45 protein-coding genes and 1 riboswitch (1 of these 46 only partly in view) are annotated in these 43290 nt (G+C 71.9%); of the genes, 17 read left to right on the top strand and 28 right to left on the bottom strand.

The features are described 5' to 3' along the window. Window positions 1–137: 137 nt before the first annotated feature. From OJ962_RS05380 to OJ962_RS05370, 3 genes are all read right to left on the bottom strand, one after another. On the bottom strand, window positions 138–1052 hold the full coding sequence (locus tag OJ962_RS05380; protein WP_202953789.1) for an AAA family ATPase: 915 nt from the start codon (window positions 1050–1052) through the stop codon (window positions 138–140). Further along, the gene (locus OJ962_RS05375) at window positions 1033–2145 is read right to left on the bottom strand and encodes an NDMA-dependent alcohol dehydrogenase (protein ID WP_202953788.1); all 1113 of its coding nucleotides are present in this window, start codon (window positions 2143–2145) and stop codon (window positions 1033–1035) included. The genes OJ962_RS05380 and OJ962_RS05375 overlap by 20 nt, the downstream gene beginning before the upstream one ends. 81 nt (window positions 2146–2226) lie before the next feature. After that, window positions 2227–3312, bottom strand: coding sequence for a cellulase family glycosylhydrolase (locus tag OJ962_RS05370; protein ID WP_202953787.1), 1086 nt, complete (start codon window positions 3310–3312; stop codon window positions 2227–2229). 40 nt (window positions 3313–3352) lie between these two features. Here OJ962_RS05370 and OJ962_RS05365 point away from each other — a divergent pair, with 40 nt between their 5' ends. Both OJ962_RS05365 and OJ962_RS05360 read left to right on the top strand, forming a co-directional pair. After that, window positions 3353–4318, top strand: coding sequence for a zinc-binding dehydrogenase (locus tag OJ962_RS05365; protein WP_202953786.1), 966 nt, complete (start codon window positions 3353–3355; stop codon window positions 4316–4318). Between the two features lie 109 nt (window positions 4319–4427). Continuing rightward, window positions 4428–5210, top strand: a complete 783-nt coding sequence (locus tag OJ962_RS05360) for an endonuclease/exonuclease/phosphatase family protein (protein WP_202953785.1) — start codon at window positions 4428–4430, stop codon at window positions 5208–5210. On the opposite strand, the gene OJ962_RS05355 is transcribed toward OJ962_RS05360, so the two are convergent. The 4 genes from OJ962_RS05355 to OJ962_RS05340 form a co-directional block, all read right to left on the bottom strand. Continuing rightward, complete coding sequence (locus tag OJ962_RS05355; RefSeq protein WP_270006225.1) at window positions 5183–5512, bottom strand: translation initiation factor; 330 nt, start codon at window positions 5510–5512, stop codon at window positions 5183–5185. The two genes, OJ962_RS05360 and OJ962_RS05355, sit on opposite strands and share 28 nt — an antisense overlap. Next, window positions 5505–6956: a PAS domain-containing protein gene (locus OJ962_RS05350; RefSeq protein ID WP_202953783.1), complete on the bottom strand. Its 1452-nt coding sequence runs from the start codon at window positions 6954–6956 to the stop codon at window positions 5505–5507. Before OJ962_RS05350 ends, OJ962_RS05355 begins: the two co-directional genes overlap by 8 nt. A 127-nt stretch (window positions 6957–7083) precedes the next feature. After that, the gene (locus OJ962_RS05345; RefSeq protein WP_202953782.1) at window positions 7084–7608 is read right to left on the bottom strand and encodes a CAP domain-containing protein; all 525 of its coding nucleotides are present in this window, start codon (window positions 7606–7608) and stop codon (window positions 7084–7086) included. Window positions 7609–7657: 49 nt separating this feature from the next. Further along, window positions 7658–7741: riboswitch (cyclic di-GMP riboswitch) on the bottom strand. A gap of 116 nt (window positions 7742–7857) precedes the next feature. Further along, entirely contained in the window at window positions 7858–8472 is a 615-nt protein-coding gene (locus OJ962_RS05340) for a C40 family peptidase (protein WP_202953781.1), read from the bottom strand. Window positions 8473–8498: 26 nt separating this feature from the next. Between OJ962_RS05340 and OJ962_RS05335 the strand changes: the two genes are divergently transcribed. Continuing rightward, a complete protein-coding gene (locus OJ962_RS05335; RefSeq protein ID WP_202953780.1) occupies window positions 8499–8690 on the top strand; it encodes a hypothetical protein in 192 nt (63 codons plus the stop codon). Here OJ962_RS05335 and OJ962_RS05330 read toward each other — a convergent pair. From OJ962_RS05330 to OJ962_RS05320, 3 genes are all read right to left on the bottom strand, one after another. Continuing rightward, the gene (locus OJ962_RS05330; RefSeq protein ID WP_202953779.1) at window positions 8687–11593 is read right to left on the bottom strand and encodes a zinc dependent phospholipase C family protein; all 2907 of its coding nucleotides are present in this window, start codon (window positions 11591–11593) and stop codon (window positions 8687–8689) included. The two genes, OJ962_RS05335 and OJ962_RS05330, sit on opposite strands and share 4 nt — an antisense overlap. A 126-nt stretch (window positions 11594–11719) precedes the next feature. After that, window positions 11720–12268, bottom strand: a complete 549-nt coding sequence (locus OJ962_RS05325; protein WP_270006224.1) for a polysaccharide deacetylase family protein — start codon at window positions 12266–12268, stop codon at window positions 11720–11722. 53 nt (window positions 12269–12321) lie between these two features. Then, a complete protein-coding gene (locus OJ962_RS05320; protein ID WP_202953778.1) occupies window positions 12322–13341 on the bottom strand; it encodes a VOC family protein in 1020 nt (339 codons plus the stop codon). Window positions 13342–13391: 50 nt separating this feature from the next. Here OJ962_RS05320 and OJ962_RS05315 point away from each other — a divergent pair, with 50 nt between their 5' ends. Together OJ962_RS05315 and OJ962_RS05310 are read left to right on the top strand one after the other, a co-directional pair. After that, complete coding sequence (locus OJ962_RS05315) at window positions 13392–14030, top strand: GntR family transcriptional regulator (protein ID WP_202953777.1); 639 nt, start codon at window positions 13392–13394, stop codon at window positions 14028–14030. Next, complete coding sequence (locus OJ962_RS05310; RefSeq protein WP_202953776.1) at window positions 14027–15142, top strand: cobalamin-independent methionine synthase II family protein; 1116 nt, start codon at window positions 14027–14029, stop codon at window positions 15140–15142. Before OJ962_RS05315 ends, OJ962_RS05310 begins: the two co-directional genes overlap by 4 nt. Here the strand turns inward: OJ962_RS05310 and OJ962_RS05305 are convergent. The 4 genes from OJ962_RS05305 to OJ962_RS05290 all read right to left on the bottom strand — a co-directional run bounded on the left by OJ962_RS05305 (window position 15111) and on the right by OJ962_RS05290 (window position 18254). Continuing rightward, entirely contained in the window at window positions 15111–15350 is a 240-nt protein-coding gene (locus OJ962_RS05305) for a hypothetical protein (RefSeq protein ID WP_202953775.1), read from the bottom strand. The two genes, OJ962_RS05310 and OJ962_RS05305, sit on opposite strands and share 32 nt — an antisense overlap. After that, complete coding sequence (locus OJ962_RS05300) at window positions 15347–16174, bottom strand: zinc metalloprotease (RefSeq protein WP_202953774.1); 828 nt, start codon at window positions 16172–16174, stop codon at window positions 15347–15349. The genes OJ962_RS05305 and OJ962_RS05300 overlap by 4 nt, the downstream gene beginning before the upstream one ends. Further along, window positions 16171–17172, bottom strand: coding sequence for a uroporphyrinogen decarboxylase family protein (locus OJ962_RS05295; protein WP_202953773.1), 1002 nt, complete (start codon window positions 17170–17172; stop codon window positions 16171–16173). The genes OJ962_RS05300 and OJ962_RS05295 overlap by 4 nt, the downstream gene beginning before the upstream one ends. Window positions 17173–17333: 161 nt before the next feature. Continuing rightward, window positions 17334–18254: a LysR substrate-binding domain-containing protein gene (locus tag OJ962_RS05290; RefSeq protein WP_202953772.1), complete on the bottom strand. Its 921-nt coding sequence runs from the start codon at window positions 18252–18254 to the stop codon at window positions 17334–17336. A gap of 22 nt (window positions 18255–18276) precedes the next feature. Here OJ962_RS05290 and OJ962_RS05285 point away from each other — a divergent pair, with 22 nt between their 5' ends. Next, entirely contained in the window at window positions 18277–18483 is a 207-nt protein-coding gene (locus OJ962_RS05285; RefSeq protein WP_202953771.1) for an RNA-binding S4 domain-containing protein, read from the top strand. Window positions 18484–18796: 313 nt separating this feature from the next. On the opposite strand, the gene OJ962_RS05280 is transcribed toward OJ962_RS05285, so the two are convergent. From OJ962_RS05280 to OJ962_RS05270, 4 genes are all read right to left on the bottom strand, one after another. Next, window positions 18797–19417: a phosphotransferase family protein gene (locus OJ962_RS05280; RefSeq protein ID WP_407697490.1), complete on the bottom strand. Its 621-nt coding sequence runs from the start codon at window positions 19415–19417 to the stop codon at window positions 18797–18799. Continuing rightward, window positions 19315–19668, bottom strand: coding sequence for a phosphotransferase family protein (locus tag OJ962_RS34320; protein WP_407697489.1), 354 nt, complete (start codon window positions 19666–19668; stop codon window positions 19315–19317). The genes OJ962_RS05280 and OJ962_RS34320 overlap by 103 nt, the downstream gene beginning before the upstream one ends. 480 nt (window positions 19669–20148) lie before the next feature. After that, window positions 20149–20727, bottom strand: coding sequence for a response regulator transcription factor (locus OJ962_RS05275; protein ID WP_270006223.1), 579 nt, complete (start codon window positions 20725–20727; stop codon window positions 20149–20151). Between the two features lie 8 nt (window positions 20728–20735). Continuing rightward, a complete protein-coding gene (locus tag OJ962_RS05270; protein ID WP_270006222.1) occupies window positions 20736–21302 on the bottom strand; it encodes a helix-turn-helix transcriptional regulator in 567 nt (188 codons plus the stop codon). A gap of 323 nt (window positions 21303–21625) precedes the next feature. Between OJ962_RS05270 and OJ962_RS05265 the strand changes: the two genes are divergently transcribed. The 3 genes from OJ962_RS05265 (at window position 21626) to OJ962_RS05255 (ending at window position 23238) form a co-directional block, all read left to right on the top strand. Next, entirely contained in the window at window positions 21626–22018 is a 393-nt protein-coding gene (locus OJ962_RS05265) for a hypothetical protein (RefSeq protein ID WP_202953767.1), read from the top strand. Then, window positions 22015–22548 (top strand): GNAT family N-acetyltransferase, encoded by a 534-nt coding sequence (locus OJ962_RS05260; protein ID WP_270006221.1) that lies wholly within the window; start codon window positions 22015–22017, stop codon window positions 22546–22548. Before OJ962_RS05265 ends, OJ962_RS05260 begins: the two co-directional genes overlap by 4 nt. 240 nt (window positions 22549–22788) lie before the next feature. Beyond that, window positions 22789–23238, top strand: a complete 450-nt coding sequence (locus OJ962_RS05255; protein WP_202953765.1) for a Rieske (2Fe-2S) protein — start codon at window positions 22789–22791, stop codon at window positions 23236–23238. A 450-nt stretch (window positions 23239–23688) separates the two neighbouring features. Here the strand turns inward: OJ962_RS05255 and OJ962_RS05250 are convergent, their stop codons facing one another. The 4 genes from OJ962_RS05250 to OJ962_RS05235 form a co-directional block, all read right to left on the bottom strand. Then, a complete protein-coding gene (locus OJ962_RS05250) occupies window positions 23689–24000 on the bottom strand; it encodes a DUF6355 family natural product biosynthesis protein (RefSeq protein WP_270006220.1) in 312 nt (103 codons plus the stop codon). A gap of 423 nt (window positions 24001–24423) precedes the next feature. Beyond that, on the bottom strand, window positions 24424–25422 hold the full coding sequence (speB, locus tag OJ962_RS05245; protein WP_202953763.1) for an agmatinase: 999 nt from the start codon (window positions 25420–25422) through the stop codon (window positions 24424–24426). Between the two features lie 10 nt (window positions 25423–25432). After that, window positions 25433–26101: a response regulator gene (locus OJ962_RS05240; protein ID WP_202953762.1), complete on the bottom strand. Its 669-nt coding sequence runs from the start codon at window positions 26099–26101 to the stop codon at window positions 25433–25435. Beyond that, window positions 26098–27252: a sensor histidine kinase gene (locus OJ962_RS05235; protein WP_202953761.1), complete on the bottom strand. Its 1155-nt coding sequence runs from the start codon at window positions 27250–27252 to the stop codon at window positions 26098–26100. The genes OJ962_RS05240 and OJ962_RS05235 overlap by 4 nt, the downstream gene beginning before the upstream one ends. A gap of 190 nt (window positions 27253–27442) precedes the next feature. On the opposite strand from OJ962_RS05235, the gene OJ962_RS05230 reads away from it, so the two are divergent. Genes OJ962_RS05230 through OJ962_RS05215 form a run of 4 tightly spaced genes read left to right on the top strand, consistent with a single transcriptional unit; the run spans window position 27443 to window position 34463 of the window. Then, entirely contained in the window at window positions 27443–29584 is a 2142-nt protein-coding gene (locus OJ962_RS05230) for an MMPL family transporter (protein WP_238931344.1), read from the top strand. Next, a complete protein-coding gene (gene pta / locus OJ962_RS05225) occupies window positions 29581–31617 on the top strand; it encodes a phosphate acetyltransferase (RefSeq protein WP_202953759.1) in 2037 nt (678 codons plus the stop codon). Before OJ962_RS05230 ends, pta begins: the two co-directional genes overlap by 4 nt. Continuing rightward, window positions 31614–32684, top strand: coding sequence for an acetate/propionate family kinase (locus OJ962_RS05220; RefSeq protein WP_202953758.1), 1071 nt, complete (start codon window positions 31614–31616; stop codon window positions 32682–32684). Before pta ends, OJ962_RS05220 begins: the two co-directional genes overlap by 4 nt. A gap of 9 nt (window positions 32685–32693) precedes the next feature. Beyond that, window positions 32694–34463 carry a cyclic nucleotide-binding domain-containing protein gene (locus OJ962_RS05215; RefSeq protein WP_202953757.1) on the top strand — a complete coding sequence of 590 codons (1770 nt, stop codon included), beginning with the start codon at window positions 32694–32696 and terminating at the stop codon, window positions 34461–34463. Window positions 34464–34543: 80 nt separating this feature from the next. Here OJ962_RS05215 and OJ962_RS05210 read toward each other — a convergent pair whose 3' ends face one another. Beyond that, window positions 34544–35437, bottom strand: a complete 894-nt coding sequence (locus tag OJ962_RS05210) for an SDR family NAD(P)-dependent oxidoreductase (RefSeq protein ID WP_202953756.1) — start codon at window positions 35435–35437, stop codon at window positions 34544–34546. After that, entirely contained in the window at window positions 35434–36267 is an 834-nt protein-coding gene (locus tag OJ962_RS05205) for an SDR family oxidoreductase (RefSeq protein ID WP_202953755.1), read from the bottom strand. Before OJ962_RS05205 ends, OJ962_RS05210 begins: the two co-directional genes overlap by 4 nt. 75 nt (window positions 36268–36342) lie before the next feature. Here OJ962_RS05205 and OJ962_RS05200 point away from each other — a divergent pair, with 75 nt between their 5' ends. From OJ962_RS05200 to ligD, 3 genes are read left to right on the top strand one after another with little or no spacing between them, the layout of a single operon-like run. Then, a complete protein-coding gene (locus OJ962_RS05200) occupies window positions 36343–36882 on the top strand; it encodes a TetR/AcrR family transcriptional regulator (RefSeq protein ID WP_202953754.1) in 540 nt (179 codons plus the stop codon). Between the two features lie 29 nt (window positions 36883–36911). Beyond that, window positions 36912–38960, top strand: coding sequence for a methyl-accepting chemotaxis protein (locus tag OJ962_RS05195; RefSeq protein WP_202953753.1), 2049 nt, complete (start codon window positions 36912–36914; stop codon window positions 38958–38960). A gap of 12 nt (window positions 38961–38972) precedes the next feature. After that, window positions 38973–39872: a non-homologous end-joining DNA ligase gene (ligD, locus tag OJ962_RS05190; RefSeq protein WP_202953752.1), complete on the top strand. Its 900-nt coding sequence runs from the start codon at window positions 38973–38975 to the stop codon at window positions 39870–39872. Window positions 39873–40012: 140 nt separating this feature from the next. Here the strand turns inward: ligD and OJ962_RS05185 are convergent, their stop codons facing one another. From OJ962_RS05185 to gndA, 4 genes are read right to left on the bottom strand one after another with little or no spacing between them, the layout of a single operon-like run. Further along, window positions 40013–40495, bottom strand: coding sequence for a hypothetical protein (locus OJ962_RS05185; protein ID WP_202953751.1), 483 nt, complete (start codon window positions 40493–40495; stop codon window positions 40013–40015). Beyond that, window positions 40488–40988 carry an RNA polymerase sigma factor gene (locus OJ962_RS05180; protein ID WP_202953750.1) on the bottom strand — a complete coding sequence of 167 codons (501 nt, stop codon included), beginning with the start codon at window positions 40986–40988 and terminating at the stop codon, window positions 40488–40490. The genes OJ962_RS05185 and OJ962_RS05180 overlap by 8 nt, the downstream gene beginning before the upstream one ends. Before the next feature lie 32 nt (window positions 40989–41020). After that, on the bottom strand, window positions 41021–41728 hold the full coding sequence (locus OJ962_RS05175; protein ID WP_202953749.1) for a YaaA family protein: 708 nt from the start codon (window positions 41726–41728) through the stop codon (window positions 41021–41023). Beyond that, window positions 41729–43150 carry an NADP-dependent phosphogluconate dehydrogenase gene (gene gndA, locus OJ962_RS05170; RefSeq protein ID WP_202953748.1) on the bottom strand — a complete coding sequence of 474 codons (1422 nt, stop codon included), beginning with the start codon at window positions 43148–43150 and terminating at the stop codon, window positions 41729–41731. It lies immediately after the preceding gene. Between the two features lie 73 nt (window positions 43151–43223). Here gndA and OJ962_RS05165 point away from each other — a divergent pair, with 73 nt between their 5' ends. Further along, window positions 43224–43290, top strand: partial view of a nuclear transport factor 2 family protein gene (locus OJ962_RS05165; RefSeq protein WP_202953747.1) — the start only. It continues 341 nt past the right edge of the window; 67 of the gene's 408 nt are visible here — the first part of the coding sequence; it begins with the start codon at window positions 43224–43226; the stop codon falls past the right edge of the window.

Here is a 43290-nt window from a genome sequence, read left to right as displayed (position 1 = left end):
CCGATCGGCGTGCCGCGCCGCCTCGTCGCCGCGCTCCACCGCCTCGTGACCGCGCCCCGCGTCCCCGTCGCCGCGCCCCGCGCCCTCGTCGTCCCGCCCCGCGTCCTCGTCGCCGCGGCCCGCCGGGCCCGGGTCGCTCAGCGCCTCGACGGCGCCGGCGCTTTTCCCGGCTCGTCCCCCTCGGGCGGCGGCTCGAGGCGGTCGATCAGCTCGAGCACGATCTCCTCCGGCGTGCGCTCGCAGCCCTCCTCCACGCGCAGGCGGCCGGACAGCGCGGCGACGGCGGCGTCCTCGAACGTGGCGTCGCCCGGCGCCGGGACCGGCTCGCCGCGCAGCTCCGCGAGGCGCAGCGCCAGCCGCACGAGGTCGATCGCGCCGCGCACGGACGAGCCCATCCGCACCTGGGCGTGCCCGCGGGTCAGCCGGGTGAGCTCGACGGCGGCGGCGGGCAGGGCGCCGTCGGCGCCGGTGACGGCGTGCACGATCCGGCGCTCCCCCGCGGCGTCCTGGTAGCCGATGGCGATCCGGCACATGCGGTCGGCGATCGCCTGGGAGACGCGCGCGGTGCCGACCGCGTCGAACGGGTTCATCGCCGCGATCAGCCGGAAGCCCGAAGCGGCGGGGATGCGCCCCAGCCGCGGGACGTGGATCTCACCCTCGGCCAGCGCGCCGACGAGCACGTTCAGCGTCTCCTCCGGGACGCGGTTGAGCTCCTCGATGTAGAGCAGCCGACCCTCGCGCAGAGCGGTCGCGAGCGGGCCGTCGACGAAGATCTCCGGCGTGTAGCCCGTCTCGAGCACCAGCGCGGGGTCGTAGTGGCCGACGAGCCGGGCGGGCGTCAGCTCCGCGTTGCCCTCCACGAGCTCGACGCCGAAGCCGGCGGCGTCCGCGACCGCGCGCAGCAGCGTCGACTTGCCCGTCCCCGGCGGTCCCTCCAGCACCACGTGCAGCCCCGCGGCCAGCGACGCCGTCAGGACCTCGGCCTCGCGGCGCAGGCCGACGATGCGTTCGTCGACCCGCGCCAGCAGGTCCCTAGTGCTCGTGAATGACAACGCCCCGGATGTTCTTGCCGTCGAGCATGTCCTGGAAGCCCTGGCCGATGTCGTCGAGCTGGTAGCGGTTGGTGATCAGCTCGTCGAGCTTGAGCTTGCCCGCCTGGTAGAGGCCGATCAGGTTGCGGATGTCGTGCATCGGGTTGCCCGATCCGAACAGCGTCCCCTTGACCGTCTTCTCGTAGAGCGTGAGCACCGCGCCCGACAGCTGGACCGTGAGCTTGTTCGGGTCCGCGAGCCCGGTGATCACGGCCGTCCCGCCCTTGCGGATCGCGTTGACGGCGTTGCCGACGACCTCCTCGTTGACGATGTCGACGGTGATGATCGCCTTGTCGGCGCCCACGCCGCGCGTGAGCTCCTGCGCGAGCTCATGGGCCTCCTCGGCGCTCGCCACGCTATGCGTCGCGCCGAGGTCCTGGGCCGCCTCACGCTTGTTGGCGAGCGGGTCGACGGCGATGATGTTCGCCGCGCCGGCGTGCGCCGCGCCCTGCACCGCGTTGGCGCCGATGCCGCCGATGCCGTAGATGACGACGGTCTCCCCCGGTACGACGTCGGCCGCGTAGACGGCGCTGCACCAGCCCGTCGGGACGCCGCAGCCCACGAGCACGGCGGTCTCGAGCGGGATGTCCTCGTCGACCGCGACGCAGCTCGTCTCGGAGATCACCGAGTACTGGCTGAAGGAGCCGAGCATGCACATGGCGCCGATGTCGGAGCCGTTGTCGTGGAAGCGGAACGTGCCGTCGGGCAGGCAGCCGTCGAGGATCGTCGCGCCGTAGTCGCAGATGTTCGAGTGCCCGGTGGCGCAGAACCGGCAGTGGCCGCACACCGGCAGAAACGAGGTGACGACGTGGTCGCCCTCTTTGACGCGGCTCACGCCGGGCCCGCACTTCTCGATGATGCCGGCGCCCTCGTGGCCGCCGACGATCGGGAAGCGCGGGACGATGTCACCGTGGCGCAGGTGCTCGTCCGAGTGGCATAGACCCGCGGCGACCCACCGGATCAGCACCTCGTTGGCCTTGGGCTCGTCGAGCTCGAGCTCGGCGATCTCCCAGTCCGAGCCGGGTCCGCGCAACATCGCTGCCTTGGTCTTCACGAGGCTCTCCTCCCCCGTAGACGCGTTGGGCGCGCGATGCTACTCCTTGACCCGCACCCGCGCCTACGCGCGCACCGGTCCTCAATGCACGAGCGAAGCGGCGGCCTTGGCGAGGCCGGCGTAGGCGCCCATCGGGCGGCCGTGATTGTCGATGATGGCCGTGTGCCAGAGCTGGTCGGGCGTGCCGTCGACGAGCTGGTACTGGAGCATCTGCTTGACGCGCCGGTTGGAGCGCACGACGGTGTAGGCCGAGCGCAGCCAGGTGGCGCGCGCGCTCTGCGAGATCGCGCGGTTGCCGGCGCTGAGGTAGCCGAACTCGGTCAAGTAGAGATCCAGGCCCTTGCCCTTGGGCGTGCTCAGACCCTTGATCTTCGCGAGCTGGTCGAGCGTCCTGATCAGGCGCGGGAGCTGGCTGATCGGCGCGTCCTCGGGGCCGCCGGTCTTCCTGGTCGGCGCGACCGTGAACTGATACGGATGGTGGGCCAGGCCGTCGGCCTTCAGGCGGGCGTTCCGCGGCGCGGCGGCGCGGATGAACTTCAGCGGCGCGATCGTGCGGCCATCGCGGTTCGGGGCGAGCTCGCCGAACAACACCTTCGATCTCGGGTCGACGGTCTTGATCGCGGTGTAGGCGGCCTTGTAGAGCGCGCGGTACTGCTGCGGCGCGGTCCTCGACGGCGCCAGCCAGGCGCTCAGGTTCGGCTCGTTCCAGACGGAGTAGCGGTCGACGCGGCCCTTGAAGTGGGCGGCGACGGTGCGCACGAAGGCGGCGAACTTGACCGGGTCGGGCTGGTTGGCGCCGACCTTGCCGTCCTTGGTCGCCCACGCCGGCGCCGGACCTGTAACCGTCAACTGGAGCTTGATGCCGTGGGCCGCGGCAGCGGCCTGCAGCGCGTCGACCTTCGAGAAGTCGTACTGCGCGCCTTCGGCCGGCGGAGTCCGCTGCTCGGCGCCGCTCACGAGCGTGCGCGCCCACAGGATGTTGACCCGGATGCGCTTGGTGCCGAGGGCGCGAGCGTGCTCGAGCGCCCGGTCGCGCGCCATCCAGCGCTGGTCGACGAAGACCGCGTCGTCCTGGATGGCGAATTCCATGCGCGGCGCGGCGCTCGCGGTGGCCGGCAGGACGGCGGTGGCGAGCAGGACGGTGGGGAGAGCGAACTTCCGGATCATCTACGACGTATGTCGGCATCCGGCCCCGTACGCTCAAGTGGTGCTGGCCGTCTTCGCGAAGTCTTTATCCAGCCACGATCCGCTCTCCGGGCTGGAGGTCGGGGAGCGGCCGGAGCCGTCGGTCACGGACGGCTGGACGACCATCGAGGTGCGCGCCGCGTCGCTCAACCACCACGACCTGTGGTCACTGCGCGGCGTCGGCTTGCGCGAGGACGCGCTGCCGATGATCCTCGGCTGCGACGCCGCCGGCGTCGACGAGAAGGGCAACGAGGTGGTCGTGCACTCGGTGGTTCCCTCGGAGGACTGGCGCGGCGACGAGACGCTCGACCCGAAGCGTTCGATCCTGTCCGAGCGCCACATGGGCACGTTCGCCGAGCGGGTGACCGTGCCGCGGCGCAACCTCGTCCCCAAGCCGCGCGAGCTGAGCTTCGCGGAGGCGGCGTGCCTGCCGACGGCGTGGTTGACCGCGTACCGGATGCTGTTCACGCGGGCGTGCCTGCAGCCCGGCGCGACGGTGCTGGTGCAGGGCGCGGGCGGCGGCGTGGCGACCGCGCTGATCGTGCTCGCGCGCGCCGCCGGTGCGCGCGTGTGGGCGACCTCGCGGTCCGAGGACAAGCGCGAGCGGGCGCTCGGGCTGGGCGCCGACGCGGTGTTCGAGCCGGGGGCACGGCTCCCGGAGCGCGTGGACGTGGTGGCCGAGACGGTCGGCGCCGCGACCTGGGAGCACTCCCTGAAGGCCCTCAAGCCGGGCGGGACGCTCGTGATCTCGGGCGCGACGAGCGGCGACGCCCCGCCCGCGAGCCTGACCCGGATCTTCTTCCTGCAGCTGTCCGTGATCGGCTCCACGATGGGCACGCGCGAGGAGCTCGACCGGCTCGTGCGGCTGTGCGTCGAGCGGGACGTGCGCCCGGTGATCGAGTCCGAGGTGCCGCTGGCGGACGCGCGCGAGGCGTTCGCCACGCTGGCCGCCGGCGACGTCTTCGGCAAGCTGGTCCTCACGCGTTGACGACGCGGCCGGCGGCGCGATCCATCCCAGGTTTCACGCGCCGCCGGACCGACGGAAGGCGCACGTGGTCAGCGTGCGCTGTGTTCATCATGTCAACAGCAGAGGCGAGATGCGACTGATCACCTGGAACGTGGCGGGTCGGGTGGGCAAGCAATCGGACCAGGCCGCCGCGATCGCGGGTGTGAACGCTGACGTCGTGTGCCTGCAGGAGGTGACGCTGCGTACGGCGCCGCTGTGGCGGGAGGCCCTCGCGGCGGCGGGGTTCGCGGCGGTCGAGACCGCGCTCGACGGGCTGCCGCCGAAGCCGACCAAGCGCCGGCTGGCGGTGCTGACCGCGGCCCGCGCGGCGGTCACGCGTCTGCCCGCGCCCGACGACCTGCCGTGGCCGGAGCGCGTGCTGTGCTGCGAGGTCGAAGGGGTCGAGATCGTCAACGTCCACTCCCCCATCGCGCCGTCGCCCGAGCTGGCCAAGATTCGCACGCACGAAGCGGTCGCGGCTCACCTGCGCGAGCCGTCAGCGCGCCCGCGCGTGCTGTGCGGCGACCTCAACACGCCGCGGCGGGAGCTCGAGGACGGCACGCTGCTCACCTTCGCCCACGACACCCACGGCCGCCTGCGACCGGAGCGCGGCGAGCGGTGGGACCTCGCCGAGCGCGCGCTGGTGCGTGACCTCGGCTGGACGGACGCGTGGCGCGCGCTGCACGGCTACGGCACGCGCGACGCGAGCTGGACCTTCAAGGACGACCGCGGCGGCTGGCGGCTCGACCATGTGCTGCTGGACGGGCTCGAGCCCGTCGCGTCGGTGTACTGCCACGAGTGGCGGCGCGCCGGGCTCAGCGACCACTCGGCGCTGCTCGTCGACGTTCAGCCGCCCGCGGCGACCACGTCGTAGCCCTCGGCGCGCAGGACCTCCATCACCACGTCGCGGTGGTCGCCCTGCAGCTCGATGACGCCGTCCTTGACCGAGCCGCCGACGCCGCAGCGCTTCTTGAGCTTGCCCGCGAGCGCCTTGAGCTCGGGGTCGCGCAACGGCAGGTCGTAGACGGTGGTCACGCCCTTGCCGCGCCGGCCGGCCACCTCCCGCTTGACCTTCACGCGCCCGCCGGCGTTGTTGCGCGCCCGCATCGCGTCAGCCGGCGGCGCCTTGCGCAGGTCACCGTCCGAGCTCGAATACACCACGCGTCGATCACCCACCACTTGCTCCATTCAACGGCAACACCGCTCGCACCAGGGTGCCTTCTCCCTGGGGCGATTCCACGGTCAGGGTCCCGTCCAGCGCGCCGACGCGGTCGGCCAGCCCGGACAGGCCGGAGCCGCCGTCGGCCGACGCGCCGCCGATGCCGTCGTCGCGCACCTCGACGACCAGGCCCTCGTCGGAGCGGTCGAGCCGGACGCTGGCGTGCGTGGCCTCCGCGTACTTGGCGACGTTGGTCAGCGCTTCGGCGACGGTGAAGTAGGCGGTGGCCTCGACCGCGGGCGGCAGGCGCTCCTCGAGCTCGTGGACGACCTCGACCGGCACGACGCAGCGCGCGGCGACGGCGCCGACGGCCGCGGTCAACCCGCGCTCGGTCAGGACCGCCGGGTGGATGCCGCGCGCGAGCTCGCGCAGCTCGGCGGAAGCGTCCTGCAGGTCCTTGCCGAGCTTCTCCAGGAACGGCGCGATGTCCGTGGGGTCCTTGGCGAAGCGGCGCTTGGCGACCTGGACGTCGAGCACGAGCGCGACCATCCGCTGCTGCGCGCCGTCGTGCAGGTCGCGCTCGATCTTGCGCCGGGCCTTGTCGGCGGCCTCGATGATGCGCGAGCGCGACGCGCGTAGCTCGGCGGTGCGGGCGGCCTCGACCTGGTGGCGCAGCGCGGCCTCCTCGGCGCTCTTGCGCTCGGTGATGTCGAACATCGCCCCGTCGAGCCACAGCCGGTTGCCCGGGCCGCTGACGACCTGGCCGCGGTCGAGCACCCAGCGCACCTCACCGTCAGCGCGGACGATGCGGTACTCGAGCTCGAACGGCTCCTCGCTGTGGGCGCTCGAGCGCGCGACCGCTTCGGCGACCATGGCACGGTCGTCGGGGTGGACGAGCGTCATGATCGTGCGCTTCGTCGAGGACAGGAAGTTGTGCGGCGGGTAGCCGGAGATGCGCTCGATCTCGTCGGTGATCATCTCCAGCTGGTGGTCCGCGTGCCAGGCGCTGCGGTAGATCGCGCCCGGGACGTTCTCCATCAGGGTGCGCAGCAGGCGGTCGTTGGCGCGCTCCTGCGCCGCGCGCAGCCCGGCCCGGGTGCGCGCGATCAGCTCCGCGCGCGTGAACGGGCGGTGCAGGTAGTCGTCCGCGCCCGCGTTGAGCACGCTGTCGGCCATCCGCCCCTTGGCCGCGACCGTGATCGCGAGCATCCACGCGTCCCCGAGCCGCGGGTCGTCGCGCAGCACGCGGCACACCTCGGGCGCGTCCTTGCCGGACGAGTCGCGGTCGACGATCACCAGGTCGACCGGCTCGGCCTCCAGCGCCGCCCCGGCCGCCGAGACGCGCCGAACCGCCCGCGGGAGATGCCCCGCGGCCCGTAACCAGGACTGGATCTCGGGCTCGGCCGCACCGACCACGAGCACCCCGGCCTGGCGCCGACGGACAGCTTCACCACGCGCCACGGACCCGATCTTAAAGGGGTCAGACCCCTTTAGGAACGAAATCGCCGTTGAACGCCGAAACGGCGCCCTTGCGGGCGCCGCGCGAACCTAAAGGGGTCAGACCCGTTAATGTTGCTTTAGGTTCGGGTCAGCCGCCGAACGTGGTGGTGTAGGTCGCGCCGGAGCCGCCGGTCGGGGCGCCATTGGCGACGCCGATGCCGATGAAGCGGAAGTCGCGGGCGAGGATGTTGGCCTTGTGGCCGGCGGAGTTCATCCAGCTGCGGACGATCGAGCGCGGCGTGGCGAGGTGGCCGCCGCCCCAGGCGATGTTCTCGCCCATCGTGTACGAGCGGCGGGACTTGGTCCAGCCCGTGCGCTTGATGCGGTCGTCGAAGCCGGCGCCGTTGCGGGACTCGTGGGCGAAGTAGCGCTGGGCGACCATGTCGCGGGAGTGGCCGCGGGCGGCGCGGTTGAGCTTGCCGTCCAGGCGCAGCGGACGCAGGCCGGCGGCGCGGCGCTCGGCATTGAGCAGGCACAGCGTCGCGCGGACGGCCGGCTTGGTGGCGGTGGAGTCAGCGCCCGAGCACGTGGCGGCGTTCGAGGCCGCGGGAGCGGCGGCGAACGCGAAAACGGCAACAGCAGACGACACGACGACCTGACGAAAACGACGCATGGGACCCCTCCGGGACGGATTCCGGGAAACAACGCGCTCCCGTGACCCGTTCGGCAGACCGGCTAGCTCCTGTGGAGGCAGGAGCTCCGTGTCTTTGCGACGCCGCTTCGCAGCGGGTGTGCCTTTGTCGTGGGAGGCGACCTGAGTTTTAGTTTCGGCAGCTCGCTACAACGCTTTAGGTCTGTGAACGAACAGACCGGAAAAGGAGATTTGACCTACGGGCTCGACGAGCCCGTGGTGGACCGGCGGCTACTCGGGCCGGACCGCGATCTCCTCGCTCAGCCGGTAGGGCGCGGCCAGCTCGATCTCGTCCCCGCTCCAGAACTTGCCCGGGTCGTACCAGCTCATCGGGCGCTTGTCGCCGAGCAGCCCCATGTGCTGCAGGGTGGTCGCGACGAGCTCGGCGCAGTAGATCGTCTCGCGGGAGGCCTCGCGCCGGCGCACCCGCCCGGTCGCCCACGAGCGCATCAGGCCGGGCGTCGTCGGAAACGGCCGGCCGTCGTACTTGTCGATCATCTCCAGCAGCCGGCCCTCGTGCGCGCGCGTGAGCTCACCGCCTTCCAGCCTCCGCACCCACGCGCGCTGGCCGTACTTGGCGTCCCACGTCCGCACGGCGTCGGCGAGCTTGTGGAGCTGGACGCCGCGGTGGCGCTCGCCCGTCCACGCGTCCGGCAGCGAGCGGCCAAGCTCGGCGTGCCACAGCAGCGGCGGCATGTCGTCGAGCGCGACCGCCATCCCGACGTGGTTGACCGGGGCGTTGGTGAGCGTCTGGATCGCGCGGTCCGCGACCGAGCGCCCACGGAAGAGCCAGATGTCGCCCGTCCGGCTGGTGTCGACCGCTTCTTGGAAACTCAGCTCCGCCAAGGAGCAAGAGAGTAGGGTTTCCGCGCATGAAGGCGCGCTGGAAGTGGCTCGGGCTCGCGGGCGCGGCGGGGGTCGCGGCCACCGGCGCGGTGTGGTCGCGCAACCGCCGTCCCCAGTCCGACTACACGCCCGAGGAGCTGCGGGACCGGCTGCGCGCCCGCCTCGAGCAGGTCGAGGCGGGCGACGAAGCGGCTGCTCCGGTGGTCCCGAAGGACTAGAGCAGGTCCTGCGCGAACGCGATCAGGCGGTTCGCGGTGGCGACGTCGATCGACTTGCCGCGCTGCGCCTGCACGTGGTTGACGAACGCGCCCAGCGGCGCGTGCGACAGCTGGTTCGAGAGCGACTTGCACGTGCCCTGCTTGCCGATCAGGCCCTCGTCGCACGAGCGCGCGATGTTGTTGAGCAGGCTCTCGATCGTCGCGTGCAGCTCGAACGTGCGCGTGCTGTCGGTCGCATTGCCGAGGTTGTCGGCGGCGGCGACCTTCACGCTGTGGGCGCCCGGCGCGAGCAGGAACATGTCCAGCACCTGACCGTGCGTGGCGGGCGCGCCGTCGAACGTCGCCTTCACCGTGGCGGCGTCCACGCCGGAGGCGGCGTCGGTGGCCGTGTACTCGATCGCGCTGAAGTCGTCGGAGTCGAACGTCACGCCCTCCGGCGACGGCTTGGTGATCGTGATCTGCGGCGCGGTGGTGTCGAGCACGACCGTGCGCGTCACCGGGGCGCCCGCCTCCAGCTCGTCCGACGGGTCGAACGTGTGGCACGGGTCCGCGGTGCGCAGCTGCACGTGGTAGGTGCCGTCGCCGGCGCCCGCCGGGATGACGAACGTCCCATTGGCGGCGATGCCCTTCCACGCCCCCGGGATGCTCCCGGCCTTGTAGTAGCGGTACTGGACGCCGATGCGGCTGTCGGTGAAGACCGCGTCGGTGGCCTTGGCCGTGAACGTGTGGTTGCCGCCCACGTAGGTCGTGCCGCCGGCCGTGTAGGTCGTGCCGGCCAGCGCCAGGGTGCCGGCGGGCGCGTCCGTGTCGCTCGGGTCGGCGCTGGGCGCGTCGCCGAGGGCCGGGAACTGGGCGGTGCCGTTCTCCCAGTCGCGGTAGAGCGTCGCGAACGTCGGTCGCAGCAGGCAGGACTCCCACACGGGGAACGTGTCGTTGCCGGCGTCGTGCTCGGCCGGGCGCGGCTGGGCGCCGTCGCTCGGGCAGCCGGTCGCGCCGGCCTCGCAGTAGCGCGGACGGCCGTCGTGGCGCCACGAGTGGTCGGAGTCGATCGAGCGCAGCCACGGCAACGGCCCCGAGAGCTGCGTGGTCATCAGGTTGCCGTTCGCCGGGTAGGTCGCGACGCCGCCCTTGATGTCACCGCGGGCCTTGAGGATGTCGCCGAGCGCGGCGTTGAGGCCGTTGCCGTCGAGCAGCAGCAGCTTGGCCGTCTGCACGGCGTTGCGGTAGGCCGCGAACTGTCCGGCGTCGAAGACCGCGCTGTCCTTGAGGCCGGTGCTCGGGACGGTGCCGACGCCCGGGAGGTCCACTTCCTGGTCCTCGTGGTGGTCGGCCGGCAGGTGCATGAGCGCGTCGAGCTTCTCGTGCGTGCCGGGCTGGAACAGGTCCACCTGCTGCGGGCCGACGATCGGCAGGTCCAGCCCGACGGACTGGATGCCGATCCAGTGCGTGGGCGAGGTGACGAACGACTTGAGCTGGTCGATGTCGATCCGCAGCTCCTCCTCGATCGCCTCCTGGATCTTGCCCTTGGCGAACTCCTTGAGCTCGGCGATCGGCGCCTGCAGCGGGTTCAGCGCCGGGCCGAGGACGTCTGAGATCGTGTCGGACACGACGCCGAACAGCTCGTTGAGGTCACCCACGATGTCTGGCGCGCCGAGCATCGAGATCAGGTGGTGGTTGATGTAGTCCTCGGCCTCGTAGCCGATGACGTCGAGCGGGCCGACGCCGTCCTCGCAGTTCGCGCGCAGCAGCGAGTACTCGTCGTCGGGCTCGTTGCGGCAGATGTGGTCCTGCGCGGCGCGGTGGCTGCGCGGGTCGAACAGCGCCTTGGTCGTCGCCAGGCCCAGGTCGCTCCAGTTCTTCAAGCCGTCCTCGATGTCCTCGATCCAGTGCTCGAGGTAGGTCTCGACGAGGTTGTCGATCGTGAGGTCGGCGGCGAGGTCACCCGGATCGAGCGCGCAGAAGTACTCCGCCTCGCAGCGGTTGTAGGAGATCTCCGTCGTCCTCGGGCCGCGCACGGTCTGCACCGTCAGCGTCTTGGTGCGCTCGTAGCAGTCCCAGTCGGCGATCAGGCAGTCCTCGTACTCGGAGTCCCAGGCAAAGCGCGCCTCGGCGACCTGGAGCTCGGCCTGCATGTCCAGGAAGAAGTCGATCAGCCGGCCGCGGCTCTCGCCCTCGGGGAGCGGATTGGCCGGGTTGATGAAGGTCTCGTAGATGAAGCGCTTGGGCGCGGCGAACGGGATGTGCGGCGTGGCGTCGTCGGACACCTGCGGGTTGCCGTCCTCGTTGACCTCGTTCTGGACCGGGCCGCGGGCCTTGTTGCCGTCGTAGCCCTCGGTCGCGTCGCCGATGTAGCCCTCGACGATGATGTGGCGGATGGCGATCTCGGCCTCGTCGATGTCGGCCAGCTCGCCGACCGACGGGAACACGCCGCCCGCGACGTCGTTGACGAGCGTGTGGGCCCACATGTCACCGGCCGCGTGCGTCAGGTAGCCGTAGGCGAAAGCGAGGATCTGCTTGCGCTCGGCGCCGCTGTAGGCCGGATCGCTCTGCGCCTCGTAGGCCTCCTTGAGGATGTGCGCGAGCCACTTGCCGGTCTGCTCGGGGTGGATCACGGACTGGCCCATGACCAGGTCCGGGAAGCCGTCGGGGCCGACGACACCGGCGTTGAAGTAGGCCGCGTTGCCCTCGAGGGCCTCCACGACCTCCGGCTTGACCGCGTACTCGCGGCCCTCGATCGTGACCTTGCCGTCGTCCATCACGTCCTCGTAGGCGCGCAGACCGGTCTGGACGTGCGTGTACGGCTTGAACGCGTGCGCGGTCGAGGCGAGTGCGAGCACGGCGAAGAGCGCCGCCGCGCAGGCGGCGACGAGCGGCCGCAGGCGACCGCCGAGGGGGACGTTCAAATGGAGCTCCTTGGGGAGGAAGGTGAGCCGGGCGAGTATCCGGCAGCTACGCCGTGTAGGAGCTACGGTTGACCACACCAACACCGGTGGCCAACCGGCAGGGTGGTCACGCGCGGTTGACGAGCGTCAGCGCAGGTACGGATCCAGTGGACGCGTGACCGCGCCGCGTGCGATGGGGACGCAGTCGGGCGGGAAGTCCTGGACGATCTCCGCGTCCACGCGCGCGAGGAACTCGTCGAGGCGGTCCGCGCACGCGCCGTCCACGTCGTGCAGCACGAGCAGCGTCCACTCCTGCGCCGCGATCTGGTCCAGGGCCGTCTCCACCCAGCCGGCGTCGGTCCAGTCGCCCGGGACGGCGTTCCACAGCACGCACGTGAAGCGGCCGGCGGTGAGCGACTCGACGGCGGCGGAGGAGAGCAGGCCCGGGGCCAGGTCCCCGCCTGCGCCGGACGGCCGGAACAGGCGGTCGGGGTGGGCGAGCTCGCGCAGCTCGGCCTGTGCCGCCTCGATCTCGCGCACCTCCACCCCGCTCTCCCCGAGCGGGCGCGGGTGGGTGAGCGTGTGGTTGCCGATCCAATGGCCCTCGGCGTGCGCGCGCTCGGCCAGCGCACGGTGCTCGCGCAGCGCCTCACCGACCACGAAGAAGCTCGCCCGCAGTCCGCGCGCGGCCAGCACGTCCAGGACCCGGGGCGTGGCCGCCGGGTCCGGGCCGTTGTCGAAGCTCAGCGTCAGCCGACGGATGACGGCTCAGTGGCGGGCGCGCCGTTGGGCGACGAGTCGACCGCCGCGGGCGGCGCCGTGGACGTGCCCTTGCCCTTGTTGCGCGGGCGCGGATTGACGATCAGCGTCAGCTCGGATTCGAGCTTGGCGCGAAGCGGCTCCACTCGAGGCGAGAGACAGAGTCGGTCGCCGAGGTCCTCGAGCTTCTCGTCGAGTTGAAATCCAGGCCCCGTGGTGCAGATCTCCATCCGCCCTCCGGGAGACATCGAGTAGCAGCTGTCGAAGAAGTAGTGGTCGAAGATCTTCGTCCACGGGCGCACGCCCTCGTTGGCCTCGTCGCGGGCGGCCTGCGTCTCGGCGCCGTCGCCGGCGTCGTAGGCGACGTGGTGCCAGACGCCGACGCGGCCGTCACCGGACGGGCGGCCGGGCGGCGGCGAGAAGTACCAGCGGCCGGAGCGCTCGGCGTCGAGCACCAGCCGGTAGCCGTCGTCGCGGAAGCCGAGGTGCTGCGCGAACGGCAGCTGCTCCTCCTTGGTGGTGAACGAGCGCGCGCCCTCGATGCCGAGGATGCGGTGCTCGGCCGGGATGTCGTCGGCTTCGGCGACCAGCGGCGTGTCGGTCGAGTCGGAGACCATCAGCTCGACCTCGTGGCCCTCCGGGTCCCAGAACACGAGCGACTGGGGCTGCGTCGGGTCCAGCCGCAGCATCTCGCTGTGGTGCTGGTTGGCGATCAGGCGGTCCATCCAGTACTCGAGCGAGTCGTAGGAGCCCACGCGCAGGATCAGCCGCTGGATGTCCCCGTCGCCCGGGACGCCGACCGGCGCCTCCTTGAACTCGAGGAACGTCACCACCGAGCCGGGGTTGCCCTCCTCGTCGCCGAAGTAGGTGTGGTAGCGGAACGTCGTCTCGAAGTTCAGCGTGTTCTTGACGAACCGCAAGCCCATGACCCGGCACCAGAAGTCGACGTTCGTCGTGACGTCGCGCGTGATGCCGGTGAAGTGATGTGGCCCTTTCAGTGGCTGCTTCATCCCTCGATCTCCTCAGCCGAGAATTTGCACAATCGATAAGTTACCGCTCGATGGCGCTGACCGCACCGCGCACCGTCGCCGGCCAGGTGGCCGAGTTCCTCAAGGGCGAGATCCTCGCCGGACGGCGAGCCCCTGGGGACAAGCTACGCCAGGTCGAGATCGCCCGTGCGCTGGGCGTCTCCACCACGCCCGTGCGGGAGGCGCTGGCGGCGCTGCAGCGCGAAGGGCTCGTCCGCCTGCACCCGCAACGTGGCGCGGTCGTGTTCCTGCCGAGCGTCGACGACCTGCGCGAGCACTACGAGATCCGCGCGGCGCTCGAGTCGCTCGCGGCGGCCAAGGCGGCCGAGTGCTTCGAGCCGGACTGGGCCGCGCCGCTGCAGGCGCTGATCGAGGAGATGTGGGAGGGCCCGCCGGCGCCGCGCTACATCGAGCTCAACCAGCGCTTCCACACGCAGCTCTACGAGCGCTCCGGCCGCCCGCAGCTGGTGGAGATGATCGCCGCGCTGCGCGACGCGTCCAGCGCCTACCTGCACATCTACCGCGCGCAGGACGACTTCCCGGCGGCGCGGCTGGACCTCGAACACCGGGCGATCCTCACCGCCTGCATCGAGCGCGATCCCGAACGGGCCGCGCACGCCACCCGCGTCCACCTCGAGAACACCGTGGAGCACGTCGCCGCACGCCTATGAGCCAGATCCTCACCACCCATGTCGGCAGCCTTCCCCGCCCGGAAGACCTGATCCGCACCATGTTCGCCAAGCAAGAGGGCGTGCCGGTCGACCCGGTCGCGCTCGAGCAGCGCACGCGGGAGGCGGTCGCGGAGGTCGTCGCCAAGCAGATCGAGTGCGGCGTCGACGTCGTCTCCGACGGCGAGATGGGCAAGCCGAGCTACGTCACCTACATCGCCGACCGGCTCGACGGGTTCGGCGGCACCTCGCAGCCGCTCACGTACGCCGACCTCGTCGACTTCCCGAACCTGCAGCGCAAGGTCTTCGGCGATCCAGGGCGCTCGCGGCGACGGACGCCCGCGTGCGACGCGCCGATCACGGTCCGTGATCCCGAGGCGGCGCAGGCCGACATCGACCACATGAAGGCGGCGCTGCCGGACGGGCACCGCGGGTTCATGAACGCGGCCTCGCCGGGCGTCATCGCGCTGTTCTTCCGCAACGACCACTACGCCACGCGCGAGGAGTACGTGTACGCGATCGCCGACGCGATGCGCGTCGAGTACGAGGCGATCACCAGCGCCGGCCTGCAGGTGCAGATCGACGCGCCGGACCTCGCCATGGGGCGTCATATCCAGTTCGCGGACCGCTCGCTGGAGGAGTTCCGGGCCGAGGCGCGGCTGAACATCGAGGCGCTCAACCACGCGACGCGGAACATTGACCCGGCGATGATGCGCCTGCACGTGTGCTGGGGCAACTACGAGGGCCCGCACCACTGCGACGTGCCGTTCCGCGACATCGTCGACCTGGTGTTCGAGGCGCGCCCGCACGCGATCCAGTTCGAGGCCGCGAACCCGCGACACGCGCACGAGTGGGCGATCTTCGAGGACGTCAAGCTGCCCGAAGGCAAGGTGCTGATCCCCGGCGTACTCGAGTCCAAGGCGAACTTCATCGAGCACCCCGAGCTGATCGCCCAGCGCATCCGCCGCTACGCCGACCTGGTGGGCGACGAGAACGTGATGGCCGGGAGCGACTGCGGCTACGGCACCTGGGTCGGCCAGGCGGCCGTCGATCCCGACGTCGTGTGGGCCAAGCTGCGCGCCCTCAGGGAAGGCGCGGACCTCGCTTCAAGGTGAGCTGGTCGTCGGCGAGCTCGGCGACGTAGAACTCGTCGAGCTCGTCGGTCTGCTTGGGCCGGTCGTCGGGACCGGGTGCGAGCGCGGTGAACGAGCCGTCCTCGTGCAGCTCGAGCGTGCGGCGCCCGCGCGCCGGCGGTGCGGGCAGCGATTCGGGGCGGAAGCGCAGCTCGTCCTCGCGCGCGTCCTCCAGCCACCAGCGGCTCATGGCTTCCTCGGCCCTTCCAGCGTCGCGTTCATGCGGGCGACCTGGCCGGCGGTGAACATGAACATCGCGGCGTCGTCGACGTAGTCCATGTAGTTCATGAACATGTCGCCGTGCGGGCCGTTGTCGCACGTGATGTGCGGGAACGTGGGCCTGCCGGTGTTGGCCTGCTGGGCGCGCGGCGTGTCGGCCACGAAGTCGTCGCCCGTGCAGTCGTTGCGGTCCCCCCAGATGTGACGCAGGCCGAGCCAGTGGCCGACCTCGTGGACCGTGGTGCGGCCGCCGTCGAACGGGGCCGCGGCGGTGCCGGTGGTGCCGAACGCGCGGTTGAGGACGACGACGCCGTCGGTCTTGGCCGGGCCGCCCGGGAACTGCGCGTAGCCGAGCAGCCCGCCGGCGAGCGTGCAGACCCAGACGTTGAGGCGGCCGGGGTGGGGCTTGACGACGCGCTTGACGCTGTCGTCGGCGCCGAACGAGCGCTCGTCGGTGTGGGTGCGGGTCGTCTCGATCAGCTCGAACTCGATCAGGGGGTCGGCGACGAGCGAGGTCCAGACGTCCGGGACCTGGGTCCTGTCCTCATTGCGGGCGCGGAAGTCTCGGTTCAGGACCGCGAGCTGGGACTCGATCTGCGCGTCGGAGATGTTCTCCTCGTCGCGGTTGTAGACGACGTGGACGACGGTCTGCAGCGTGATCGGGGTCGTGCGCGGGATCGCCTCGGCGACCGCGCGGCGGGTCGTGGCCTCGGCCTCCAGACGCGCCTCGCGATAGCCCGGGACGGTCTCCGCGAGCAGCTCGTGCACGACCATCGTGGCGCAGGTGCGGCTCACGCCTGGACCAGCTTCGCGCCACCGACGAGCGCCTGCAGCTTGCCGAACGCGCCGTCGTGCGTGAGGTACTTCATGCCGCAGTCGGGCGCGGCGACGAGGTTGCGCGTGTACGGCAGCGCGCGCTCGATCCGGGCGGCGACGGTCTCCTGGCTCTCGACCTCGTCGGAGTCGAGCGCGATCACGCCAAGCACGATCGTCTTGTCGGCGAGCTGCTCGAGGACCTCGAGGTCGAGCTCGGCCTGCGCGGTCTCGATCGAGATCTGGTCCACGGGCGCCTCGGCCAGCTCGGGCAGGAAGCGGTAGGTGCGCTTGTGGCCGGGGACGAACAGCGGATAGCCGAAGCAGATGTGCAGGACCGTGGTGCCGTCCACGCCGTCGAGCGCGCGGCGGAGCGTCTCGATCCCGTACGCGCGCGCCTGCTCGGAGCGGGACTCCATCCACGGCTCGTCCAGCTGGACGATGTCCACGCCGGCCTCGAAGAGCTCGATCACTTCCTGGCGGACGACGTCCGCGAACGCGAACGCGACCTCCTCCTCGGTCGCATAGTGGTCGTTCTGCGCCTGCTGGGCCATCGTGAACGGGCCGGGGACCGTGACCTTGATCTTGCGGTCGGTGGCGCTGCGCAGGAAGACGGCGTCGCGGCGCAGGATGTTCTCGCGGCGGCTGATCGGGCCGCTCACGCGCGGAACCGGCATCGGGTTGCCGTTGCGGTCGAGCGCCTCGCCCGGGTTGTCGACGTCGATCCCGTCCAGCGCGAGCACGAAGTAGTTCGAGTAGCTCTCGCGGCGGATCTCACCGTCGGTGACGATGTCGAGCCCGGCGAGCTCCTGGTCGCGGATCGCCGCCAGCGTCGCCGCGTCCTGGGCTTCCCGCAGCTGCGCGGGGTCGATCTTCCAGATGTCGCTCGCCCGCACACGCGGGGGAAGCCGGGTCCGCAGCTTCTCGCGATCGACCAACCACTCAGGTTGGGGGTACGACCCCACCAGGCTCGTTTCCATTCGGGGAAATCTAGCCGAGAGGTTCAACGTATCAATCGGCCCGGAATTCGATATTGGACCTCTCAGTCCGAAGCTCGTACATTCCTTCTCGACGACTTGGTGGCTCCCCACCTCGCACTGTCGGCGGATACATATCTCTCCTCCCCGCCGGTGGAGCGACGTCAACGTAGCGCTGGCCCCCGCCGACCTCTCTCTCCTTCGGCGGGGGCCACCGCGCGCGCCATCGTGATGAACGTGGCGACCAGCGGCGATTCGTCCGCCGCCCTCCACGCCATGTCCAGCCGCAGGTTCGGCGCCCACCCGCTCAGCGGCCGGTAGGTCACGCCGACGCGGACCAGCTCGCTCACCGACTCCGCCACGAGCGAGATGCCCACGCCCGCAGCCACGAGCCCGATCACGGTCTGCATCTCCTGCACCTCCTGCACGATCGTGTCGTCGCCGCCGAGGCGGTCGATCGCGGGTTGCAGGGCGGATCTCAGGCCGGGCGCCACGTTGCTCGTGAGCAGGATCAGCGGCTGGTTCTCGAGGTCCTGGAGCGTCAGGTGCTGCTTGGCGGCGAGCGGGTGCAGGTCGGGCAGGGCCGCGATCACGGGCTCCTCGGCGACGTTCTCGATCTTCAGCTCGGGGCGCGACCGGGCTGCCCTGAGGAAGCCGACGTCGAGCCGGCCGTCCTCGAGCTGGCGCAGCTGCTCGGTCGTGCCCATCTCGTGCAGGCGCAGGGACACGTCCGGCGAGTGCTCGCTGAAGCGGCGGAGCAGTTCGGGGACGAACGAGTACATCGCGGAGCCGACGAAGCCGACGGCGAGCCGTCCGACCTCGCCTCTTTGGACTCGCCTGGCTTGCCGTGAGGCGTCCTCGACGGCGGCCAGGATCTCGCGCGCGCGTTCGAGGAACACGACCCCGGCGGCGGTCAGCTCGACCCGGCGTTGGTTGCGCAGGAGCAGCGTCGCCCCCACCTCCTCCTCGAGCGCCCGGATCTGCTGGCTCAACGGCGGCTGCGACATGTGCAGCCGCTCCGCCGCGCGGCGGAAGTGCAGCTCCTCGGCGACGACGACGAAATACCGCAGGTGGCGCAGCTCCATGGGTCGTTCATGATGGTGGGTCGTGGACGAGTTTCAGGTGAAGGACGGGATGATCCGGCTCGGGCAGCTGCTCAAAGCGGCCGGGCTGGTCGAGTCGGGCGGCGACGCGAAGGCCGTGCTGGCTGAGGGCGTCGTGTCCGTCAACGGTGAGGTGGAGACACGGCGCGGGCGGCAGTTGCGGGCCGGCGACGTGGTGACGCTGCGCGGCGAGTCCGTGCGGGTCACCTGAGCCATTGGGCGGCGAGCTCGTACCGCGGCTCGTTCAATGATCCGCTGCGCATGGCAGTAGCCGGCGATGAGCGCCAATAGGCTGGCCCGTATCCAAGACGGGACCCCGAAGCCGATCAAGGCGATCAAGATCGCCACCCACGTGCCAGCGCCCACAGCCGGTGCCCACGTTCCGCCTAAAGGATCGGCGTCACGCCATTGCGCCCAGGTCAACCGTGCGCCGGGATGCGCTCGTCACACGAGGCCGATCGCAAGGACACTGCCGCGGCGACTACGACCATCGGTGGTCTGTGCCCAGGCGCGAAGACGACGACCTACCAGACGAGTCCATCTAGGTGGTTATGGCCGGAAAGCAGGCGAGCGATTCGGTCTTGCGCCGCTGCACGGACGGGAGGTTGAGCGTGATGCGCGTGCAGTGCGAGTTCCCCGTACATGTCATAGAAGTTCAACCGCTCGCGCAGATGGCCGCGCTCGAACAGCTCCGGATACGCGCCGTGCAACCATCTGGGGACCTCCGTGAGTGTGGTCTCGTCGAGCCCTTGTTCGTCGGGTGTGGGTGGGTACTCTCGCGCCCTCGCGCACCAGCGCAGGATCGTGTCGAGCTCGACGTCGGCTGGCTGAGCCAACGCCTCCGCGAAGTCGATGAGACCGGTGACGCGTCCTTGGTGGACGATCACGTTTGAGCCGTGTAGATCACCATGGACGAGCGCGAGGTCGTCGTCGGCGAACAACGTCAGCCGCTCCTGGAGCCAATCGGTGACGTCGGCGAGCAGGCGGGAGTCGTGATCGGGCAGTCGCCGGGCAGCCTCGACCTGCTGGAGCGCCGCGCTCACTACCGGTGGGTGGAACGCCGGCCACGGCTCGCCGGCGAGCGCGTCGGCCAGCCAGGGCGGCAGCAGGTCGGCCGGGACAGGGACGCGGTGTAGGACGCGCAACGCAGCGCCGAGGCTCTCGATGATGGCTTGACGCGTGTGCGAGTCCGCCGCCGGCCTGCCTCGTACAAGGTTCGGCCCGGCAGGCGTTCAGTGACAGACCACGACCCATCCGGGCCGTCGCCGTGGGCGAGCTGCCGGGCGTGTGGGACCTCGCTGCCGGCGAGCAGGTTGACGACCGTAGCCTCGTGGCGATACGCGTCTCGGAACTGTCCGTTGCTCAGTCGTACGACGTACTCGTCGCCGACCCACACTCGACTAACCCACCCGGCCTTTCGAAGAAAGCGTCCGGTTGCCGGCAGACCGGCGGCCGCCAGCGTCCTCAGCAGGGTGGGATCGGTAGCCGGCTCGCCGACGGACGGAGTCGATTGACTGCCCACGTGTCAAGCGTCGCACACGTTCGTGCGGGCATGACGTGGTCGAGCCGCCGCGCCTAAGGGCGGCGAGCCAGCGCGAGATGTGCGGGCCGTCCATGGCTTGGTCCGGCGCCGCACGACGACGCCGGACCGCGATCAGGCCGCTTGCGGGCGGTGGTCGCGAGCGTCGCTGTGGACGCTGCGTCGGCCGGTTCGTCCTGGCGCTGAAGCCCGGCGGTCGCGCTCAGCGCGTGACTGCGGCCGAGCACGGACGTGCGCCACCGCCGCGCCGAGCCGGCGCGCCCGGGTCGACGCCTCACCGGCCGAGAGCTTCGCCTACGGCAGCACGAGCCGCCTGTTGGCCGTCGGCGTGAGCGCTCAGGCGCCCAGGCCGGCGTCGCGTGCCGCAAGCGCCGCCTGGGCGCGATCCAGCACACGCAGCTTGCTGCAGATGCTTGACATGTGGTTGCGCACGGTCTTCGCCGAGAGCCCGAGCGAACGTGCGATGTGGCCATTGGTGGAACCGAGCGCGAGCTGTTCGAGCACGTCGCGCTCGCGCGGCGTGAGCGTCGGAAACGCCGCGTCGGCACGGTCGCGCGGGCGGGCCAGGTGCTCCGCCACGCGCGGCCCGGCGACGGCCGCGCCCCGCGCAACCGCGACCAGCGCTCGGGCGACCGCCGCCGGCTCGGCGCCGCGGTGCAGGACGCCCGACGCTCCCGTGCGCAGCATCCGGACCGCGGCACCCGGCGCGGGATCGTCGAGCAACACGAGCACGGGCAGCCGCGCGGCCACCTTGGCCAGGCCGTCGCCCAGACCGAGCACCGCGATGTCCGCGTCCACGCTCGGGTCGACGGCCGGCCCGGCTGCCGCCAGGACGAGTGCGGGATGTTCGTGGACGAGCTGCTCCAGACCGCGCCGAAAGAGCGGGTAGGGGTCGACGACCAGCACCGAGTGCACGGCCGACCTCACCCGAGCCCGGCACCGCGCGCCAGCCGCGCGGCGGTCGCGACATCGGGCGCGCCGACCTTTTCCAGGACCGCGCGCACGTGCCGGCGGGCTGTCTTGGGGGCAAGCCCGAGCCGCGTCGCCACCCGCGGCGGATCGGCACCCGCCGCGAGCTGCGCGAGCACGTCGCGCTCGCGCGGTGTCAGTCCCGGGAACGGGTCGTTGCCGGGCGACAGCAGCGCCTGCAAGTCAGGCGCCGGAGCAACGAACAGCTCTCCCGCACGCGCCGCGGCGAGGGCAAGCTCGAGCAGCCCGCTGTCCGCTGTGTCGATCACGGCCCGCGCTCCGGCGCGCAGCGCGGCGGCCGGCCCGCCCGGGCCCGCCCCGACGAGCACGACCGCGACCTTGAGCTTCGAGAGGCGGGAAACGGCGGCCACGCCACCCTCCGGCGGCAGGTCGGCGTGCACCACCGCAACGTTCGCTCGCCGGGCGCGCGCGGTCTCGACCGCGGCGTCGGCATCGGCCGCGAGGACGGCCCCGGGCTCCACCATGGTCGCGAGCGTGCCGGTGTGATCGGCGACGAGCACGCTGGGCTGTGTCACCGAACCGGTCCCCGCTCCGAGCTCATCTCCAGGCCGGGACGCGCGGCAGGAGATCGTTGACGCCGGCATGCGGCGAGCGCGGGCCCTTCACCGGCGCGGGCGCGGCGCACGGCAGAAAACGGAGAGGTGGTGGCCATTACGTTGGGCACTACTGTACAGCAGAATGTGCACGTCCGCGTCGGGCCGCTGGACGTCCCGGGCGACTACACCTCGTTATCGGGGCGGTGCCGCACCTTTCACGAGGCGCAGGGCCAGCAACCGGGCGGAAGTCCGGGCATACCGGGCGGGGTCCCGGCGTCAGGCGGCGTATGGACACGCTCAGCATCGCGCGCGCTCGCACCGGCGCGCTGTTCGCCACCGAGGTCGACAGTGGCCCACCGCTCATGCAGCGCCACGCTGCCAACGAGCGCCACGGCGCACTCGACGGAGAAGTCGCGTTCTACAGCGCCGACGAAGGCGGGACCGTGCAACACAGCACCGGCGCGGCCCGAGCGGTCGCGCCCATCCCGGCCGGCCAGTCACGCACGATCCGCGCGTCGAGCGCCGCGGCCCCGGCCCTCGTCGTGCACACGCCGGGCGAGCCGTTCGAGCGCGTCGCTCCGGCCGGGGCCCTGACCGAGTCGACGATGCGCGATGCGCTCGAGCTCGTCGCGCGCCGCGGCGTCGAGATGATCGCCCCGATCTCCGGGTCCCAGCCGTGACCGTCGTCGACTTGCGCAGGCTCACGCGGCGCGACGACTTGAGCGCCGTCGAGGCGCTGCTCGCGGCCTACGGAGCCGCCGTGGCCGAACGGGCGCAGCGCGAGTATGGCCTCGTCCTGGCCGAGCTCGCGCCGGGCGCGGACCTGCTGACCGAGATCGAGCCGCTTCTGGACGCGCCGAACGTGCTCTACGTGGCGGAGGTTGACGGACAGGCGAGCGCGACCGGAGCTCTCCGGCACCTCGGCGACGGGGTGGGCGAGATCAAGCGCATGTACGTCGAGCCGGCGGCGCGCCGGCGGGGGATCGGGCGCGCTGTGCTCAGCGCGCTCATCGGCGACGCCCAGCGAGCGGGTTTGACGCGATTGCGTCTCGAGACGGCACCCTGGATGGCTGAGGCGCACGGACTCTATGCGAGCGCCGGCTTTGTCGACCACGATCCCTACGCCGGCCGCGAGTTCGACGGCATCGCTGCGGTCGACGGCATCGCGCGGTTCATGGAGCTACGCCTCCCCCAGCCGGAGCCGCTCTAGGCCGGGAACAGCCCACGCAGGGACTACGCGAGCACCTCGCGGCTGCTCCTCGAGGCCGGACCTGCGGCGACAGCGAGCACGATCGAGCTCGCGAACGCGAGGTATGCACCCCAGATCAACTGGGCTATGGCTCGGACACGTTGATGCTGGTCGTCACGGTGACCCACGGCCCACGCTGGGCCGCCGTCGCATCTAAGACAGGCGTCGGCGATACGATCGCCTCGCGCGCGTACGTCGGGCATGGGACTTCTGCGCAACGAACCCGAAGGACGCGCCGTGCCGACCGCGGGCGCGCTGCCGCCCGTCACGCACGGTGAGCTGCGAGTGGCCGCCGGGGACCGCCTCGTGGACATCGACGCGCTCGGCGACCGGGGCGTCGTCGAGGTGCGGACCGCTGAGCACGGCGTGCTGGCGGTGGGCATGGCCGGCGGCGAGCCGTTCGCGGTCTCCAACGTCTGCCGGCACCAGTTCGCCAAGCTGGGCCGCGGCCAGGTGACCGAGGACGGCTGCCTCGAGTGCCCGTGGCACCGCGCTCGCTTCAATGTCCACAGCGGTTCGATGACGTCGGGGCCGAAGGGACGCGTGTTCGGCTTCAAGCCCTACTCCGCCGCGGTACGAGGGTTCGGCGAGATGGCGCGGCTCAAGACGTACCCGGTCACGGTCCGGGAGGGCGCGATCTGGCTCCGGTGAGCAGCGTCACCGAGCGCCACGACGAGGCCAGCTCGCCAGCGCGACCTCAGCCGGGTACCGGGTCTGGGCCAGGGGGCGTGGGCGGCCCGGGGTTCGGCGGCGTCGGGTCAGGAACGGGCTCTCCCGGGTACGGCTGCGGCGGAGCCGGATCGGGGACGGGCACTGAGACGGTCTGCATGTGAGCCTCCTACGTTTGGCGGTGCGACGTCGCATCTGCGTCCTACCCGAGCCCGTTGTGTTTGCGCGCTGCGTCGTTGATCATTCGGTCGCGGGTGAGGCTCGCGTCGCACGCCCTACCCGCTCCCGACGGTCCCGCTCGGGAAGGCGCGGGCGCTCGACGCGGGTCCGAGCTCCCGCGACCTCCCACCTCGACGCTTTGGAAGTTGCAGGGCTCGTCGCGCGGCAAGGCGCTCCTCGGATTACTCGAGCACTAGAGGCTGATCCGTGTCGTCAGCAGGTCCTGCCGATGTACCACGCGTAGGCGATCACCCAGTACGACAGGTATCCGAGGTGCGTGTCCCCGGGCTTGACGCAGATGTTCCTGTAGGTCGTCCCCCAGATGTTCTCGGCGTCGATGAGGACGCGCCCCCGCGTTGCGCAATGGCGGTACGTTTCGCCGCCGACGAAGCCGCATGCGCGCCGCGCGGCGGGGACGCGCGTGCTCGTGGAAGCGGCCGGGCCGGCAGCGAACGAGGTGATCGTCGCGGGCGGGGCCGTGCTTAGGGCGGGGGCCTGGGCGGCCGCGGCAGTGTGGCCGGCCACCGGGACGGCGGTCGCTGCAACGGTGACTGCGGCGACCAAAGCCTTCCGTGTCAAGTTCATGATCGGTCTCCCGTTCCGTTGATCTCGGTCTGTCGTCGGCTCGCGAGCCGACGACTGCGGAACGAGAGAATCGCGATGAGCGCCGTTGGTTCCAAACAGTTCGAGGAAGTTCGAAGAGCTCGAGTGGGAGCCCGCGGGAGCGGTCAGGACGAACGCAGCTCGGCGGAGCCACAGCCCGGTCCGTACCGATCCCGGCTCTCGTACAACTCACGCCTCCGCGCGAACTTGGATATGCGCCGGCATCGAGTCCCCCTCCCGCAACTTCGACCGGACCGGCACCCGTCTTGACGGCCGTGTCCACTCCTGCCGTCACGAGGGCCTACTCGTCGATGGGCACGAGCGCAGTGTCCACCGTCCGACCGGTCACCGTCGCCCAGCCGAAGATGACGCCCGCCTGGACGCCATACCGGTGAGGATGTCGAGCGCGATCCGCTCGGCGGCCAGCGCGGTGATTCCGGCCACGTCGAACGGCGGGCACACCTCGACGACGTCGGCGGCGCAGATCTCCAGCTCGGAGGCCACCCGGCGCAACGCCCCGCGCAGCTCGCGGGTGGAGAGCCCGCCCGGCTCGGGTGTGCCGGTGCCGGGCGCGAAGGCCGGATCGAGGACGTCGACGTCGACGGTGAGGTAGACGCGCGGCGCCGCGCCGGCCACGTGCGCGATCGCGTCGTCGAGGACGCGGTGCAGGCCGCGCTCCTCGATCTCGTCCATCGTGTGCCAGCGGAAGCCGGCTTCGCGCATCCAGGTGAAGTCGTCCGGGCCCGGCCACGTGCCGCGCAGGCCGATCTGGACCGCGCGACGGCCGTCCAGGTAGCCCTCCTCGACCGCGACGCGGAACGGCGTGCCGTGGGAGATCCGCACGCCGTAGAGCTCGGCGGCGGTGTCGGCGTGGGTGTCGAAGTGCACGACGGCGTACCCGTCGCGGCCATACCGTTCTGAGAGCACGCGCAGGGTCGGCAACGACAGCGAGTGGTCACCGCCGAGCACGAGCGGCACGGCGCCGGCCGCGAGGACGCTGCGCAGGACGTCCGCGAGGTGCTCGTGCGAGCGCTCCAGATCGGCGGGGGCGACGGTGCAGTCGCCGTGGTCGATCACCTCGAACACGGCGAACGGGTCCAGCCCGGTGCCGAGGTGCGGGCGCCCGGCGTGCCCGCCGTCGTCGGCGGCGCGAATCGCGCGCGGGCCGAACCGCGCGCCCGGCCGGTTGGACGTGCCGTCGTCGAACGGCGCGCCGACGACCGCCACGTCGACCCCCTCGAGCCCTTCGGCATCGAGCACCAGCCGGCGGCCGGCGAACGTCCCGCCGATCCCGGCATGGCCGGGTGAGTCGCCGCGCACGCCGAACCGCTGTGAACCCTCCATGGCACCCACCCTAGGGCAACTCGCGCGCGGTGCCCGGTGCGACCAGGCCGGTCTCGTAGGCGAAGATCACCGCCTGGACGCGGCTGGTGAGCTCGAGCTTGGCGAGCATGCGCCCCACGTGGCTCTTGACGGTGCTCTCCTCCAGGTGCAGGTGGGCGGCGATGTCGGCGTTGCTGCGCCCGGCGGCGATGCCGAGCAGGACGTCGCGCTCACGCGGGGTCAGGTCGGCGAGCGCGGGATCGCCGGCGCGGGCCGGCGCGGCCGAGACGAACTGGTCGAGCAGACGGCGCGTCACCTCGGGCGAGATCAGCGCGTCGCCGCGGGCGACCGCGCGGACGGCGTCGATGATGCGATCGGGCGGCGAGTCCTTGACGAGGAAGCCGACCGCTCCGGCGCGCAGCGCCTCGAAGACGTACTCGTCGAGGTCGAACGTCGTGATCACGATCACCTCGACGCCGGCGGTGTCGCGCAGGCGGCGCGCGGCCTCGAGCCCGTCCATGCGCGGCATGCGGATGTCGATGAGCAGGACTTCGGGCGCGCGACGCTCGACCTGGCCGAGCGCGTCGAGGCCGTCGACGGCCTCCCCCACGACCTCGATGTCCGGCTCGCTCTCGAGGATCATCCGCAGGCCTTGGCGGGCGATCGCCTGGTCGTCGGCGACGATCACGCGGATGCTCACGGCGCCACCCCGGCGACACGCGCCGGCGCCGGCTCCGCGTCCAGCGGCAGCGCCGCCCGCACCGACCAGCCGCCGCCGGCGGTCGGGCCCGCCGAGAAGCGGCCGCCGACGATCGCGACGCGCTCGCGCATCCCCTCGATGCCGCCGCCGGGCCGGGCGGGGCCGCCGACGCCGTCGTCGTCGACGGCGATCAGCAACTCGTGCTCCCCGTAGGCGATCCGCACGCGAACCGCGCTCGCGCCCGCGTGGCGAACGACGTTGGTCAGCGACTCCTGCACGACCCGGTAGGCGCAGACCTCGAGCTCGTCCGAGAGCGGGCGGTCGGCCCCGTCCACGCGCAGGTCGACGGCGAGGCCGGCGTCGCGCGCCGGGTCCAGCAGCTCCTCGACGTGCCCCAGCCGCGGCGCCGGTGCGCGGGCGGCCGGTCCCGACTCCCGCAGGACGCCGAGCGTGCGCCGCGTCTGGCCGAGCGCCTCCGAGGTGAGCCGGTGGATGCGTTCCAGGGCGGCACGCGCGCCCGGGTCGGTCGTGGTGCGTCCGGCGCCCGCGGCCTGGAGGGAGATCGCGCTCAGATGGTGACCGGTGATGTCGTGCACGTCGCGGGCGATCCGCAGCCGCTCCTCGACGACCGCGCGCTCGACGTCGCGGTCGCGCAGCTCCGCGATCCGGCGCGCGAGCTCCTGCGCCTCGCGGACCCGTTCGCGCTCGCTGCGGATCGCATCGCCGATCAGCACGGCCGTGACGCCGATCGCGACACCGCCGAGGATCCGCACCAGCACCGGGCTGTCCTCGCCCGTGATCGCCACCGCCGCCGCCATCACGGTCCCGGTGTACGCGGCGAGCGGGACCGTCACCCGGTGCGCGCTGACGAGCGCCGCGCGGCCGCCGAGCATGAGCGCGAGCAGCACCGGCACGATCACCGAGTAGCCGAGCGACAGCGCGGCCCCGGCGAACGGCAGCGCGACGACCGCCGCCGCCAGCGGGTGCTCGCGCCGGACGGCGAGCGGCGCGCAGGCCGCGATCACGAGCAACGCGCCGAGCAGGTCGGGGGCGCGATCGGGCGGCGTCGTGCGTGCGAGATCGACCTGCAACACCGCGAGCGCCGCCGCGGTCACCAGCGCGGTCCACAGCACATCGGCGCGTCGAGGCACGCAGCCAGCGTAGAGGCGCGCGGCGCCCGGCCGCTTCCCCCTAAAGGCGGAACCGGATGCGTCCTCGTGGGCCAAGCAGAAGGGCTCCTTCGGCGGTCGTCGCGGCGCGCCGCGACCCCGATGGTGAAGGCGAACCCTGCTCCCCACCGAGGAACCTCCGATGGCAACTGCTCTCTACAGATTGGGCCGCTTGGCCTTCCGCCGCCGCAAGACGTTTCTGGCCGTCTGGCTGGTCGTGCTCGGCGGCATGTTCGCGGCCGCCGCGACGCTCAGCGGACCCACCACCGACTCCGCCACGATGCCCGGCACCGAGTCGCAGGAGGCGGTCGACCTGCTCGAGGAACGCCTGCCCCAGGCCAACGGCGCGTCCGGGCGGATCGTGTTCGCCGCACCCAAGGGCGAGCAGCTGACCGGCGGCGAGCGGGCGGCGGCCGTCGCGGACGCGGTCGCCGGTGCCGCCGAGGCACCCGGCGTGACCGCCGTCAGCGAGCCCGTCACCTCCGAGGACGGGCGCGTCGCGCTCGCCCAGGTGAGCTGGGCCACCACGGCGGAGGACATCCCTGAAGGGTCGGTCGAGGCCGTGCAGCGCGCTGCCGGGACCGCGCGCGCCGCCGACGTCCAGGTCGAGTTCGGCGGCGACGCGGTCGCCTCCGAGGCCTCCCTCGGCGGGCTCGGGGAGATCCTCGGCTTCGCCGTCGCGGCGCTCGTGCTCGCGATCACGTTCGGCTCGCTCGTGGCCGCCGGGCTGCCGCTGTTGACAGCGCTGATCGGCGTCGCCGTCGGGATCATGGGCATCACGGCGGCCACCGGCTTCGTCGACATGGACTCGACGGTCCCGACCGTCGCCCTGATGCTCGGCCTCGCCGTCGGCATCGACTACGCGCTGTTCATCATCTCGCGCCACCGCACGCAGCTGTTCGAAGGGATGGAGCTCGAGGAGTCCGTCGGCCGCGCCGTCGGCACGGCCGGCAGCGCGGTCGTGTTCGCGGGCGCGACGGTGCTGATCGCGCTCGCTTCGCTGACCGTCGTCGGCATCCCGTTCATGAGCGCGATGGGGCTCGCGGCGGCCGCGACGGTCGCCGTGGCCGTCGCGGTCTCGCTCACCCTCGTGCCCGCCCTGCTGGGCTTCGCGGGCCGGCGGATCGCCAAGGGCAAGAACTTCGACACCGGCCCGCGCGCGGCCCGGCCGACCCTCGGGGCGCGCTGGGTCGGCCTGCTCACGCGGCACCCGCGGCCCGCGGTCCTGCTGTCGGTGCTCGCGCTGAGCGCGCTGTCGGTCCCGGTGCTCGACATGCGCCTCGGCCAGCCCGACGACTCGACCGCCGCGCCCCAGGAGACCAACCGCAAGGCCTATGACCTGCTCGTCGCGGGCTTCGGCCCGGGCTTCAACGGACCGCTCACGCTCGTGGTCGACGCCGGCCGCGGCGGCGACGCCGAGGCCGCCGGCGACGCGGTCGCGGCGGAGTTCGGCCGGCTCGCGGATGTCGCCGACGTGAGCGAGCCGACGCTCAACGAGGGCGGTGACACCGCGATCGTCACGCTCACCCCGCGCAGCGGCCCGTCCACGGACGCGACGAAGGACCTCGTCCAGCGGATCCGGGACCGCACCGACACGCTCGACGGCGAGCTGAACGCCCGGACCCTCGTGACCGGGCCGACCGCGGCCAACATCGACTTCGCCGATCGCCTCTCCGGCGCGCTGGTGCCCTACCTCGCGGTCATCGTCGGGCTCGCGTTCGTGCTGCTGACGCTCGCGTTCCGGTCGATCCTCGTCCCGCTCACGGCCGTCGGCGGGTTCCTGCTGACGATCGGCGCCGCGTTCGGCGCGCTCGTCGGGGTCTTCCAGCAGGGGGCGCTCTCGAGCGTGTTCGGCGTCGAGCAGGCGCCGATCGTCTCGGTGCTGCCGATCTTCATCGTCGGCATCCTGTTCGGCCTCGCGATGGACTACCAGGTGTTCCTGGTCTCGCGGATGCGTGAGGAGCACGTCCACGGCGCGCAGCCGACGCGGGCGATCACCGAGGGCTTCCGGCACGGCGCCCGCGTCGTCACCGGCGCCGCGCTGATCATGGCGGCGGTCTTCGCGGGCTTCATCGTCGAGGACGTCGCGATCATCAAGTCGATCGGCTTCGCCCTCGCGTTCGGAATCCTGGTCGACGCCTTCGTCGTGCGGATGACGTTGATCCCCGCGCTGCTCGCGCTGCTCGGCGAACGCGCGTGGTGGCTGCCGGGGTGGCTTGACCGGGTGCTCCCGCGCGTGGACGTCGAGGGAGAGCAGCTGCGCCGGCGGCTGGTCCGCGTCCGCGAGCGGGACGTGCCATCGTCCCCGGCATGACGCCAGGGGTGTACGTGATGGGCTGCGAGCCCGCCACCGGCAAGTCCGCGGTCGCGCTCGGCGTGCGACAACTGCTCGCACGCCGGCTGACGCGGCTCGGGGTGTTCCGGCCGGTCGTGGCCGATCCCGAGCAGGATGCGTTGGTGTCCGTGCTGCGCTCGGACGCGTTTCCCTACGAAGCGTCCATCGGCGTCACTCACGACGAGGTGCGCGCGGACGAGGAGCGGGCGCTGGAGGAGATCGTGGCGCGCTACCGGGCGCTCGCCGCACAGTGTGACGGCGTACTCGTGGTCGGCACGGACTTCCATGCGGTCGGCGCCGGGGGCGAGGTCGCGTTCAACGCGCGCGTCGCGCTCAACCTCGGGTTGCCGACGCTGCTGGTGGTCAGCGGGCACGATCGCTCCGTGGCCGAGGTGCAGGAGGCGGTCGCGGTGGCCGTGAGCGCGGTCAAGGGCGTGGGCGCCGAGGTCGTCGGCGTCGTCGCCAACCGCGTGCGCTTCGACCTGGTCGCCGACGTCCAGGGCGTCGGCGGCCCGCCGATCTATGCGCTGCCGGAGATCGACCTGCTGATGGCGCCGACCGTCGGCCAGGTCGCCGCGGCCTGCGACGGCGAGATCATCGCGGGCGACGCGGAACTGCTCGGGCGTGAGGCGCTGCACCTCACGGTCGCCGCGATGACGCTGCCGAACCTGATGGAGCGGATCGAGGACGGCGCGGTGCTGATCACGCCCGGCGACCGGGCCGAGGTGCTGCTCGCGGCGCTGTTCGCGCACGCGTCGAAGGAGCTTCCCTCCCCCGCCGGCGTCGTCCTCACGGGCGGGTTGCGGCCGTCGGACACGTTCCTGAAGCCGCTCGAGGGCTTCCCCACCATGCTGCCGGTCGTCCTGACCGAGCACGGGACGTACGAGACCGCCACGCTCGCGGGCTCACGCGAAGGCGTCATCGCGGTCGACACGCCGCGCAAGATCACCAAGGCGCTGGCCGTGTTCGAGGAGTACGTCGACGGGGACGAGTTCCTCTCGCGCGTGGACGTGACGCGCTCGGAGGCGGTCACGCCGCTGATGTTCGAGTACGAGCTGCTGGACCGGGCGCGGGCGGCCGGAAAGCACATCGTGCTGCCCGAAGGCACGGACGAGCGCGTCCTGCGGGCCGCCGAGACGCTGCTGCGCCGGCGCGTGGTGGAGCTCACGCTGCTCGGCCGGGAGGACGAGGTGCGCGGCGCGGCCTCCCGGCTGGGCGTGGACCTGTGGGGCGCGAACATCCTCGACCCGACCGACGAGGAGCTGCGCGAGCGCTTCGCCGCCGAGTACACCGAGCGACGCCGGCACAAGGGCATGGTGTTGGACGCGGCCCGCGACATCGTCACCGACGTCTCCTACTTCGGCACGCTGATGGTCGCGCTGGGGATGGCGGACGGGATGGTGAGCGGCGCCACGCACACCACCGCGGAGACGATCCGGCCCGCGTTCGAGGTGATCAAGTCCGCGCCGGGCGCCGGCGTCGTGTCCAGCGTGTTCTTCATGTGCCTGGCCGACCAGGTGCTCGTGTACGGCGACTGCGCCGTGAACCCGAACCCGACCGCCGAGCAGCTGGCCGACATCGCGATCTCGTCCGCCGCCACCGCCGCGCAGTTCGGCATCGAGCCGCGCGTCGCGATGCTCTCCTACTCGACGGGTCAGTCCGGTGCGGGCGCGGAGGTCGAGCGCGTGCGCACGGCGACCGAGCTCGTGAAGGAACGGGCGCCGGAGCTCTCCGTCGAGGGCCCGATCCAGTACGACGCCGCCGTCGACGCGGGCGTGGCGAAGACCAAGCTGCCCGGCTCGCAGGTGGCCGGCCGTGCGACCGTGTTCATCTTCCCCGACCTCAACACGGGCAACAACACCTACAAGGCCGTGCAGCGCTCGGCCAACGCGATCGCCGTCGGCCCGGTGCTGCAGGGCCTGAACAAACCGGTCAACGACCTCTCGCGCGGCGCGACCGTGCACGACATCGTCAACACCGTCGCGATCACCGCGATCCAAGCCGCCGGATGAGCGTCCTCACCGTCAACTGCGGCTCCTCCTCGCTGAAGTGGTCGGTCATCGACCCGCCGGAGACGCTCGCGTCCGGGACCGTCCAGCGTGTGGAGGACCACTCGGAGGCGCTCACCGAGGTATTGAGCAAGGCGCCGCTGGACGGCCTGGAGGTCGTCGCCCACCGCGTCGTCCACGGCGGTGAGCGCTACTCCGCGCCGGTGCGCATCACCGACGCCGTGCTCGACTCGATCCGCGACCTGAGCGTGCTCGCCCCGCTTCACAACCCCGTCAATGCGGACGGGATCGAGGTGGCGATGAAGGCGCTGCCCGACGTCCCCCACGTCGCCGTCTTCGACACCGCCTTCCACGCCACGCTGCCGCCGCGCGCGTACACCTACGCCGTCCCGCGCGCCTGGAACGTGCGCCGCTACGGCTTCCACGGCACCTCGCACGCGTACGTCGCGCGTGAGGCGGCCCGGCTGCTCGAGCGGCCGCCCGAGGACGTGAACGTGATCGTCCTGCACCTGGGCAACGGCGCTTCGGCCTCGGCCGTCGCCGGCGGGCGCTCGATCGACACGTCGATGGGCCTGACACCGCTGGAAGGGCTGGTGATGGGCACGCGCTCGGGGGACGTCGACCCGGCGCTCATCCTCCACCTGCGGCGCACGCTCAACCTGGACACGGACGAGATCGACCGGGTGCTCAACTCGCGCTCCGGGCTGCTCGCGCTGGCCGGGGACAATGACCTGCGCGAGGTGCACCGCCGGATCGAGGCCGGCGACGCCGCAGCCGAGCTCGCGCTGGACGTCTACTGCTACCGGATCAAGAAGTACGTCGGCGCCTACCTGGCCGCGCTCGGCGGCGCGGACGCGATCGCGTTCACCGCCGGCGTGGGCGAGAACGACGCGGTCGTGCGGGAGCGCTCCCTGGCAGGGCTCGAGCGGCTCGGGATCGTCGTGGACCCCCAGCGCAACGCGGCCGGCGGCCCGGTCATCTCCGGCGACGACTCCCCCGTGACGGTGCTCGTCGTGCCGACCGACGAAGAACTCGAAATGGCCTCCCAGGCGGTCGCGTTGGTCCGGTAACGTCGGGTCGTGCGGATCGTCCCGTTCGTCCCCGGTCGCCGCCCGACCGACGAGGCCCGCAGCGCCGGGCAGGGCTCCAGCGACCCGGTCGCGTTCCTCAACGCGGGACCGGGCAACCGCTGCCTGCTGCTGCTCGAGCTCGACGGGGACGGTGAGGGCGAGGTCACGACGCTCACCGGGAACCACATCCGGCGGCGGGCCTTCACGCCCGAGCGGGTGGGTGAGCGGGCGGTGCTGGCGCTCGACCCCGACACGGACTGCGCGGGCGACTACGGCTTCGCGCACCGGTTCATGCAGACCGTGCAGGTCAGCGTGCGCTTCGGCGGCGAGGAGGCCGCGACGACGATCGACGTGTTCGACCTCTCCCAGCTCGGGTCGCTGTACCAGCGGATCGTCGAGCAGGTGGTCAAGCCCGACGTCGAGCGCCAGGCGCCATGGCTGTCCTACAAGACGCACCCGTGGTACCCGGTGCTGCTGATCGGGTCCCACAAGGCCGAGCTGTACACGCGCGCGCTCGTCGGCGACGTCGTGCGCAAGCGCCAGAACCTCGCCGACCCGGGCTGGCTGACGCGCGTCGGGCTCTACCTGGAGCTGATGACCGCGCTGGGCGTGATCGCGGCCGTGCGCGACGATCCCGGGGATCTGCTCAGCCCCGAGGAGCGCGCCGCGGCGGACACCTGGGACGACCTGACGATCAACGTCGACGGCTGGCGCGAGGTGGCCAAGCTGCGCAAGGTCGCGCAGCCGATCGGCCTGCGCAACCTGCTGGCCAAGAAGAAGGCGACGCTCGAGTTCCTGCATGTGCACCACGAGGACCTCAAGCACGCCATCGAGCTCGCCGGGCCCAACCGCACCAACGCCCAGGAGACCTGGCACCGGGTGTTCCGCGACGCCGAGCGAGCCGTGCTGTGCAAGACGCCGGAGGCGTTCCCGGAGCTTGGGCTGCTTCCCGACGAGCTGCGCGAGTTCATCCTCTGGCACCGGCGCGGGCACGTGCGGATGCTGCGCGCGCTGCGCGTTCCCGGCCCGCTGCCCAAGCTGGTCGGCGACCAGGACGGGCTGTTCGCCTCGGCCTGCAACCAGTACCGGGCGTCGATGAACGACGTCGCCGAGTGGGCGGCCGAGCGCGGGCTGATGGAGCACGCCGGCGGCGAGTGCGTCCCGCGCCAGGTGTCCCTGCTGGAGGCGCACATGAACCAGCCCAGCCGGGTCGCGCTGCTGCAGGCCCGCGACGGCTACGACCCCGAGCGCGGGCTCGAGGTCGGCGAGGACCTGCCGCCGGACTACACGCCGCCGCTGCGCGACGTCGCGGCGCTGCTCGGCGCCGCGCCGATCTTCGCGCCGTTGACGCCCGAGGAGCTGGACACGCTCGCGCACACCGCGCGGCCGCTCACGTTCGGCCCGGCCGAGCGGATCCTCGTCCAGGACGAGCCCGGCGACAGCCTGTTCGTGGTCGTCGAGGGCACCGTCGAGGTGTTCCTGCGCCGCCACGACGGCGAGGAGGTCGACCTGGGCACGCGCTCGCAGGGCGCCGTGCTCGGCGAGATGTCACTGCTCACCGGCGCACCGCGCTCCGCGACCGTGCGGGCGCTGGACGGCGCGCTCGTCTACGAGGTCGGCCGCAAGCAGTACGAGCCGATCCTCGAGGCCCGGCCGGTGCTGCGTCAGATGCTCGAGGACGAGATGCAGACGCGGCTACAGGCGCAGGCCGAGACCCTCAGCGGGTCGTCACGGTCACGTAGGCGATCTGCTCTTCGCGGCCGAAGACCACGTCCATGATGCGCTTCACGATGCAGGTCATGGATCCAAGTGTGCCCGCCGAGCGACGAAACAGACATCGCTCGGCGGGGTGAAGCTCCTCACACGGCGATCTGGCGCCCCACCGCTTCGGTCGAGAGCGCCCACAACCGGTCGGCGTTGTCGGGATCGAGCGCGTAGCGCGCGACGCCCGCCTCCTCGCGGCGATCGATGACCGGGGCTTCGGCCGTGTCCTCGTAGTAGCGGCCGCCCACGCCCTCCAGCGCGGGCGCGGTGGCGACGTAGACGCTGGTCGCGGCGCCCTGCTCGGGTGTCTTGAGCTGGAAGCCACTCGCGACGTAGCGCTCGATGAACTCAGGGTCGACGTGGCGCTGCAGGTTGGTGGCGATGCCACCGGGATGGACCGCGTTGGCGAAGATCCCGTCGCGCGCCCAGCGCGCGGTCGCGCCGACCGCGAACAGCACGTTGGCCGTCTTCGCCTGTCCGTACGCCGCCCATGGGTCATAGTCCCGGAAGGCGAAGTTGACGTCGTCGAAGATCACCGGCGAGCGCAGGTGGGCGCGCGAGGAGACGCTCACGATCCGCGCCCCTTCGGCCGCGAGGGCGCCGTGCAGGCCGACCGCGAGCGCGAAGTGGCCGAGGTGGTTGGTCGCGAGCTGCAGCTCGAAGCCCTCGCGGCTGAGCTGGAGCTCGGGCAGCGCCATCACACCGGCGTTGTTGATGAGCAGGTGGAGCGGGCCGTCCCAGGCGCGCGCGAACGCGTCGACCGAGTCCAGGTCGGCGAGGTCGAGCCGGCGCACGTCGGCGCCGATCTCGGCCGCCAGCCCAGAGGCGGCCTCAGTGTTGCGGACGGCGAGCGTGACCTCGGCGCCCACGCCGGCCAGCGCACGAGCGGTCTCGACGCCGATCCCGGACGCGCCGCCGGTCACGAAGGCGCGCCTGCCGGTCAGGTCGATGCCCGCGACGACCTCGGCCGCGGTGGTCTCGAAGCTCATCGCGCCACCCCACCGTGCGCGGCGACGGCGACATCGTCCCAGCGCTCCCACTCGGCGATCCGCTTGGCGTACTCGGCCTTGATCATCTCGAGCGTGCCTTGGCCGAGGAACAGCCGCAGCGGCGGCTCCTCGGCGTCGACCAGCTGCAGGATCGCGGAGCCGGTGGCCTCCGGGTCGCCCGGCACGGCCAGCCGCGCCTTGCGCGCCTCCATGACCTGCTCGCGGATCTCGGCGTAGGCCTCCAGCGGCTGGGCGTGCACGGCCGACGGGCCGGACCAGTCGGTCGAGAAGCCGGTCGGCTCGACGAGCGTCACCTTGACGCCGAAGCCGGCGACCTCCTGCGCCAGCGCCTGGCTGAAGCCCTCGAGCCCCCACTTGGAGGCGTGGTAGAGCCCGACGAGCGGGAACGCGTTCACGCCGCCGATCGAGGACACCTGGATGATGTGCCCGGAGCGCTGCTCGCGCAGGATCGGGAGCGCTGCCTGCGTCACCCACAGCGCGCCGAACAGGTTGGTCTCCAGCTGCGCGCGTGCCTCCTGCTCGCTGACCTCCTCGATGAACCCGAAGAGCCCGTAGCCGGCGTTGTTGATGACGACGTCGAGCCGCCCGAAGCGCTCGTGCGCCTGCTTGACCGCCGCCTCGACCGCGGCCTTGTCGGTGACGTCGAGCGCCAGCGCGAGCACGTTGTCGCCGAAGCGTTCGACCAGGGCGTCGAGCGTGGACGCGTCGCGCGCGGTGGCGGCGACGCGGTCCCCGCGCTCGAGCGCGGCCTCCGCCCAGATCCGGCCGAAGCCCTTCGACGTGCCGGTGATGAACCAGACCTTCGACATGGATTGCCTCCTAAACTTGATCCGGAGGGTTCCTCCGGTTGCTTTTCCAGCATAGCGGAGGGTGCCTCCGTTTCGATGCGCGCCGACGCTGCCCGAAATCGCTCGAAGCTGTTGTCCGCCGCCGCGGAGGAGTTCGCGCTGCGCGGATCCGAGGCGTCGCTCGAGGCGGTGGCGAAGCGTGCGGGCGTCGGGATCGGGACGCTCTACCGCCACTTCCCGACGCGGGACGAACTGGTCGCGGCCGCCTACGAGGCGGAGGTCGAGGACCTGCGCGCGACCGCTGATGCGCTGCTCGCCGAGCATCCGCCGGACGTCGCGCTGGAGCGCTGGATGGATCGCTTCATCGACTACACGGCGACCAAACGCGGGATGGCGGCGGCCCTGGACGCGGACTTCAAGGCGGTGCAGAGCGGCAAGATCCGCGGGGCGGTCGAGACGCTGCGGGCGGCGGGTGTCGAGGCGGGCGTGCTGCGCGCCGACGTGGACGCCGACGACGTGCGCGCGATGATGGGCGCCGTGTGGCAGATCACCGACCCCGAGCGCGCGCGACGGATGCTGCGCGTACTGATGGACGGGCTGCGGGTCGTCCAATCGGAGGACGCGTCGCTCAATTAGTCAAGGGAGCTGCCGACAAAGGGGGCACCATGAACCCCTTCAACGCCTCAGCCGCGCTGATGGCTCGCCTCACGTACGCGCGCAAGTTCCTGCTCCTCGGCCTCGTGCTGCTCGCGCCCGCCGTCTACGCGTTGCACGCGTACTGGCAGACGCAAGGCGAGACGATCGCGTTCGCCGAGAGCGAGCGCGCCGGCGTCGCGTTCGTGGCGCCCGCGAACGACCTGGTGCTGGCCGTCGTGGCCGCCCGCTCGGCCGCCGTGCGCGGCGAGGCCGTGCCGTCCGACGCGGTGCGTCGCGCCGTGACCGCGGTCGACGCGGCCGACGGGTCGGCGATCGGCGTCGACGGGGCGTGGCGCGAGACGCGCGCGAAGGTGCTCAAGGCGCTGGAGACGAAGGCGTCGGGCCGCGCCGCGTACGAGGCCTACGAGGGCGCGGTCGCCGGGTCGCTCGGGCTGGTGGTGAAGGCGGGTGACGGCTCCAAGCTCATCCTCGACCCCGACCTGGACTCCTTCTACGTGATGGACGCGCTGATCACCAAGCTGCCCGCGATCGCGGACGGCACGGGGCGCGTGAACGACCTGCAGGCGATCGCCGAGACGATGGACGACCGGATCGCGCTGGCGGCCGCGGAGAACTCCCTCGCCTCGACCGTCGCCGCGATGCGCGGCGGGTTCGAGACCGCGTTCGCCGAGACGGCGGACCCGAAGCTCGAGCCGGCGCTCAAGCCGCTGGCGGCGTCGCGCGACGTGCGCGCGCTCGAGCACGCCGCGACGCCCGCCCTGGACGCGCTGCTGGTCGCCCGCATCGACAAGTTCTCGGCCGCGCGGTTGAAGGTCGCGCTGCTCGTGGCGCTCGGCGCGCTCGTCGCGCTGTTCCTGTTCGTCGGCTTCTTCGTGTCCACGCGCCGCGGCGTGCGGGAGATCTCCGACCGGCTCACCTCCCTGCGCGACCACTGCTCCGCCGACCTCTCGGACGCGCTGCGGCGGATGGCCGACGGCGACCTGACGGTGGAGATCACCTCCGTCACGCCGCCCGTCGCGCACGTCTCGCGCGACGAGCTCGGGCAGGTGGCGGTGGCCGTGGACGGGGTCCGCGAGAGCACGGTCGAGTCGATCGGCGCCTACAACGCGATGCGCGCCTCGCTGGCCGAGTTGATCGGCAGCGTGTCGCTGAACGCGGGCACGGTGTCGGCCGCTTCGCAGCAGATGGCCGCGACCTCGCAGGACGCGGGGCGCGCGGTGGGCGACATCGCGGCCGCGGTCAACGACGTGGCGCAGGGCGCTGAGCGGCAGGTCAAGCTCGTCGAGTCCACCCGCACGGCGGTGCAGGAGGCGGCGCGCGCGGCGTCGGCCTCGGCGGTCACCGCGCTGGCCACCTCCGAGGCCGCCGAGAGCGTGCGCCGCGCCGCGGGCGAAGGCGCGGTCACGGCCGAGCGCGCGAGCGAATCGATCACGCGCATCGCCGCGACCTCGGACGCGGTCGGCGGCGCCATCGAGGACCTGTCGGAGCGCTCGGCGCGGATCGGCGGGATCGTCGACGCAATCACCGCGATCGCCGAGCAGACGAACCTGCTGGCGCTGAACGCGGCGATCGAGGCGGCCCGCGCGGGCGAGGCCGGGCGAGGGTTCGCGGTCGTCGCCGAGGAGGTGCGCAAGCTCGCCGAGGAGTCCCAGGGCGCCGCTTCGCAGATCTCGGCACTCGTGCGGGAGATCCAGGGCGAGACGGCGCGGGTCGTGAGCGTCGTGGCCGAGAGCCGGCGTGAGACCGAGGCGGGCGTGGCGACGGTCGCGTCCACGCGGGCGGCGTTCGAGGCCATCGGCGCGACCGTTGAGGACATGACCGCGCGCGTGGCCGAGATCTCCGCGGCGGTCGGGCAGATCGCGGCCGAGGCCGAGCGGGCCGAGCGCGAGGTCGACGACGTCGCGGCCGTGGCCGAGGAGTCCTCGGCGTCCGCGGAGCAGGTGTCCGCCTCCACGCACCAGACGGGCGCCTCGACGCAGGAGATCGCGGCGTCGGCGGCGGGCTTGTCGCGCACGGCGGCGGATCTCGACTCGCTCGTGGGTCGCTTCGTCGTCTGAGATCATGCCGCGATGAGCGCGGCACCCACGACGGCGGGCGCGATGAAGGCCGTCCTCACCGACGAGCGGTTCTCCGACCCCGAGTGGATCTTCGAGCGCAAGCTGGACGGCATCCGCTGCGTCGCGATCCGTGACGGCGACGGTCCGGCGCGGATGCTCTCGCGCAACGACCTGTCGCTGCGCGAGCGCTACCCGGCGGTGGCGGAGGCGCTCGACGGGCAGGCGCGGGCGCGGTTCGCCGTCGACGGCGAGATCGTCAGCGCGTCGGGCAAGTTCCAGGACCGTTCCGGGCCGTTCTTCTACTACGTCTTCGACGTCCAGTGGCTGGACGGATCGGACGTGCGCGGGCTTCCTTTGCGGGAACGCAAGGCGCTGCTGCGGGAGGCGCTGGCGTGGGACGACCCGCTGCGGTTGACCGAGTATCGCAACGAGGACGGTGAGGCGATGTTCGCCGAGGCGTGCGCGTCCGGCTGGGAGGGCGTGATCGCCAAGCGGGCGGACTCGCTCTACACCGACAAGCGTCCCCGCGACTGGCTGAAGTTCAAGTGCGAGCACGGGCAGGAGCTGGTGATCGGCGGGTTCACGCCCCCGAAGGGCTCGCGGGTCGAGTTCGGCGCGCTGCTCGTGGGCGTCTACGAGGGCGAGCACCTGCACTACGCGGGCAAGGTCGGGACGGGCTTCGACCGGGCCGAGCTCGTGCGGCTGGCCGGGTTGCTCCGGCCGCTGGAGCGGGCACTATCGCCGTTCTACGACGCGCCGCGGTTCCGCGACGTCACGTGGGTGGAGCCGCGGCTGGTCGCTCAGTGCGGCTTCGCGGAGTGGACGAACGACGGCCGCCTGCGCCATCCGCGCTACCTGGGGCTACGGGAGGACAAGGACCCGCGCGCGGTCGTGCGCGAGGGCACCGCTTAAACGCGGAAGCCCGTCACAGAGGACGGGCTTCGGCCATCAGAAGTCGGGCGAATAATGGTCGGGGGACGTCGTAAAACGAGGTCTCAGCCCTCTGGGTGCCGTCTCTGTCTGACACCCCTGATATCGGCAGCCGGCGCGGGCTACTTGAACACGCCTTCGCGGAATTTGCGGCCGTCCCAGTCGTACGGCTCCCCGGGGCGGGCGGCGCGGCCGGCCATGAACACGAACGTGTTGTCCTCGACGGCGATCGCCTGGACGCGCACGGTGTCGGGGGCGAAGCGCACGCGGCCCTCGCTGGACGGCTCGCGCTGGTTGAACGACACCCACTTCCCCACCAGGTGAGGCGGGACGGCCAGCACGCGGACCTCGCCGTTGATGCCGGCGTCGCGGAGCTCGCGGGTGAGCGTCTCGGGACTCGCCGTGGCGTCCTCGATCCGCAACTCGATCCAGCCGTCGCGGCGCTCGACCGCGAGCGAGGCGCTCGAGGGCCAGACGATCAGCGCGGTGAGGATTGCGACGAGCGCGGGCAGGGCGAGCTTCCGGCGGCGCGGCCGTGCGGTCTCCTGCAGCTCGGCGAGCAGCGGGCCGCGCAGGGCGGCGAGACGGGCGTCGGCGTCAATCATGGAGTGCTCCTGCGGGGCGGGTGGGCGTGGCGCGCAGCTCGCCGAGGCGGCGGCGGGCGCGGTTCAGGCGCGAGCGGACGGTGCCGACCGGGATCTCGAGCGCGAGCGCGGTCTCCTCGTAGCTGAGGCCGGCCCAGGCGCACAGCGCGACGACGTCGAGCTCGCGGCGCGGGAGGGTGCGCAGGTCGTCGAGCAGCTCGCGGACTTGCTGGTCGTGGCTCGCGGGCGGCCGCACGGCTTTGAGGCGGTCGAGCGCGGCGGCGTGCCGCCGGGCGAGCCGCCGCTGATTGTGGGCGACGTTGGTCGCGATCCCGTACAGCCACGGGCGGGCCGTCTCGGGCCGCAGGTCCCCGCGGCGCCGCCACGCCTCCAGGAACGTGATCGAGAGCAGGTCCTGCGCGTCCGCCGCGTTCCCGCACTGCCGAAAGCAGAAGCGCAGGAGCTCGGCTGCGTGTCGGTCGTAGAGCTCGGCGAAGCGGTCGCGGTCGTTCATCGCCCCTGTTTGTCCGCGGGGCGCCGGAAAGTTCAGGTGATGACGTCGACGGTCCAGCTGCGGCCGGAGCCGCTGAGCTCGACGGTGTGGCCCGCGGCGCGGACGGCGCCGGCGACGTCCTCGGGCGTCTCGGCCGGATCGGCCTGCAGCAGGATGCGGGCGACGTCACCGCGGGTGGCCTTGACCATGTGGCTGACGGTCTTGCCGTCGACGAAGGCGCGGACGCCGACGACCGTGGCCTGCTTCGGCTTCCAGGCGGCGATGTAGGCGCCGGAGCGCAGGTCGACGATCAGCCCCTCGTCCGGCAGCGCCTTGCGCAGCGGGTCGCGCCACAGCGCCGGCAGCGAGGCGATGTGCGGGAGCGTCGCGCCCATCGAGAGCCGGTAGGCCGGGATGCGGTCGCCGGGCCGGACGAAGCCCCACAGCGCGCTCGCGATCAACACGTTCTCGGTGTCCGCGAACGAGCCGAGGCCGAGGTGCTCGTAGAGCACGCCGGTGTAGACCTCGTGGGCGGGCGCGGCGGGCTCGTCGCGCAGCGTCAGGTTGCGGCGCGCCTCCTCCTCCAGCCCCGGTCCGATGTCGAGGTAGGTCAGCGCGCGCGGGAACGTCAGCCGGGACAGCACGTCCAGCAGCCGCTCCCGCGTCTTGTTCAGGCCCGGGAACGGCAGCGCGGCGACGTCGACCGGCTCCCCGCCGGAGGGCGCGGTCTTGCCCTCCGACGGCGGGAGCAGGATCAACATCTAGTCGCTCTGGACCTCGGTGCCGTCCTGCGACCAGCGGGTGTGGAAGGAGCCTTCCTTGTCCACGCGGCGGTAGGTGTGGGCGCCGAAGAAGTCGCGCTGGCCCTGGATCAGGTTCGCGGGGCCGCGCTCGCGGCGGTAGCCGTCGTAGTAGGCGAGCGAGCTCGAGAAGGCCGGGACGGCGACGCCCTGCTCGACCGCGCTGATGATCACCTTGCGCCAGGCGTCCTGGGCGTCGGCGACGGCGTCGCGGAAGTACGGCGCCATCAGCAGGTTCACGAGGTCGGGCTTCTCGGCATAGGACTCGGTGATGCGGTTCAGGAAGCGGGCGCGGATGATGCAGCCGCCGCGCCAGATCTTCGCCAGCTCGCCCATCTGCAGGTCCCAGTCGTAGGTGCGGGCGGCCGCGGCCATCTGCTCGAAGCCCTGGGCGTAGGCGACGACCTTCGAGGCGTAGAGCGCCTTGCGGATGTCGTCGACGAGCGACTCGTTCAGCCCGCCCGGCTTCGGGCCGGCGAGGAAGCCGCTGGCCTCACGCCGCTGGTCGCGCAGGGCGGAGAGCGAGCGCGCGAACACGGCTTCGGTGATGCCCGTGAGCGGCACGCCGAGCTCGAGCGCGTCCTGCGCGGTCCAGCGGCCGGTGCCCTTCTGCTCGGCCTGGTCGACGATCACGTCCACGAGCGGCTTGCCCGTCGCCTCGTCGGTCTTGCCCAGCACGGTTGCGGTGATCTCGATCAGGAAGGACTCGAGGTCGCCCGAGTTCCACTCGTCGAAGATGCCCTTGATCGTCGGGACGTCGAGGCCGACGCCGAAGCGCAGGAGGTCGTAGGCCTCCGCGATCAGCTGCATGTCGGCGTACTCGATGCCGTTGTGGACCATCTTCACGTAGTGGCCCGCGCCGTCGGCGCCGATGTAGGCGCAGCAGGGCTCGCCGTCGACCTGCGCGGCGATCGTGGTGAAGATCTCCTCCACCTCGCCGTACGCGGCGCGCGGCCCGCCCGGCATGATCGACGGGCCGTTGAGCGCGCCCTCCTCGCCGCCGGACACGCCGGTGCCGATGAAGCGCAGGCCCTTCTCGGTCAGGTACTGCTCGCGCCGGCGCGTGTCGACGTAGTGCGAGTTGCCCGCGTCGATGATGATGTCGTCCTTGTCGAGCAGCGGGACGAGGTCCTCGATCACGCCGTCGACGGGCGCGCCCGCCTTGACCATGACGATGATCCGACGCGGGCGGTCGAGCGCCTGCACGAAGTCCTCGAGGCTCTCGGCCCCGGTGAAGTCGCCCTCAGAACCGAACTCGGATACGAAGTCATTCATCTTCGCCGCGGTGCGGTTGTGTACAGCAATGGGCACGCCACGGCGTGCGATGTTGCGCGCGAGGTTCGCCCCCATGACGGCGAGCCCCGTGACTCCGATCTGGCTCATGATGGCCGCACCCTAGCCAACTCGGGTGCTGACCGAACTGCTCACACCGTGGGCACTGCCTAAGCTCTAGGCGGTGGCGCGCCCCGACTACTACGGCAACCCGGCCGGCCTCGTGGACGAGATCGAGGTTGTCCGCGCGC

It is taken from the genome of Solirubrobacter deserti (assembly GCF_027587175.1).
GTDB classification, from domain to species: domain Bacteria; phylum Actinomycetota; class Thermoleophilia; order Solirubrobacterales; family Solirubrobacteraceae; genus Solirubrobacter; species Solirubrobacter deserti.
Note: the sequence above shows the minus strand (reverse complement) of the source record. Positions and strands in the feature narration are given on the sequence as shown.

Bases quoted from the DNA above. Each gene is read 5' to 3' on its own strand.
- OJ962_RS05370 (WP_202953787.1), bottom strand. From the start codon at position 3,312: ATGATCCGGAAGTTCGCTCTCCCCACCGTCCTGCTCGCCACCGCCGTC.
- OJ962_RS05360 (WP_202953785.1), top strand. From the start codon at position 4,428: ATGCGACTGATCACCTGGAACGTGGCGGGTCGGGTGGGCAAGCAATCG.
- OJ962_RS05345 (WP_202953782.1), bottom strand. From the start codon at position 7,608: ATGCGTCGTTTTCGTCAGGTCGTCGTGTCGTCTGCTGTTGCCGTTTTC.
- OJ962_RS05335 (WP_202953780.1), top strand. From the start codon at position 8,499: ATGAAGGCGCGCTGGAAGTGGCTCGGGCTCGCGGGCGCGGCGGGGGTC.
- OJ962_RS05320 (WP_202953778.1), bottom strand. From the start codon at position 13,341: ATGAAGCAGCCACTGAAAGGGCCACATCACTTCACCGGCATCACGCGC.
- OJ962_RS05315 (WP_202953777.1), top strand. From the start codon at position 13,392: ATGGCGCTGACCGCACCGCGCACCGTCGCCGGCCAGGTGGCCGAGTTC.
- OJ962_RS05310 (WP_202953776.1), top strand. From the start codon at position 14,027: ATGAGCCAGATCCTCACCACCCATGTCGGCAGCCTTCCCCGCCCGGAA.
- OJ962_RS05305 (WP_202953775.1), bottom strand. From the start codon at position 15,350: ATGAGCCGCTGGTGGCTGGAGGACGCGCGCGAGGACGAGCTGCGCTTC.
- OJ962_RS05295 (WP_202953773.1), bottom strand. From the start codon at position 17,172: ATGGAAACGAGCCTGGTGGGGTCGTACCCCCAACCTGAGTGGTTGGTC.
- OJ962_RS05290 (WP_202953772.1), bottom strand. From the start codon at position 18,254: ATGGAGCTGCGCCACCTGCGGTATTTCGTCGTCGTCGCCGAGGAGCTG.
- OJ962_RS05265 (WP_202953767.1), top strand. From the start codon at position 21,626: ATGGACACGCTCAGCATCGCGCGCGCTCGCACCGGCGCGCTGTTCGCC.
- OJ962_RS05255 (WP_202953765.1), top strand. From the start codon at position 22,789: ATGGGACTTCTGCGCAACGAACCCGAAGGACGCGCCGTGCCGACCGCG.
- speB (WP_202953763.1), bottom strand. From the start codon at position 25,422: ATGGAGGGTTCACAGCGGTTCGGCGTGCGCGGCGACTCACCCGGCCAT.
- pta (WP_202953759.1), top strand. From the start codon at position 29,581: ATGACGCCAGGGGTGTACGTGATGGGCTGCGAGCCCGCCACCGGCAAG.
- OJ962_RS05220 (WP_202953758.1), top strand. From the start codon at position 31,614: ATGAGCGTCCTCACCGTCAACTGCGGCTCCTCCTCGCTGAAGTGGTCG.
- OJ962_RS05210 (WP_202953756.1), bottom strand. From the start codon at position 35,437: ATGAGCTTCGAGACCACCGCGGCCGAGGTCGTCGCGGGCATCGACCTG.
- OJ962_RS05205 (WP_202953755.1), bottom strand. From the start codon at position 36,267: ATGTCGAAGGTCTGGTTCATCACCGGCACGTCGAAGGGCTTCGGCCGG.
- OJ962_RS05200 (WP_202953754.1), top strand. From the start codon at position 36,343: ATGCGCGCCGACGCTGCCCGAAATCGCTCGAAGCTGTTGTCCGCCGCC.
- OJ962_RS05195 (WP_202953753.1), top strand. From the start codon at position 36,912: ATGAACCCCTTCAACGCCTCAGCCGCGCTGATGGCTCGCCTCACGTAC.
- ligD (WP_202953752.1), top strand. From the start codon at position 38,973: ATGAGCGCGGCACCCACGACGGCGGGCGCGATGAAGGCCGTCCTCACC.
- OJ962_RS05185 (WP_202953751.1), bottom strand. From the start codon at position 40,495: ATGATTGACGCCGACGCCCGTCTCGCCGCCCTGCGCGGCCCGCTGCTC.
- OJ962_RS05180 (WP_202953750.1), bottom strand. From the start codon at position 40,988: ATGAACGACCGCGACCGCTTCGCCGAGCTCTACGACCGACACGCAGCC.
- OJ962_RS05175 (WP_202953749.1), bottom strand. From the start codon at position 41,728: ATGTTGATCCTGCTCCCGCCGTCGGAGGGCAAGACCGCGCCCTCCGGC.
- gndA (WP_202953748.1), bottom strand. From the start codon at position 43,150: ATGAGCCAGATCGGAGTCACGGGGCTCGCCGTCATGGGGGCGAACCTC.